This is a genomic window from Roseateles sp. YR242 (genome assembly GCF_900109745.1).
Classification (GTDB): domain Bacteria; phylum Pseudomonadota; class Gammaproteobacteria; order Burkholderiales; family Burkholderiaceae_C; genus Roseateles.
In genome coordinates, this window is sequence record NZ_FOAV01000009.1 from 1 (window position 1) to 57,671 (window position 57,671).

The window sequence follows — 57,671 nt, forward strand, 5'->3', positions numbered from 1 at the left end:
GCCTTGGCGACGACCTGACGCACGCGACGACTATGACCGTGCTCGCGCAGCCAGCGGCCGACCTGGTTGGCATTGACCCCGCAATCGCGCGCCAGGCGCGACACCGAAGCGCCTGGCTGCAGGCACAGCGCCACCAACTCGGACTTCGCCGTCTCGTCGTACACACTGCGCCCGTCGCGCTTGTGCCCGACCACCAGCCGGCGCTTGAGCTCTTCCAGATCTTCCGTCACTACGTTCCCACGTTCGTCTACGTGGGAACGTACGTTGTCAGCTCACGGCCCGCAGCTCAAGGACGCGGTTCATTGACCGCTTACCACCGAACTGGTCAACCGCCAGGGAAAGATGGGCGGGCAGTTGCGGATTTGCTGGTCACGGTCCAAACAAAAAGGCCTGAACGTCACCGTTCAGGCCTTTCAAATTTGGTGGAGGCGGGGGGAATTGAACCCCCGTCCGCGAGCCATCCTCGTACAGTTCTACATGCGTAGCTGTCTGATTTGAATCTCGCCTGTCGGGTCGCGCAGCAGCACGCTACCCAACAAGCCAGCCCCCTAAATCTCATCTGTGCCCAAGGTGCCCGGACACAAACCAGCCTATGTGATTAACCTCTCAGTCATTGCCTTGCGGCGCAGACCCGGCCCATAGGCCAACCGTTGAGAGGCTCACGCGCAATTAAGCGGCGAGTGCGAACGTAGAGTCGTTTGCAGTTACTGTGTTTCCAGATGGATTTACGAGGTGACTGGTCCTCGGCATGCCCTGCGACGCATCAGAACCCACGTCGAAACCAGGTCGCCCCCATTGAAGCGTGCTGCCAGTATACGTCAGCCACCGCAGGCCGATGAGCGCTTGAGCCACAGCAGCAGATCTGCCGGCGCGTCAATGATCACATCCGCCCCCCAGGCGTCGATCGGCTCACCCTGCCCCAGGTAGCCCCAGCGCACCGCCACGGTGGGCATTCCCGCCGCGCGCCCCGCCAGAATGTCTCGCGCGTCGTCACCCACGTAGATGCAGTGCCGTGGATCCACGCCCGCCCGGCGTGCTGCTTCCAGCAGGGGCGCCGGATGCGGCTTCGCATGGCCGGTGGTGTCTCCACCCACCACGGCAGAAGCCACGTCACCCCAGCCCAGGCCGCGCGCCAGCGGCAACGCAAACCGCTCGATCTTGTTGGTGACAATGCCCCAGCTCAAGCCCGCATCAGCCAGGCCCGCCAGCATCTCGGGAATGCCGGCAAACGGCCGCGTGGCCTGCAGCAGCCGCGCCTCATAACGGTCGAAGAATTCGGTACGCAGCGCGGGAAACGCTTCGTCCTGCGGCGTGACACCAAAGGCCACACCCATCATGCCGCGCGCCCCCGCCCCCACCATGGGACGCAGCCGCTCAAACGGCACCTCGGGCAGGCCCCGCGCCAGCAGCATGTCATTCGTAGCGCCCGCCAGATCCGGCGCGCTGTCCACCAGGGTGCCATCCAGATCGAAAAGCACCGCTCGTATCTCAGTGGACAGTGAGGCCCCCACCGGGGTGTGCAGGAGCACGGTATTCACAGCGCCGACCTCATGAACGTCGCCCCCTTCAAAGGGGACAAGTGAAATCCCTGCAATCTGTGGGTCAGCATGACCTGACCCCTCATCCCGGTCGGCGGCAAGCCAGCATGTAGTTCACATCAGTGTCCGAACCCAGCTTGTAGCGCTGCGTCAGTGGGTTGAAGGTCAATCCCTTCGCGCCCTGCAGTTCCAGGCCAGCATCGCGGCACATCTGGCCCAGCTCGGAAGGTCGGATGAAACGGCCATATTCATGCGTGCCGGCTGGCAGCATGCGCAGCAGGTATTCCGCACCCACGATGGCCAGCATGAACGACTTGGCGTTGCGGTTCAGCGTGGACAGAAACACCCAGCCGCCCGGCTTCACCAGTTGCCCCAGTGCATTCACCACCGAGGCGGGATCGGGCACATGTTCCAGCATCTCCATGCAGGTGACCACGTCGTACTGACCCGGGCGCTGTGCTGCCAGGTCCTCCACCGCAATCTCCTGATAGGCGATGTTCTCGGTGCCCGCCTCCATCGCATGCAGCTCCGCCACACGCAGCGACTTCACCGCCAGGTCGATGCCCAGCACCTTGCCACCCTTGCGCGCCATGGCGTCGGCCAGGATGCCGCCGCCACAGCCCACATCCAGCACCTGTTTGCCGGCCAGCGGGCTGTACCCGTCAATCCAGTTCAGCCGTAGCGGGTTGATCTGGTGAAGGGGCTTGAATTCACTTTCGGTATCCCACCAACGGTGGGCCAGCTCGCTGAATTTCGCGAGTTCGTTTGCATCGACGTTCGCCATGGGTCGCAATGGTAGCTGAGGGAACCGCTGCATAACTCCCGCAAGCCGAGGCGGCCCTGATACGGATGCGCGGCCAGCGCGGGAGGGCAGGCACAAAAGAAAACCCCGCGGGCTTTGCAGCCAGCGGGGTTTCTGAATCGCTTCACAACCCGACCCTTGCGGGCCAGGAAGACAGGCGATTACTTGACGGCGCGGGTACCGACCACTTCGATTTCGACGCGGCGGTTCTTCGAGCGGCCTTCAGCGGTGGCGTTGTCAGCCACAGGCTGCTTTTCGCCCTTGCCTTCGGTGTAGACGCGGTTCTTTTCCAGGCCCTTGCTCACCAGGTAGGCCTTCACGGCATCAGCACGGCGAACCGACAGCTTCTGGTTGTACTCGTCGCTACCCACGCTGTCGGTGTGGCCGACGGCGATGATGACTTCGAGGTTGATGTCGCCGGTCTTGCCGGACAGATCATCCAGAGCCTGCTTCGCTTCCGGCTTCAGGACAGCCTTGTCGAAGTCGAAGAAAGCGTCAGCAGCGTAAGTGACCTTTTCGCTGGTGGGCTTCGGCGCCACGATCGGCACAGGCACAGGGGCCGGCGCAGGGGCAGGAGCCGGCGCTTCCGGCGTCGCTGCAGGAGCAGCTTCAACCTTCGGTGCAGCCTTCAGTGCGCCGTCGCAATCCTTGGCGGCAGTAGCCGGTGTCCAAAAGGCATCGCGCCAGCACAGCTCGTTGGTGCCGTTCTTCCAAACGGTGCCGTCCGTTGCACGCCAGTTGTCCACGGTCTGGGCCATTGCACCCGAGGTGGCCAAAGCGGCGACAGCGAAGAGCGACGCCACGCGGTTCAATTTCTTCATGATTCTCCTCTCAAGGAAAGCCGCAGTTGCCCTGCGAAATGTCCAATGTCGGAACTTAAAAACCTCAGCAGTAACCGCCGATCACGCGCACTACTCCACACGACCGAGGGTTTCTCCTAGGGACGAACCGATTGTGCCATAGGGCATCCAGACGATTTCATTCTCGCAAGGTGCACCGCGATCGATCACGAAGCTGTTGCGCAAGCACTACAAGCGGGCGCACTTACAATGCCGCTCTTCTGCTCAATCCAGAGGCCGGCGTTCCCATGCGCGCGGCCTGCCGCGCATGACCCAGTTCGCCAAGGAAACCCTGCCGATCAGCCTCGAAGAGGAGATGCGCCGCTCATACCTCGATTACGCCATGAGCGTGATCGTGGGGCGTGCCCTCCCCGATGCGCGTGACGGCCTCAAGCCAGTGCATCGGCGTGTGCTCTTCGCGATGCACGAGCTGAACAATGACTGGAACCGCCCCTACAAGAAGTCGGCGCGTATCGTCGGTGACGTCATTGGTAAATACCACCCGCACGGTGACAGCGCCGTGTACGACACCATCGTCCGTCTGGCGCAGGATTTCTCGCTGCGCCACATGCTGGTGGATGGCCAGGGCAATTTCGGCTCGGTGGACGGCGACAACGCCGCCGCCATGCGGTACACGGAAATCCGTCTGTCGAAGATCGCCCACGAAATGCTGGCCGATATCGACAAAGAAACCGTCGACTTCGGGCCCAACTATGACGGCAGCGAAAAAGAACCGCTGGTCCTGCCGGCACGCCTGCCCAACCTGCTGATCAACGGGTCATCCGGTATCGCGGTGGGCATGGCCACCAACATTCCGCCGCACAACCTGAATGAGGTGGTCGACGCCTGCATGCATGCGTTGAAGAACCCGGAGTGCCCCATCGAAGAATTGATGGAGATCATTCCTGCGCCCGACTTCCCCACCGCCGGCATCATCTACGGCCTGAGCGGCGTGCGTGAAGGCTACCGCACCGGTCGTGGCAAGGTGGTAATGCGCGCGAAGGTCCACTTCGAGGACATCGACCGCGGCCAGCGCCAGGCGATCATCGTTGACGAGATCCCCTACCAGGTCAACAAGAAGACGTTGCTGGAGCGCATTGCCGAGCTGGTCCAAGAGAAGAAGATCGAAGGCATCAGCCATATCCAGGACGAGTCCGACAAGTCCGGCATGCGCGTGGTGATCGAGCTCAAGCGCGGCGAAGTGCCGGAGGTGGTACTCAACAACCTCTACAAGCAGACGCAGCTGCAAGACAGCTTCGGCATCAACATGGTGGCGCTGATCGATGGTCAGCCCAAGCTGTGCAACCTGAAGGACCTGATCACGGTCTTCCTGGAGCACCGCCGTGAAGTTGTGACCCGCCGCACCGTCTACGAACTGCGCAAGGCGCGCGAGCGTGGCCACGTGCTGGAAGGCCTGGCCGTTGCGCTGGCCAACATCGACGAATTCATCAAGATCATCCGCGAGTCCCCCACCCCGCCGGTGGCCAAGGCCGAGCTGATGGCCCGCTCGTGGGATTCGTCGCTGGTGCGCGAGATGCTCACCCGCTCGGAGAACGAAGCCGTGGGCGGCGCCAACGCCTACCGTCCTGAAGGCCTGCCGGCCCAGTACGGCATGCAGGCGGACGGGCTCTATCGCCTGTCTGACGACCAGGCTGGCGAAATCCTGCAGATGCGTCTGCAACGCCTGACCGGCCTGGAGCAGGACAAGATCGTCGGCGAATACCGCGACGTGATGGCCCAGATCGCCGATCTGCTGGACATCCTCGCGACCCCATCCCGCGTGACCACCATCATCAGCGAAGAGCTGATCGCCGTGCGTCAGGAATTCGGCCAGACCAAGCTCGGCGCCCGCCGCAGCGTGATCGAACACAACGCCCAGGAACTGGGCACCGAAGACCTGATCACCCCCACCGACATGGTGGTGACGCTCTCGCACACCGGCTACATCAAGAGCCAGGCGCTGAGCGAATACCGCGCCCAGCGCCGCGGCGGCCGCGGCAAGCAGGCCACCGCCACGAAGGAAGACGACTGGATCGACCAGCTCTTCATCGCCAACACCCACGACTGGATGCTGTGCTTCAGCAACCGCGGCCGGGTCTACTGGCTGAAGGTCTGGGAAGTGCCACAGGGCTCGCGCAACGCGCGCGGCAAGCCCATCGTGAACATGTTCCCGCTGCAGCCGGAAGAGAAGATCAACGTGGTGCTGCCGCTGACGGGCGAGTTCCGCGTCTTCCCGGAAGACCACTTCATCTTCTTCGCCACCGCGCTGGGCACCGTCAAGAAGACCTCGCTGAAGGACTTCAGCAACCCGCGCAAGGCCGGCATCATCGCCGTGGACCTGGATGACGGCGATTACCTGATCGGCGCCGCGCTGACCGACGGCCAGCACGACGTGATGCTGTTCTCCGACGGCGGCAAGGCCGTGCGCTTCGACGAGGACGATGTCCGCCCGATGGGCCGCCAGGCCCGCGGTGTGCGCGGCATGATGCTGGAGCCCGATCAGCGCCTGATCGCCATGCTCGTGGCCGAGGACGAAAGCCAGAGCGTGCTGACCGCGACCGAAAACGGTTACGGCAAGCGCACGAGCATCGTGGAATACACGCGCCATGGCCGGGGTACCAAGGGCATGATTGCCATCCAGCAGAGCGAACGCAACGGCAAGGTCGTGGCTGCGACGTTGGTTCGCCCTGAGGATGAAATCATGCTCATCACGGATACCGGCGTGCTGGTGCGTACCCGCGTGTCGGAAATCCGCGAGCTGGGCCGCGCCACACAAGGCGTGACCCTGATTTCGCTGGACGAAGGCGCCAAGCTCTCGGGCCTGCAACGCATCGTCGAGAACGACGCCAATGAAACCACCGGCGATGGCAGCGATGTCCCGCCGACCGACACCGATGGCAACCCCGCCACGGGCGACACCTCCGAACCTGACGTGAAGGAATGACCTTGTTGCTGAAGTCCGTACAAGTCGGCGCCCTCGCCGCCGCCCTGCTGATCTCCCCCCTGGCGTTCGCCCAGAAGGCCGACACCTCGCCCGCCAAGCGCGAGCTGATCAACAAGGTGCTGAAGCTGCAACAGCCCGCCATCGAGCAACTGACGGTGGGCGTGCTGAGCCGTCCGGTGAACGATCTGGCGCAGAAGCTGATGCCCGCCATCCGCCGCCTGCCGGAAGACAAGCGCGAATCGACGGCCAAGTCCATTGACGCCTCCCTGCGCAAGTTCATGGAAGACAACAGCCCTGCGCTGATCGAAAAGGGCAAGCAGATCCAGGCCTCGACCATCGGCACAACGCTGGACGAGCGCTTCACCGAAGAAGAGCTGAAGCAACTGGTGGCCTGGCTGGAATCGCCGGTCAGCAAGAAGTTCGCTGAAGCCGCACCCGAGCTGCAGGCGGCCTACACCAAGAAGCTGATTGACGACAACGGCAAGGTGCTGGACGACAAGTTCAATGCACTGCAGGCCAATATCGCCAAGCAGCTGGGTCTGGACACGCCGCCGGCCGGCGCCGCTTCCGGTGCCAAGCCGGCCGCCAAGCCGACACCCGCCCCCACCCCTGCCCCCGCGCCGAAGAAGTAAGGAAGCGCGCTTCATGACCTCCACCCGCCGCCCTTTCAATTTCTCCCCCGGCCCTGCCGCAGTGCCTGAAGAGGTGCTGTCGCAGGTCGCCGCGGAGATGCTGGATTGGCAGGGCAGCGGAATGTGCGTCATGGAGATGAGTCACCGCGGCAAGGAATTCGGTGCCATCCACGAAGCAGCGGAACGCGACCTGCGTGAGCTGCTGCAGGTGCCATCCGACTTCCGCATCCTGTTCATGCAGGGTGGGGGCTTGGGTGAAAACGCCATCGTGCCAATGAATCTGTCGCGCGGTGGCGCGGTGGATGTCGTGGTCACCGGCTCATGGTCGCGCAAGAGCGCTGGCGAGGCACGCCGTTATGCGGACGTGCAGATCGCCGCAGACAGTGCCAACGCCGCCGGCCGCTACGAGGCACTCACCAGCCCCTCCGCCTGGAAGCTGCGGCCGGAGGCCTCGTACGTGCATGTCTGCACCAACGAGACCATCGACGGCCTGGAGTTCCACGACCTGCCGGACCTGCAAGCCCTGGGCAGCGATGCGCCACTGGCCATCGACTGTTCCTCCCACATCCTGTCGCGCACGGTGGACTGGCGCCGGGTGGGCCTGGCCTTCGCGGGTGCCCAGAAGAACATCGGCCCGGCCGGCCTCACGCTGGTCATCGTGCGCGACGACCTGCTGGGCCGTGCGCTGCCCATCTGCCCCTCGGCCTTCAACTACCAGACAGTGGCCGAGAACAACTCCATGTTCAACACCCCGCCGACGTTCGCCATCTATGTGGCCGGCCTGGTGTTCCAGTGGATCAAACGCTTCCAGTACGCCGGCAAGACCGGCCTGGCCGCGATCGAACAACGCAACATCGACAAGGCCGCCCTGCTCTACCAGGCGCTGGACGGCTCGTCGCTGTATGAGAACCGTGTCGCGCCCCAGGCGCGGTCGCGGATGAACGTTCCATTCTTCCTGCGCGACGAACGTCTGAATGACGACTTCCTGGCGGGTGCCAAGGCGCGCGGGCTGCTGCAACTCAAAGGCCACAAGTCGGTGGGCGGCATGCGGGCATCGATCTACAACGCGATGCCGATGGAGGGTGTCCAGGCTCTGGTGAGCTACCTCAAGGACTTCGAGACCCAACATGGCTGACGCCACCGATTCCTCCTCCACGCCCGTGCCGGTCGCCAGTCCGGAACTGCTGGTCCTGCGCGACCAGATCGACGCGCTGGACAGTCAACTCCTGGATCTGCTGAACAAGCGTGCCCATGTGGCCGAGCAGGTCGGCGAGATCAAGCGCCGCGACGGCACCCCGTTCTTCCGCCCGGACCGCGTCGCCCAGGTCATCGCCAAGATCAAGGCCAACAATCCCGGCCCGCTCAAGGGCGAGCATGTGGCGGCCATCTGGCGCGAGATCATGTCCGCCTGCCTGGCGCTGGAGTCGCCGCAGCGCGTGGCCGTGCTGGGCCCCTTCGGCACCTTCTGCGAGCAGGCCGCCATCGAGTACTTCGGCGGCGCCGCCGACCTGATCTACTGCAACAGCTTTGACGAGGTCTTCCACGCCACCGCCTCCGGCAGCGCCCAATACGGCGTGGTGGGCGTGGAGAACATGACCGAGGGCGTCGTGACGCGCTCGCTCGACCTCTTCCTGCACACCCCCACCCACCAGGTGGGCGAGGTCAGCCTGCTGATCCGCCACAACCTGCTGCGCAAGGAAAACTCGCTCGAGGGCGTTGAGGCCGTGCTGGCACACCCGCAGGCCCTGGCGCAGTGCCAGAACTGGCTCTCCAAGCACCTGCCCAACGCCGAGCGCCGTGCCGTCTCCAGCAATGCCGAGGGCGCGCGCCTGGCCGCCACCAATCCGGCCTGGGCTGCCATCGCCAGTGAACGCGCCGCGCCGCTGTTCGGCCTGCACATCGTGGCCCATGCGGTCCAGGACGAGGCCTACAACCGCACGCGCTTTGCCGTGATCACCCTGCCGCAGACCATGGCCATGCCGCCGGCCAGCGGGCGGGACTGCACCAGCCTGGTCGTGTCGGTGCACAACCGCCCGGGTGCCATGCATGACCTGCTGGTTCCGCTCAAGAATCACGGCGTGTCCATGACACGCCTGGAATCACGCCCGGCACGGACCGGCCAGTGGGAGTATTACTTCTACATTGACCTGGACGGACATCCGTCACAGCCCCACGTGGCGGCGGCTTTGGCCGAACTGCGTGAGCTGTGCGCGTTCTTCAAGGTCATCGGTGCCTATCCCCTGAAGACCTGAACCGGTCAGCAGGGAATCAAGGCAACAGGGCAGCACAATCTGGATGGCTAGACGGCAAACAGGACAGGCAACACAGCAGGGAGCTCGGTGGATGGCACATGGGATGCCACCGTCATGAGCAACTCAGCCGACAGGGTCGGCGACAAGGCGGCTGGCAAGGCCGCCAGTAAAACAGGTAGCAAGGCGGGTAAAAAAGCGGTGTCTGCGACGTTCAATCAACTAGGTGTGATCGGGTGTGGCCTGATGGGCGGCTCGTTTGCACTCGCCATGAAAAAAGCCGGGCTGGTTCGCCGGGTGGTGGGCTACAGCAAGTCGCCCTCCACCACGGAGACGGCACGGCGCATGGGCGTGATCGATCTGGCCGCAGAGTCAGCACTGCTGGCGGTCTCGGGTTCGGACATCGTGTTGCTGGCCGTGCCGGTGTCGGCCACCGAGTCCACCCTCAAGGCCATCCGCCACCTGATCCACAGCGAAGTGCTGCTGATGGATGTGGGGTCGACCAAGGGGGACGTGGTGGATGCCGCCCGCCGCGCCCTGGGCAAGCAGTTGCCAACCTTCGTGCCCGCGCACCCCATCGCGGGCAAGGAAAACGCAGGCGTGCAGCACGCCGATGCCAACCTCTACCAGGGCCGCCAGGTCATCCTGACCCCGCTGGAACAGACTCGCCCTGAGATGGTGCAAAAGGCCACGGACCTCTGGTCCGCCCTGGGTTGCCAGGTGCTCAAGATGGCACCGCACAACCATGACGCGGCCTTTGCTGCCGTCAGCCACCTGCCGCATCTGCTGGCCTACGCCTACTTCAACGCCGTCTCCAAACAGCCCTCCGGCCGCGACTTCCTCAGCCTGGCTGGCCCCGGCTTCCGCGATTTCACCCGCATCGCCGCCAGCGACCCCACCATCTGGCGGGACATCCTGATCGCCAACAAGGCCGAACTTCTGTCCCAGACCCAGAAGTTCCGCGAAGCACTGGACACGCTGGAGCAGGCCATCCAGAAGGGCGACAACTCCGGGCTGGAAGCCATCATTCGACAGGCCGCCGAAGGCCGGTCGCAGTGGCAGCTGAGCACCCCACCGGTCCCGCCGAAGTCAAAGTAGTTCTCTCGGGAAGGCCGCTTGGCCTCCTGCAGCCCGACAATGGGCGCTGAACCACCCGCTCACGCCGTCCGATAGGCTCCGCCATGTACAAGACCGCCTTCCTCGACCTGCCGCCGCTGCGTGGCGCCGCCGGTACCGTCAGCCTGCCCGGCTCCAAGAGTATTTCCAACCGCGTCCTGCTCCTGGCCGGTCTCTCGGAAGGGGAGACCTTGGTGCACGACCTGCTGGATTCGGACGACACCAAGGTCATGGTGGCCGCGCTGCGCGAGCTGGGCTGCGTGCTCAACCACCGCGAGGATGGCGTGCTGGCCGTCACCGGCATCGGTGGCCGCCTGCGCAACCGGGAGGCCAAGCTCTTCCTGGGCAATGCCGGCACGGCCATGCGCCCGCTGACGGCCGCATTGGCGTTGCTGGCCGCCACCCAGGGCGGCCGCTTTGAACTCTCCGGCGTGCCGCGCATGCATGAGCGCCCGATTGGCGACCTGGTGGACGCCCTGCGCGCCCTGGGCTGCCCTATCGACTGCCTGGGCCAGGAGGGCTATCCGCCCCTGCGCCTGAACGGCCCGGCCTCGCTCAGCCTGGAAGCGCCGGTCCGGGTGCGTGGCGACGTCTCCAGCCAATTTCTCACCGCCTTGCTGCTGGCCCTGCCGCTGGTGGCCGGGGCGTCCAACGCCTCCAGCCACCACCCCGGCCGCGACATCGTCATCGAGGTCACCGGCGAGCTCATCTCCAAGCCCTACGTGCAGATCACCCTGGATCTGCTGGCCCGCTTCGGCGTGCATGTCCAGCGCGATGACCATTGGCAGCGCTTCGTGATCCCGGCGGGCAGCCGCTACGCCTCCCCGGGCGCCGTGCATGTCGAGGGCGACGCCTCCTCCGCCTCTTACTTCGTGGCATTGGGCGCCATCGCCGCCGACAACGCGCCGATCCGCATTGAAGGCGTGGGCGCGAGTTCCGTGCAGGGGGACGTCCGTTTTGTGGATGCTGCCCAGGCCATGGGCGCGGCCGTGACCATGGGCCCGAACTGGCTGGAAGTGCGCCGCGGTGCCTGGCCGCTGCGTGCGCTGGACCTGGATTGCAACCACATCCCGGACGCCGCCATGACCCTGGCCGTCATGGCGTTGTATGCCGACGGCCCGACCACCCTGCGCAACATCGCTTCCTGGCGTGTCAAGGAAACCGACCGCATTGCCGCCATGGCCACCGAATTGCGCAAGCTGGGCGCCCAGGTCGAGGAGGGTCCGGATTGGCTGCGTGTGCACCCGCTCCAGCATTGGACGCCCGCCGCCATCCATACCTATGACGATCACCGGGTCGCCATGTGCTTCTCCCTGGCCGCCTTCAACGGTCTGATCGCCGGGCGTGGCGAGAACGCAGTGCCGGTCCGCATCCTGGACCCGCAGTGCGTGGCCAAGACCTTTCCGGACTACTTCGAGACGTTGTTCAGCGTGGTCCAGGCCCGCCCGGCCGACATCCCCGTCATCACCATCGACGGCCCGACGGCCTCCGGCAAGGGCACACTGACCGACGAAGTGGCCCGCGCGCTCGGCTACGGCGTACTGGATTCCGGCTCCCTCTACCGCGTCACCGGCCTGGCCGCGCACCGCGCCGGCCTGGACCTGAACAACGGCGACGCCGTGGCCGCCCTGGTCCCCACCCTGGACCTGCGCTTTGAAGAAGGCCGCGTGCTGCTGGACGACGAAGACGTCAGCAATGAACTGCGCCAGGAGGCCACCGGGCTGATGGCGTCCCAGGTGGGCGCGCACCCGCCGGTGCGCCAGGCGCTGCACCAGCTGCAGCTGGATTTCCGCCGCCTGCCCGGCCTGGTGGCCGACGGCCGCGACATGGGCACGGCCATCTTCCCGGAGGCGGCGCTCAAGGTCTTCCTCACGGCCAGCGCGGCAACGCGCGCCGAGCGCCGGCATAACCAATTGATTTCCAAAGGAATCCCGGCTAACATCGCCGCCTTGCGCGCGGACTTGGAAGCGCGTGACGCCCGTGACAAAGGTCGCAGTGCGTCACCGCTGCAGGCAGCTGCGGACGCGATCGAGCTGGACAACTCCACCCAATCCATTGAGGCTTCAAAGGATCTGGTGTTGAGCTGGTGGCAGACGAAGCGCCCGTTCCCTCACTGAACCCGGCCCGTTCGCAAACAGGAGCGTCACTCCTCCCTCCGGGTACTTGTCAACAGGTGCCCAGGACGCCAGATCTTCTGCGCCAGTCTTTTGGGGGTGACGTGTTCAACAACCTAACCCGCAAGTCCGCTTGCACAACACGCCCGCGCACCTCTCGGATCAGGCTGCTTGACTCTCAAGCCGCCGGACGCTCTGTGCCTGGCAAGGAAATATCAAATGTCCGAAATGGAATCTTTTGCCGCCCTGTTCGAGGAATCGCTGCTGCGCGCCAACATGCGCACGGGCGAGGTCATCTCGGCTGAAGTGGTGCGCATCGAGCACAACTTTGTGGTGGTGAATGCCGGCCTGAAGTCTGAAGCTTACGTTCCCGTCGAAGAATTCAAGAACGACCAGGGCGAAGTCGAAGTCCAAGTCGGCGACTTCATCTCGGTGGCCATCGACGCCATCGAAAACGGCTACGGCGACACCATCCTGTCGCGCGACAAGGCCAAGCGTCTGGCTTCGTGGCTGTCGCTGGAAAACGCGCTGGAATCCGGCGAGTTCGTCACCGGCACCGTCTCCGGCAAGGTCAAGGGTGGCCTGACCGTTCTGGTCAACGGCATCCGCGCCTTCCTGCCCGGCTCGCTGCTGGACACCCGCCCGGTGAAGGACATGAGCCCGTTCGAGGGCAAGACCATGGAATTCAAGGTCATCAAGCTGGACCGCAAGCGCAACAACGTTGTGCTGTCGCGTCGCGCGGTGGTCGAAGCCTCCATGGGTGAAGAGCGCGCCAAGCTGCTCGAAACGCTGACCGAAGGCGCCATCGTCAACGGCGTGGTCAAGAACATCACCGAATACGGTGCGTTCGTGGACCTGGGCGGCATCGACGGCCTGCTGCACATCACCGACATGGCCTGGCGCCGTGTCCGTCACCCGAGCGAAGTGGTGACGGTGGGTCAAGAACTGACCGCCAAGGTCCTGAAGTTCGACGCTGAAAAGAACCGCGTTTCGCTGGGTCTGAAGCAGCTGGGCGACGACCCGTGGTTCGGCGTTTCGCGCCGCTACCCGGCCAACACCCGCCTGTTCGGCAAGGTCACCAACATCGCCGACTACGGCGCGTTCGTCGAGATCGAACCCGGCATCGAAGGCCTGGTGCACGTCTCCGAAATGGACTGGACCAACAAGAACGTGGCGCCTTCCAAGGTTGTCTCCCTGGGCGACGAAGTGGAAGTCATGGTCCTGGAGATCGACGAAGACAAGCGTCGCATCTCGCTGGGCATGAAGCAGTGCCGTGCCAACCCGTGGGAAGAGTTCGCCGAGAACGTCAAGCGCGGCGACCGCGTCAAGGGCCCGATCAAGTCGATTACCGACTTCGGCGTGTTCGTGGGCCTGGCCCAGGGCATCGACGGCCTGGTGCACCTGTCCGACCTGTCGTGGAACGAGCCTGGCGAAACGGCTGTCCGCAACTACAAGAAGGGCCAGGAAGTCGAAGCCATCGTGCTGGCTGTGGACGTCGAGCGCGAGCGCATCTCGCTGGGCATCAAGCAGCTGGACGGCGACCCGTTCTCGACCTTCGTCTCGGTCAATGACCGTGGCATGTCGGTGACCGGCAAGGTCAAGGCCGTGGACGCTCGTGGCGCTGAAATCGACCTGGGTGAAGACGTCACCGGCTACCTGCGCGCTTCGGAAATCGCCCGCGACCGCGTGGAAGATGCCCGTAACGTGCTGAAGGAAGGCGAAGAAGTCACCGCGATCATCATCAACGTTGACCGCAAGACCCGCAGCATCCAGCTGTCCATCAAGGCCAAGGACAACGCCGACCAGCAGGAAGCCATGAGCCGCCTGTCGCAGTCGAACGAGCGTGAAAACGCTGGTACGACCAGCCTCGGCGCCCTGCTCCGCGCCAAGCTGGACAACCAAGGCTGATAAAAAGCCCCCCAGTCGCTTCCCTCCTTCCCCGGAGGAAGCGACCGGGTTCCGTGCTGGCAGTAATGCTCAACGGCGTTGCTTATTTCGCGGAGATTCAGGCTTTTACTGGTGCTTTGTGCTTGAGGCCTGAGTTAGGCTGAAAGCTGCAGCAGCGCCCTCAGACAGGCTCGCAACGATTTGCGGGCCTGTTGTTCTTCAAGATTCCCATAACCATGACCCGATCCGACCTGGTGGCCCACTTGTCCGAGCGATTCAGCCAGCTCACACAACGAGACACGGAGTTCGCGGTCAAGACCATCCTGGACGCGATGTCCGATGCCCTGGCCCGTGGCCATCGCATCGAGATCCGCGGGTTTGGCAGTTTCTCCATCAACCGTCGCCCTCCCCGCACCGGACGCAATCCGCGCAGCGGCGAGCAGGTGCTGATCCCCGAAAAGTTGGTTCCCCACTTCAAGCCCGGCAAGGCCCTGCGCGAAGCTGTGGATGCCCAACTGCCGGTAGACGACAACGCTGCATCTTGATCGGGCTCGCGCCCGCCTAGAATCGCGCCCATGCGAATCCTGGTCTGGCTCTTCCGCGCCTTCCTGTTCTTCACCCTCTTTGCCTTCGCGCTGAACAACAGCCAGGAGGTGATCGTGCACTGGTTCTTCGGCCAGGCATGGCGCGCTCCCATGGTGATTGTGGTGTTGCTGACCTTTGCGCTCGGCTGCGCCTTCGGCGTGCTGGCCATGGTGCCGGCCTGGTGGCGCCACAAGCGCGCCGCCGCCCGCGGGCTCCCACCGGCGGATGATCTGCCGCCCCCTCCCTCTCCCGACCCCAAGCTCCCCGATGGAATTTGATCTCAGCTGGTTGCTGATCGGCGTCCCCCTTGTCTTCGGGCTCGGCTGGCTGGCGTCCAAGCTGGACTCCCGCCAATGGAAGCGCGAGCAGCGCGACGCACCACGCGCCTACTTCAAAGGCCTGAATTTGCTGCTCAACGAGCAGCAGGACAAGGCCATCGACGCCTTCATCGAAGCCGTGCAAGCCGACCCGGACACCTCCGAGCTTCACTTTGCACTGGGCAATCTGTTCCGCCGCCGGGGGGAGTACGAACGTGCGGTGCGGGTGCATCAGCACCTGCTCTCGCGCGGTGACCTGCCCAAGGACGAACGCGACCGCGCCCAGTACGCACTGGCGCAAGACTTCTTCAAGGCCGGCCTGTTCGACCGCGCCGAGACCTCCTACGAGGCCCTCAAGGGCACGGCCTTCGACCGCGAAGCCGCCCTGGCCCTGCTCTCCCTGTATGAGCGCTCACGCGAGTGGGCCAAGGCCGCGGATGTTGCCGAAGCCCTGGAAGCGACGGGCACCGGCTCCTTCGCCAGCCGCATTGCCAACTACTGGTGCGAACTGTCGCTGGAAGCACAAAGCAGCCAGGACCTCGCCACCGCCCGCCAATGGCTGGACCGGGCCCGCCAGCGCGCCCCGCAATCTGCCCGCGCCTTTGTGCTGCTGGGCCAGATGCTGACCCGCCAGAACGATCAGGCGGGCACCATGGCCATCTACGGCGAGTTGCTCAAGGCCAACCCTGACGCCTTCAACCTGGTGGCGCGCGAATACGCCCAAGCCGCCATGGCCACCCAAGCCGTGCCACAGGCGCTGGCGCTGCTGGAAGCGCAATACAAGCGCCACCCCAGCATGGCCCTGCTGCTGGCGATTGCACTGCTGGAGCCCGCCCCGGAAGCGCAACGCCGCCGCCTCGCGGAACACCTGCGTGTCGAGCCGGCCCTGTCCGCCGCCACCCAGTTGCTGCAACAGAGCCAGGCGCGCCAACAGCCACTCAACGAGGATGAAGCCCAACTGGTCGGTGGCGCACTGCAACGTGCTGTGCGGCCGCTGCAGCGTTACCGCTGCGCCGCCTGCGGTTTTGAGTCCCAGCACTATTTCTGGCAATGCCCCGGCTGCCTGAGCTGGGACAGCTACCCGCCCCGCTGGGTCGAAGAACTCTGAGCCAGGGCCAGCGCCACTGCGACCTGAACATCGTTCACGTCCGGGGGCCGGCCTTTGCCCCCGAGGCTGTAGACCCGCGCCGGGTCAGACCCGGTCAAACCCGCCAGGTGCGGGTCATGGTCGCAGTACAAGCCCACGGTCGGCAGCCCATAAGCGGCGGCCAGATGGGTAAAACCCGTGTCCAACCCAACGGCGAGGCATGCCTCGGCAATGATCGAGGCACAGGCCCGCACATCCAGCAGTGGCGGCACCTCTGCGCCAGACGGCGAGGCGAGTTGCCTCGCCAATTGCTCCTCCGCCGGATTGCCCCACAGCACCACCAGACTCAGGCCTGCCTCACGCAATTGACGGGCCACCGCCAGCCAGTGCGGCAGTGGCCACAGCTTCTCCACCCGGCTGGCACAAGGCATGAGCACGGCGTAGGGCCGCGCCGGCGGCTGCCAAGCGCACTCAGACGGCACGGCCAGCCCAAAGCGGGCCGGCAGCGATGCATCAAATGACCGCCCCAGGGCGGCCGCCATCAACCGGCGATACCGCTCCACCGCCTGCATCGCGCGGGGCACCGTGACCTGCTGGTGATAACAGACACTGGCCAAGGCCTCACGGCTGCTGCCGATGCCAAAGCCCACGCGGTGCCCCCTCGCCTGCAGCGCCCAGCAGGCACTCTTGACCAGCCCCTGGAAATCGATGACCAGGTCGTAGGGGGTGGCCCGCACCTGCCGACGGGCCTCTTTCAACGCCTGCCAGGTGGCGCGTTGGCCGAGCGCCTTTCGCCACTGGCGCCAGGCTTGGCAGATCACCCGGTTCACGCCCGGATGCAGCAGGGGAATGGCCGCGAAGGGCGTTTCCACCAGCCAGTCGATGCGGGCATCGGGATGCACCCGCAGCAGGTCTTCCACCGCAGGAAGGGTATGAACCACATCCCCCATGGACGTGGTTTTCACCACCAGGACGCGCACGCTCATGGCCGCAGGCCTTGCGGGCCGTCATCGCGGTGGCGATCCGCCTGACCCGCCCCCTGACCGCCTCCGATCGAACGCTGCTCCGCCACCAGCGCCGGGTTCAGCTGGGGATCGTTGTACATCTTGAACTGCCGATACAGCTTGAAGCAGGCACGCCCGGCCTTCGTGTCAGCCAGCAGCGCATCCAGGCAGCCGGCCAGGTCCTCACGCTGCCAACGCAAGCGTTGCAGACGAATCCTGCAGTGCGCGCGGTGGTTCTCGTCCACGTCGCTGCGCACGGCCTGTTGGCCCATGGCGCGGATCTTCAGCGCCAGGATGGAGAGCCGGTCAATGATGGACCCCGCCGTCTCGGAGTTCAGCCGCGTGCTGACGGTGGCGCCGGGAGCGGAAAGCCTCTGCGTGGGGTCCCCGCTCACCGGATGCAGCAGCCCCAGTTGAAGCAGCATCAGCTCGTCCATGCGCTCGATCGCATCGTTGCGGGCCTGATTGAACTGATCGATCGCCCGCTTGTTTGCGGCGATGTCTTCGGCAGCGACGGTTGTGCGCCGCGCCAGATCTTCCTCGGCCCACAGCCGGGCATTGAAGTCGTGATTGCGCTGCACCCACGACCACAACAGGCTGTCTTCCGGCTCCGCGAAGGGCGTCTCGGGCCAGCCCGCGATCGTCAGGCAGTGATCGTGACGGCGCACGACCTCGACGGCCCGCAGGGGAATGGAGGCCACCGTGGGGTCTGGAATGGGTGCAGAAATATTCATATCGCGGAGTCGGCTCGGCCTGCCCTCCGGTTCCGGCCGGCAACCCACCCCAATAGGTAGAATCGCCAACCAAACCAGCCGATAGCGGTGGGCTATCTTCCCCGTACATGTCTACAAGCCCTGAGTCCCCCGACGCCCAGCGTGTCATCCTCTGCATGAAATGGGGAACGAAGTACGGCCCCGAGTACGTCAACCGGCTGTACGCGATGGTGCGTCGCCACCTGCGCGGCGACTTCAAATTCGTCTGCCTGACCGACCGCAGCGAAGGCATCCGTTCCGAGGTGCAGTGCCTGCCCATCCCGGCGCTGGCGCTGCCGGAAGGCATCCCCGAACGCGGCTGGACCAAGCTCACCACCTTCGAGGCGGACCTGCACGGCCTGCGCGGCACAGCGCTGTTCCTGGACCTGGACGTGGTGATCGTGGACGACATCACCCCGTTCTTCGAGGTGCCCGGCGAGTTCCTGATCATCCATGACTGGAAGCGCCCCTGGCGCATCACCGGCAACTCCTCGGTCTACCGCTTCACCCTCGGCGCCCATGCCGATGTGCTGGCCCGGTTCCGCACCGATTTCGAGAGCATCCGCACGCAGTTCCGTAACGAGCAGGCCTACCTCTCGGACGAGATCAGCCGCAAGGGCCAGCTGAAGTATTGGGACCCGCGCTGGTGCGCCAGCTTCAAATACCACTGCATCCCGCGCTGGCCGCTGAACTACTGGCAGGCCCCCGGCATTCCGGCCGGCGCCCGGATCCTGATCTTCCACGGCGTGATGAATCCGCCGGACGCGTTGGCGGGCCGCAGCAACGGCAATTGGCGTCGGCCGTTGCCGGCCCCGTGGATTGCCGACCACTGGCACGAATAGGTCTACCGACCCTCGCCCCTTCCCGCCCCTCTCGCCAGGCCTTGTCATGCACGAAGCCGCTCCCCCGCCCACGGCCACGCACAGCCCAGTCGCATCCACCGTCGCTGCGCGGCCGTGGCTGAGTTTTCTGATTCCCGCCTACAACGTCGAGGGATACCTGAGAGAGAGCGTGGCCTCCGTGCTGAGCCAGGCGGACGGGAACGTGGAAGTGCTGATCGTGGACGACTGCTCCACCGACGGCACCAAAGCCCTGATGCTGACGCTGGCCCGGGAAGACGGGCGCGTACGCTGCGTCTTCCATGAGAAGAACCAAGGCGTTTCGGTCACCCGCAACACGCTGCTGGACGAGGCGCAGGGCCAGTATTTCTGGTTCCTCGATGCCGACGACTACCTGGCCCCGGGCGCCGTCCCCCGCCTGCGCCAGATCATCGACCAGCACGCGCCGTCGCTGTTGATGTGTGACTACCTCATGGTGAGGGAGGCGCCCAAGCTCAAGCACCGCCTGCGGGGTGACCTGCGCAAGCGCACATTCAAGGGGCCGAAACGCCAACGCATCACCGATACCTCAGTGATCATGGCCGGGACCTTCCGGGGCGGGCAGATGCACCCCTGGTCCAAGATCGCGCGCCGCGAGCTGTGGGGCACGGACCTCCGGTTCCCGCCCGGCAAGCATTTCGAGGACATGCACCTGCTGCCCTTCCTTGCGTTGCGGGCACCGGACCTCTGGTACGAGCCCGAGGTCTGGGTGGTCTACCGCCAGCGCCAAGGCTCCATCATGCACACGCTCAATCTGCGCAAGGCGGACGACCTGGCCTGGGCCATGACCGGCCTGCGCGAGGCCGTGCAGGCGGCTCACCGTGCCCTGGATGCGGATGCAACCTTCGCCTGGGCCAACACCCAGGCACGCAGCTTCATCGGCGCCGCGCGCATGGCCTACCGCTTCGATCCACTGCGCAGCCCGGAGATCATTGCTTATTACCGGCAACTGATGGAGGCCGCCTCGCCCTTGCCGGTCAACGCGTTGCTGGGCGCTTATCTGCGCCGGGGATGGTGGGCCCGCGCCCTGCGACTGCGCCACTGGCTCAACCGGGCGGGGACACCCCCCAAGGCCCAGACCCCGTAAAGGAGGGATGGGCGGGGCAGGCCACCCGAGAGTGGGACGTGCCACAAGCTGCCGGCGAGCCACTCAGGCCGCCATGAAAGCCCCAGTTCTCACCCCCCCCGCCCTCACCAGCCCCAGGCCTTCAAGGGTCGAAGCAGCGCCAGAGACGGCGCCGCCGATCGCGTCGCCACCCTGGTTATCGGTCCTGATTCCGGTCTTCAACGTGGCGCCTTATCTGGCCGCCTGCATCGCATCTGTTTTTGACCAGGGCGTGCCAGGCGTTGAAGTGCTTGCGCTGGACGATGCCTCCACCGACGGGAGCGGCGAACTGCTGCAGCGGCTGGCGACCACCTATCCCGGGCTGCAGGTGTTCAGGCGCAGCCGCAATGCAGGCATCTCCGAGGCCCGCAACCAGCTGCTGGACCAAGCCCGCGGGGCGTACATCTGGTTCCTCGACAGCGACGACCTGCTCGCACCGGGCGCCATTGAATCACTGCGCGCCCTGCTGCAGCGAGAACCTGTGGACCTGGTGCTGTGCGACTACCTGCCTCTGCTCAGCCCGCCACCCTGCACGGCCCCTCGACCGGGCGTCAAGCCCAGGCCTACCTTTTCCGGGCCAGGCAGGCAACGCATCACGTCAGTGTCCCGGCTCGTCGAGGGCATCTTCAGAGCCCGGTGCCTCTATGCCTGGGCGAGGATTTCGCGGCGGCAGCTCTGGAACCTGCCAACGCCGTGGCGGTTTCCACAGGGCAAGGTGTATGAGGACATCCCCGCCGCGATCCAGTTGGCCTTGCGCGCCGGCAGCACCTGGCACGAGCCCGAACCATGGGTGTATTACCGCCGACGTGCCGGCTCCATCGTCAACACGCCGACCGCACGCAGCGCCAGTGACTTCGCAGAGGCCATGCGCGGCCTGCGTGCGCCTCTGATGGGCGCCGGCCTGGATGCGCACGCCCGGCAGGCCTGGATGGCGTTCACGATCCGCAACTTCGTGGCTGCTGGGCGGATGACACGGAAGCTCGTTCAACCAGACACGGCGGCACCGCCAACGTCCCGCATCACGCTCGATGAAGCCCAACGCTTGCGGCGCGCACACCTGGACGCGCTGGAGGCCAGCCTTCCCATGCCGGTGGCCCAACTGCAACGTCAGTTGTGGCTGCAAGGCCATTGGGTCCAGGCATGGCGGCTCCTGCGTGGGCGGCGCTTGTTTCGGTCACCTCAAACGGCCAGCAGCAAGTCCTCATAGCGCCGCGTCATCAGTTCCACGCTGTGTTCCTCGATGGCGCGTTGCCGCGCCGCAGTGCCCAGCCGCTGAGCCAGCACCTCGTCACGCAGCAGACGCTCCAGCGCATCAGCCAGGGCCACGGCATCGCCTTCGGGCGTGAGCAGGCCGGTGCGCTCGGGCACCAGTACCCCCTCCACGCCAGGCACCAAGGACGCCACACAGGCGCAGCCCGCCGCCATGCCTTCCAGCAGGGCCAGCGGCATGCCTTCCCAATGGGTGCTCAGCACGAAGATGCGCTGGCTCATCAGCAACCCGGGCACATCGCGGTGGTAGCCCAGGAACTGCACCTGGCCGGTGAGGCCCAGTTCGCGCACCAGGCGTTCGGCTGTCTTTCTGTATGAGGCCTTGCCGCCGCCGGCCAGATAGACCGGCGGACGCAGGCCGCGCTGGCCGAGCAATGCGACCGCGCGAATCAACGTGGGTTGGTCCTTCTGCCGTGCAAAGCGCGCGGACATCACGATGCCGGCATCGCGTTGCGAGTGAGGTCGCTCGTCGGCTGCGGCAAAGCGTTCCAGGCGGATGCCATTGGGGATCGCCAGCGTGCGTTCTTCCGGCATGCCCAGCGCCACCAGGCGTTGGCGCACACCTTCGGACACTCCCACCAGCTTGGCGCTGCGCGGCGCCAGCGCACGGGCCTGCGCCAGCGAGCCGGCGTTGTAGCGCTCACGGGAGTTGTGCTCCACCTGCACCACCGCCGGGACAGCGGCCTGCAGCGCCGCACGCCGGCCCAGCAAATGCTCGGGAAAGCCGTGGGCCACCATCACATCAGGCTTGAGCCGTTGACACAAACGGCGCAAGGACCAGACCGTCATCCAGTGCGCCCAGCCGGGCACCAGGTGCACCTCCAGCCCCTGGTCGCGCAGCGCCTGCACCTTGGCGGGGTCGGTGGACCGCTTGCGGCGCAGCGCCAGGACAGGCTGCAGCCGGCCGGCCTTGAGCTGCGAGAGACACAGCTCCACGGCCACCTGGGTGGCGCCGGAGAAACCGCCAGTGACGAAATGCAGCACGCGGCGGGTCCCACCCACAGGCGTGCCCGAAGGGGGAACGATCATCGCGTCAGTTTATCGGATGCCGCGCTGGCTGCCCGCCGGTGCAAGCTTCGGGGACAATGGGACCACGCGGTGCCCTGCGCCCGGGAAAACCGGGCGTGGCGCGCCTCACCAGATCCCTTTGCGCACCTGACCCTCCGGACTCCTCCATGACAACAGACTTTCTCATCGTGGGCGCCGGTTATGCCGGCTCCGTCTGTGCCCGCGTGCTGGCGGACGCCGGCAAGACAGTCCACCTGATCGACAAGCGGCCGCACATCGGTGGCAACGCCTTTGATGTGCGAGATGAGCAGGGCGTGCTGATCCACCCCTACGGCCCGCACATCTTTCACACCAACGCCAAGAAGGTGATGGAGTTCCTCTCGCGTTTCACCACCTGGCGTTTTTACGAGCACCGTGTGCTGGCGCAGGTGGGTGAGCAGTTGCTGCCCATCCCCATCAACCGCACCACCATTAACCAGCTCTACGGCCTCTCGCTCACCGAGGACGAGGTGCAGGGCTATCTGGAAACCGTGCGCGAGCCGCGAGACCCGCTGCAGACCAGCGAAGACGTGGTGCTCAACAGCGTGGGCCGCGACCTCTGCGACAAGTTCTTCCGCGGCTACACCCGCAAGCAGTGGGGGCTGGACCTCTCCCAGCTGTCGGCCGGTGTGGCGGCCCGCATCCCGACCCGCAGCAATGACGACGACCGCTACTTCGCGGACACCTACCAGTTCATGCCGGCCGATGGCTACACCGCCATGTTCGAGCGGCTGCTGGACCATTCCGGCATCACGGTGCGTACGGGTGTGGACTTCAAGGATGTGCGCGACGCGTTCGCGGGCAGCCACATCATCTACACCGGCCCGATCGACGCATTCTTTGACCACTGCTACGGGCCGCTGCCCTACCGCAGCCTGCGTTTTGACCACCAGCATCTGCCGGATACGGCGCAGTTCCAGCAGGTGGGCACGGTCAACTACCCCAACGACCACGACTACACCCGCATCACCGAGTTCAAGCACCTGACCGGCGAAACCCATACGGGCACGTCCGTGGTGCGCGAATACCCGCAAGCCGAGGGTGACCCCTATTACCCGGTGCCCCGGCCCGAGAACGAGGCCCTGTACAAGCGTTATGCCGCATTGGCTGACGCAGCCCAGGGGGTCACCTTCGTGGGCCGGCTGGCGCAGTACCGCTACTACAACATGGACCAGATCGTCGCGGCCGCCCTCAAGACCGCGCAGGATCTGCTGGATGCCGCCCCTGCGGCGCAAGCGGACTGACAGCTAGGGCGCCCCCTCCAGGCACGGCCAAACGGGGGGCCTACAATCCGCGTTCCGCTGTATTTGCGGGTGCGCGACAGCGCTCCGCCCCTGCTGTATTCATGAGCGCTGCCCCTCCCGCCTCCACGCCACTCGAACCGCTCGGCCCCACGGCGAGCCGGCTGTGGCGCTTCATGAAGCCGCACCGCCTGGGCCTGTTCCTGACGGTGCTCTCCTACCTGCTGGTGGCGGCCACCGAGCCCCTCATTCCCAACCTGATCAAGTTCGCGCTGGGGGAAGGCTTCGACCCCAAGACCGGCGCGGTTGGCACCACCACCTACAGCTTCCCCATCTGGATGGTGCCGGTGACACTGATCGGCCTGTTCGCGCTGCGCGGCCTGTTCAGCTTCTGCGGCCAGTACCTGCTGAACTGGACCATCTCCCGCACGGTCATGGACATCCGGGCCGCCCTGCTACAGGTGCTGCTGCGGGCCGATGCCCGTGTCTACACCAACCTGCAGCCCGCCACGGCGGTCAGCAAGGTGGTGAGCGACCCCCAGCAGGTCGTCACCCTGGTGGCCGGTGCGCTGGTCACCGTCCTGCGAGACGGCCTGCCTGCCATCTCGCTGATGGGCTACCTGTTCTTCCTGAACTGGAAGCTCACCCTGCTGTCTCTCATCACCGTGCCGGGCCTGGCGTTTGTCGTCCGTAAAGTGAACCGCCGGGTGCGCCGCATGGGCACCTGGGCGTATGACTCACAACTGCGGCTGGTGACGGTGATCGAGGATGTGACCCGCGCCTGGCGTGTGGTGCGCAGCTTCGATGCCGCCGAACATGAACGCCAGCGCTTTGCCCTGCGCGCCAAGGAAGTGCAGCGCAGCGCCCTGAAAACCGCTGCGGCCAATGCACTGGCGCAGCCGCTGTCGCAACTGATGGCCAGCATCGGCATCTCCATCATCGTCAGCCTGGCGCTGCTGCAGGCGCGGCAGACCGGCACCGGTGTGGGTGAGTTCGCCGGTTTTGTCACCGCCCTGTTGCTGATGAGTTCCCGCCTGCGCCACCTGAGCGACGTGATGCAACCCATCACCAACGCCCTAGTCATTGCGCGTGGCTGCATGGGCCTGCTCGACCTGCCCGCCGAACGGGACGTCGGCACCCGCGAACTGGCCCAGGCCCGGGGAGACATCCAGCTGCAACAGGTCACGCTTCGCTACCCCGGCGCCAACCGCGACGCACTCACCACGCTGGACCTGCACATTCCCGCTGGCAAGACCACCGCCCTGGTGGGCAGCTCTGGCGCAGGCAAGAGCTCCGTGGTGAGCCTGCTGCTGGGCTTCGAGCATCCGGACAGCGGACAGATCCTGTTCGATGGCGTGCCCATCGACGAGCTCACCAAGGCCAACCTGCGCCGCCAGTTCGCCGTGGTATCCCAGGACATCGTGCTCTTTGACTCCTCGGTGGCCGACAACATCGCCTATGCCCAGCCGCGTGACGATGCCAAGCTGGAGCAGGTGCTCCGCGCAGCGGCCCTGTGGGACTTCGTGCAGGGCCTGCCGGATGGCCTGGATAGCAACATCGGCGCCAACGGCGGCAAGCTCTCCGGCGGCCAGCGCCAGCGTGTGGCCATCGCCCGGGCGCTGTACAAGGACGCACCGGTGTGGATCTTCGATGAAGCCACCTCCGCGCTGGACACCGAAAGCGAACGTGCCGTCCAGCAGGCGCTGGAGCAGTGGCAAGGCCGCAAGACACTCATCGTCATCGCCCACCGCCTCTCCACCATCCGACGTGCCGACATCATCCAGGTGATGAGCGACGGCCGGGTCATCGAGAGCGGAGACCACGACGCCCTGGTGGCCGCCGGCGGCATTTATGCCGGCATGGTGCAGGTTCAGCATTGAAGGCCGCCTGAGGCCAGCTCAACGTTTCAGCATTGACACAAGCTTGCTAAGCAGCCGACATACCCTGTCGGTCCAATGAGGACTCCTCTCTGACGGAGTTCCTCATGCCGCTGATCCGCCACGACACTCGCCAGGCCGCGCAAGCCCCAGCCGACAACGCCCCTGCCAGCCATGATGGCCATGACCATCACCTGGGCCTGGCCCATGACCTCGCGGTCTTGAGCCAGCAGCAGCAACGCCGCCGCACGCTCGGGCTGGTGGCCGCTTTCGCCGGCTTTGGCACACTGCCGCTGATCAGCTGCGGCGGGGGTGGATCGGAAGACAGCAGTTCATCGTCGGGCAGCTCCTCGGGGTCCAGCGGATCTGGCAGTTCGGGTAGTTCGGGCAGCTCCGGCAGCGGATCCACCACCAGTGGCACCACCAGCTGCAGCGTCATCCCGGAAGAAACGCAGGGCCCCTACCCCGGCGACGGCTCCAACAGCAACAGCAGCGGTGTGGTCAACGCCCTGACGCTCTCGGGCATCGTACGCAGCGACATCCGGTCCAGCATCGGTACCGCCAGCGGCACGGCCGACGGCGTGGCCATGACGATCACCCTGACCCTCGTCAACGCCGCCAACAGCTGTGCAGACCTTTCCGGCTACGCCATCTACCTGTGGCACTGCGACCGCCCTGGCCGCTACTCGCTCTACAGCAGCGGCGTCACGTCCGAGAACTACCTGCGTGGCGTGCAGGTCACGGGCAGTGACGGTACTGTCACCTTCACCACCATCTTCCCGGGCTGCTACTCGGGCCGCATGCCGCACATGCACTTCGAGGTGTATCCCAGCGTCAGCGCCGCCACCTCCTATGCCAACAAGGTCAAGACCTCGCAGATTGCCTTCCCCACGGATGTCTGCGCCACGGTTTACGCCTTGAGCAGCTACAGCAGCAGCCTGACCAATTTCAACCAGATCTCCTTCGCTACAGACAACATCTTCAGCGATGGCTACAGCACCCAGCTGGCGACGGTCACCGGCAGCACGTCGGCCGGCTACGCCGCCTCACTCACCGTAGGTATTTCCGCGTGATCAAACCGCCTCCGTTCCCGTCCGCCTGGCCGCCCTCTTCCAACGAGGAGGCGGGCAACGCCCTGCCGGCCTCTCCCGCGCCGGCCGTGGCTCGTGTATCGTCCGACGACGCACCGGCCTCACGGCCGGCGCCTCTCGTGGAGGACCGAATGACCCGATGCCTGGTGGTCGATGATGACGCGGAGATCCGTTCTTCGCTGCAGGACTATCTGCAGAAGTTCAGCGTGACGGTGAACACCGCCGCTGATGGACGCGACATGCGCCGCCTGATGGCGGCCCAGGTCTTTGATGTGGTGGTGCTGGACCTGATGCTGCCCGACGAAAACGGCCTGAGCCTGTGCCAGTGGATCCAGCAGCACCACCCCAGCGTGCCGGTGATCATGCTCACTGCGCATGGCGACCCGATCAGCCGGGTGCTGGGCCTGGAAATGGGCGCGGACGACTACCTCTCCAAGCCCTTCGAGCCTCGTGAACTGGTGGCTCGTATCCATGCCATCCGGCGCCGCGCCAAGCGGGGCGAGAGCGAGACGCAGACCCGCCGTGAGTTCCGTTTTGAAGGCTGGAGCTTCGACCGCCTGCTGCGTCAGCTGGTGTCGCCCCAACAGGTGGTGGTGCCGCTCTCCAGCGCGGAATACCGCATGCTGACGGCGCTGGTCGAGCGCCCGGGCCGGGTGCTCTCACGCGAGCAACTGATCGAACTGACCCGCGCCCCTGGCGTGGAAGTGAACGACCGCAGTGTGGACCTCACCATTTCCCGCCTGCGCCAGAAACTGGGTGATTCGCCGAAGGACCCGCGCCTGATCCGCACCATGCGCGGTGAGGGTTATCTCTTCGACGCCCAGGTGCAGTCTTGACCGACAACGCTTCCGCGCGCCCCGGCCTGCGCCAGTGGGTGAACCGGATCCTGGGCGACACGCTGGCCCGCCGCATCTTCCTGCTGCTCTGGATCACGCTGGTGGCCGCCCAGGTGCTGGCCATCATGACGGTGCAGTGGGTGGAGGGCTGGAACATGCCGCTGGCGCATGTGCCGGTGGCGCCCACGCTGCCGCCCATGGGGCAGATGGGGCCTGGCCCTCAGGGGCCGATGCGGGACGGCGGGCCTGGGCCGTTCTTTCAGGGGCAACGCCCGGGTGCGGCGAATGGTGGCCTCAACGGCAACCGCGCCAGCGATGGCAGCAGTGCGCCCTTCGAAGCCAATCGTCCGGACGGCCCGCCGGATTTCCGGTCGCAGGATTTCCACGATGTTCCCATCCCTGGGGCCGGTCCCGATTTCACGGACCGCGGGCCGCGTTTTCAGGAACGCTCCAACTTCCGTGGCTTGAGCAACAAGGCCTTGTTGCTGGATTACGGCATTCGGCTGCTGGTCACCGCGCTGGCCGCCTGGCTGGCGTCCCGCTGGCTGGCCAAGCCAATGCGGCAACTGGTGCACGCCTCCAGAAAACTCGGGGACTCTTTGCACGGGCATGAGCGCCTGCCGCTACTGGATGAGCACAGTGGCACGCTGGAAGTGCGGGAGACCGCTCAGGTGTTCAACGCGATGGCCCGGCAACTGCGGCGGCAGTTCAACGAACGCGGGCTGATGGTCGCCGCCATTTCCCATGACCTGCGGACCCCGCTGACGCGCTTGCGCATGCGGCTGGAGACCCTGGACATCGAAGACCAGCAACGGGTCCGATCGGTGGAAGACATCCTCGAGATGAACGCCCTGATCGATGCGGTGATGGAATTGTTCCGTGGCGACAGCCCCGGTGTGGTCGAGGATGCGCAGGATGTGGACATCGGCGCCCTGGCTCAGTCGATGGTGGACGACCTGGCCGAACAGGGCCAGACCGTCAGCGTCGACATCCAGGGGGAGGCGGTGCTGGCGCGCGGTCAACCGATGGCCTTGCGGCGCGTGCTGGGCAACCTCATCGGCAATGCGTTGCGATATGGCGGCCGGGCGGATGTGCATGTCGGCCGGGATGACCGGGGCGCCTGGATCCATGTCTGCGACAACGGGCCCGGCATTCCACCGGACAAGATCGAGGCCGTGTTCGAGCCCTTCTACCGTCTGGAAGAATCGCGCAACCGGCATACCGGTGGTGCGGGCCTGGGGCTGTACATCGCGCGGGAACTGACGCGGCGCCAAGGCGGCGAGCTGGCGTTGACCAACCGGCCTGCGGGCGGATTGATGGCGGAGCTGCGTCTGCCCTGAGCCCGCCACTTAGGCGCCGGAAGCGACAGATACGCCTGCGACGCCTCAGGCCACGAGCCGTGGCGGCCCGGGCGGGTTGGGTGGCATCTGCAGCGCAAAGCCACCGGCCCGCTTGCGCATCGCAGCGGGGTCCAGCTGCGGTGCCTGCGCCGGCCAGCCGAAGAAGCGCTGGATGTCGCTGCGCCGGGCCAAGGTGTCTGCCATGCCCAGCGTGATCAGTTCGGTGGTGTAGGCCGGCTCGAACAGCAGGTAGCTCAACAATGCCGAACCACTGGCATTGGCCCCCTCCCCCGACACCCCAACACTGCGCAACAACGCCCGGATGGGCGGTGGCAAGGCACTCACGTGCTGGGCCGCCAGGGTGTCCAGTGGCCGGCTGGGAGCGATCACCAGGGCATCCAGTGGGCGCAAGGGCGTGTTGCGCAGGGCTTCCTCGGGCAGCAGGGAGAGCGTCTTGTTGATGCGGTGCATCCGCTCGATATCCACCGCCAGCGCGTCCAGGAAGATGTTGGAGAGGGCGTGGCCGGCAATCTGCGCCAGGCTGGGGTGGCCGGTTGGTGTCGGGCTGTGGGTCCCCTCCCCGCCGGCTTCGTGCATGCGGCCGGCCCCGATGATCAGCACCTTCTGCGCCCCCAGGTGAACAGCGGGCGAAATGGGGGCGGTCTGGCGCATGGAGCCGTCACCGAACCATTCCATCTTCCCCTGCAGTTCCAGCGGCTCAGCCGGAAAGATGAAGGGGATGGCGGACGACGCCACCAAATGATCGATGGTCAAGCGCCGGGTCTGCACGGCCAGCCGCTGGCTGCGCACCCATGGGGCGCGGGCCTGCTGGGTCTGGTAGAACGTGACGTGATGGCCGGAGGTATAGCTGGAGCCAGTGACAGCCAGCGCATCCAGATGGCCTTGGGCCAGCATCTCGTCCAGCCGGTCCAGCTGGATCCAGCGCGACAGCAGGCCACGGAGGGGGGTGTTGTCCAGCAGGCTGCGCGGCCGGGTGCGACGCCAGCGGGCCAGTGCCCAGCCCAGACTCATCATCGTGAGCCAGCGGGCCCCGCTGCGGATCACGCCGAGGGAATCGGCGGCATACACCTGGTCCACGTGGATGTTCTGCCAGATGTACATCAGCCCATCCACGGCTGAGCAAAAGTCGTCCGCCTGGCAAGCCAGTGTGGCGGCGTTGATGGCACCGGCGGACGTGCCGGCGATCACCTGAAAGGGGCTGTCCCCGGTGGTGCAGGCATCCCGGCGCAACTGCGCGATGGCAGCGAGCACCCCCACCTGATAAGCCGCGCGCGCCCCGCCTCCCGTGAGGATCAGGCCGGTTTTCTGCGGGGCATCCATGGTGGTTCAAGCTTACGCCTGACTACCTGGGATGAACCTTGGAAATGATCCGTCAAATGGGGGATCGACGGCGGCGGGGAGACGGTGTTGGCGAGGCTCGGCGGTGCTGGGGTCCAATTTTGGCCTTCAACGCCGCTCACCCTCCCGCGTCGTACACGATCTCCGCCGGCGCCAGCTTCTCCAGAGCCTCATCACTCGGCCAGAACTTCCCGGCCCCGCCGAGCCCCAACTCCGCGATTGCGCCGTCCCGACGGATGGGAATGCGCAGTTCCAGGCCCTGGCTCAGCACGCCCTGCTCGGTCTCCACCCGCTTGGCCGGCCAGCTGCGGATCAGCTCCAGCACCGTTTCGGCAGGCAGGTTCGGCGCCGTGCGCAGGAAGCGCCCAAACTTGGCGCGTGCCTCCGGTACGCCATAAACCTGCTGGATGTTCATGCGCAGACCACCAGAGAAACGGTCGTTCTGCACCTTGCCCACCGCGATGATCAACTCATCCTCCGCCAGCAGTTCCTTGTGCTTGTTGAGCAGCTCTTCATTCGCCACCGCTTCGATGGCGTCGCTCTTGTCGTCCAGCTTGAAGATGCCCACCCGGCCGCGTGAGCCGTTGATCACACGCATGTCGCCCACGATCCCGGCCACCACCACCGGCTCGCGGCTGTCCTGCAGGTCCACGATGCGGCGGCGCACCATCTTGCGGATCTCGCTTTCGGACTGATCGAACAGATGGCCGGAGAGGTAGAAGCCGATCGCCGTCTTCTCCAGCGTCAACCGCTCCTTGATGCCCCACGCCGGCACGTCCACCAGGTCCGGCTCGGCCGTGGAGCTGCCGTGCGTGTCGTCGAAGTCGAACAGCCCCCCCTGGTTGACGTTCTGCGCCAGGTTGTCGGCATAGGTGTAGCCCAGCCCCACACTGGCCTGCAGGCGCGCGCGGTCCGGCTCCAACTGGTCAAACGCGCCAGCCTTGATCAATGCCTCCACCACGCGCTTGTTCACCGACTTGCGGTCCACACGGGCGCAGAAATCAAAGAAGCTCTTGAAGGGGCCACCTTCCGTGCGAGCCCGCACGATCGCCTCGATGGCGCCAGCCCCGGTGCCCTTGATCGCACCCAGGCTGTAGTTGATCTTGCGCGAACGCGGCGTGGAAGCGGCGCGCTTGCCGTCAGCCTCGGGCGCCCCGGCAGCAGCAGCCGGTGCCATCGGCTCAAACCGCCCGACCCCCAGGTTGATGTTGGGCGGCTCAAACTCGATGCCGAACAGCTTGGCGTCATTCATGAGCACCTTGAGCTTGTCGGTATCGTCCGATTCGATGGTCATGTTCGCGGCGAAGAACTCAGCCGTGAAGTGAACCTTGAGCCAGCCCGTGTGATACGCCAGCAAGGAGTACGCGGCGGCGTGCGACTTGTTGAAGCCGTAGCCCGCAAACTTCTCCATCAAGTCGAAGACCTCGTCGGCCTTGTTCTGGTCAATACCCTTTTCTGCCGCGCCCTTTCGGAACAGGTCGCGGTGCATGGCCATTTCCTCGGCCTTCTTCTTTCCCATCGCGCGGCGCAGCATGTCCGCACCACCGAGCGAGTAACCGCCCAGTACCTGCGCGGTCTGCATCACCTGTTCCTGGTAGACCATAATGCCGTAGGTCTCGGCCAGCACGGGCTCCACCAGGGGGTGGGGGTACTCCACCACCTCCTTGCCGTGCTTGCGCGCCACGAAGCTGGGGATCAGGTCCATCGGGCCGGGCCGATACAGCGCGTTCAACGCGATCAGGTCTTCCAGCCGGGATGGCTTGGCGTCCTTGAGCATGCGCTGCATGCCGCTCGATTCAAACTGGAACACCGATTCGGTCAACCCGTCGGAGAACAGCTTGTAGGTCTTCTTGTCGTCGAGCGCGATGGTCTCGAACGCAAAGTCGGCATGCTCGGGATAGCGGCCAACAATGAAGTTCTTGGCCAGTTCAAGAATGGTCAGCGTGGCCAGGCCCAAGAAGTCGAACTTGACGAGGCCGATGGCTTCGACGTCGTCCTTGTCGTACTGGCTCACCGCCGAGGTCGAACCCGGCTGCTGATATTGCGGGCAGAAGTCGGTGATCTTGCCCGGCGCAATCAGCACCCCACCCGCGTGCATGCCGATGGAGCGCACGGTGCCCTCCACCCGTGCCGCCATTTCCAGCAGGCCGGCCACTTCCTCGTCCTGCTTCTCGCGCTCCTCGATCTCCGGGGACTCATGCCGCGCATAGACCATCTTGGCCTTGTCCGGATCGAAGTCCGGTGGCAGCTTGGCCAGCGTCACGGTCTTGCCCGGAGGCGCCGGCACCAGCTTGGCGATCGAATCGACATGGCCGAAGCCCATGCCCAGCACCCGGCCGATGTCCCGCAGCGCGCCCTTGGCCGCCATGGTGCCAAAGGTGGCGATCTGGCTGACCGCCGGGCGGCCGTACTTGTCCTTCACGTACTCGATGACGCGGTCACGGTTGCCCTGGCAGAAATCGATGTCGAAGTCGGGCATCGACACCCGCTCAGGGTTCAGGAAACGTTCAAACAGCAGGTTGTATTGCAGCGGATCCAGGTCGGTAATCAGCAGCACGTAAGCGACCAGCGAACCCGCACCGGACCCCCGCCCCGGGCCCACCGGGCAGCCATTGTTCTTCGCCCAGCGGATGAAGTCACCCACGATGAGAAAGTAGCCGGGGAAGCCCATCTTGATGATGGTGTTGAGTTCGAACTCCAGCCGCTCCACATATCGCGGCCGCACCTCATTGCGCTTGGCCTCGCTGGGGAAGAGCAGCGCCAACCGGTCTTCCAGGCCCTCATAGGAGAGCTGTCGGAAGTACTGTTCCATCGGCAGGGGCGTGCCGTCTGCCTGGATGGGCGTGGGGAAGTTAGGCAGTTGCGGCTTGCCCAGCACCAGGCTCAGGCTGCAGCGCCTGGCAATCTCAACGGTGTTGGCAATGGCGCTGGGGATGTCAGCAAACAACACCTCCATCTCCGCCTGGCGCTTGAAATGCTGGCTGGGCAGGAAGCGCTTGATGCGCTTGGGGTTGGACAGCGTCTCGCCTTCAGCCACGCAGACCCGGGCCTCATGCGCCCCGAAGTCATCCTCTTCCAGGAATTGGATGGGGTGGGTGGCCACCACCGGCAGGCCGGCCTTGGCCGCCAGCGGCACCAACTGGCGTACCAGGGACTCCTGGCCGGGCAAGCCGGCGCGCTGGAGCTCCACATAGAAACGGTTCGGGTAGATGGCGCCCAGCCGCCGCGCCCATTCCAGCGCCTTGGTCTCGTCACCCGCGATGAGCGCCTGGCCCACCGGACCGAATTGCATACCGCCCAGGCAAATCAGGCCCTCATGGAGTTCCTGCATCCATTCCAGCTTGAGCAGCGCCTGGTTGCGCTGGACGTTCTGGATCCAGGCCCGGGAGAGCAGTTCGCTCAGGTTCAGGTAACCCTGGAAGTTCTGCACCAGCAGCAGCACCCGGGTGGGCGGCTTGTCATTGGCATCCGGTTCCAGCCACACCTCCGCGCCGAGGATGGGTTTCACGCCCTGCTTGCGGCAGGCGTTGTAGAACTTCACCCCGCCAAACATGTTGGCCAGGTCGGTCAGGCCTAGGGCGACCTGGCCGTCCTTGGCGGCCGCCTTGGCGGCGTCGTCGACGCGCAACGTGCCGTCAACGACGGAAAACTCGGTATGAATGCGGAGATGAACAAAAGCCATACCCGGGATTGTAGGGAGGCTGGCACCCTCCCTTAGGGGAAACTCCTCGCGGTCGAGGTGGCTCCAGCGCCAGCCGTCGCTCTCCCGGGCGGTATGCTGCCGCTCAGTGGAATGGTTCATGTAACGACCGCACTGGAGCTCCTGGATGAAGACTGTCTCGCCCGCCCTGCTGGTGACCACCCTGCCGGTGTCCGCCCCTAAAACCACCTGGGTCGCACTGCTGACGGCCCTGACGCTGGCTGCCGGGCCGGCATGGTCGGCGGAGGCAGGCGCAGCGGCGACCCCCACGAAGCCGGCGACCAAGGCCACGCGGCCCGCCGCCGCCCGCGCCGCCGTGGCCCCCGCCAGTGGCGCCTCCCAGGCCGCCCGCAGCAGCGCCGACATCATCGCCACCGCCCCCGCCGCCGCCTGGCGGGATGTGGATCCGGACAACCTGCTGATCATGACCCTGCCGCAGGGCGAGGCGTTGATCGAACTGGCACCGCGCTTTGCGCCAAAACACGCCCAGAACATCCGCGCCCTGGCTCGCGGCGGCTACTGGGACGGCCTGGCCATCCTGCGGGTGCAGGACAACTACGTGACGCAATGGGGCGACCCGGATGCCGATGACGAGGACACCGGCGTCAAGGGCAAGAGCAAGCCATTTCCCGCCGGGGCCGAAGCGCACTTGCCGGCCGAGTTCGACGTCCCCCTGAAGGGACTGCCCCTGACCGTTCTGCCGGACGTGGACGGCTGGGCGCCCCGTGCGGGCCATGTGGACGGCTTCCCCGTGGCCGCCAACCCGGCCACCGGCCGCGCCTGGATGGCGCACTGCTATGCCACCGTCGGCGCCGGCCGTGGCAACGACGTGGACTCCAGCACCGGCGCGGAGCTGTACGTCGTGATCGGCCACGCCCCGCGCGGGCTGGACCTGAACATCACCGTGGTGGGCCGCGTGCTCAAGGGCATGGAGGCCCTGTCCGCCCTGCCGCGCGGCACCGGCCGGCTGGGTTTCTACGAAAAGCCGGAACAGCGCCAGCCCATCACCCGTGTGGTGCTGGCCTCCACGCTGCCGCCGGACCAGCGCCCGCCCCTGCAGGTACTGCGCACGGACACCCCCACCTGGCAAGCCCTGCTGGAGGCGCGCCGCCACCGTGGCGGCTGGTTCGTGCACAGCCCCGAACACACCGAGATCTGCACCGCCGCCGCGCCGGTGCGCACCCGGCCGACCGATGTGAAGCTGGAGAAGATCGTTTCTCCTGAAAGCAAGCGCTGAGATCCCGGCCGGCGTGCGCGCGGAGCCACCTACAATCACGCGTTTTGCACCGTATCCACGGGCCCTGAGCCCAACAGCCGACGTGAACGCATCCGGCCCGTCCATCCTCAATATCTCCTGCTACCTGTTCGTCGAGATCAACGCGCCCGAGGCGCTGCGCGACGTCCTGCACACCCGCGCCGACGCGCTGGGCCTGAAGGGCACCGTGCTGATCGCCGAAGAGGGCATCAATCTCTTCCTGGCCGGCCCGGCGCCGGACGTGAACGCCTGGGTGGACGCCCTGCGCGCGGATCAGCGCTTCGCCAGCCTGGCCCCCAAGGAAAGCTGGAGCACCGAGGTCCCCTTCCGTAAGCTGCTGGTGAAGGTGAAGCCGGAGATCATCCGGATGAACCATCCCACCATCCGCCCGGACCAGAGCCCCCGCGCCCCCGCGCTGCCGGCCGCCACGCTCAAGCGCTGGCTCGACCAAGGTCACGATGACAACGGCCGTCCGGTGGTGACACTTGACACCCGCAACGGCTTTGAAGTGGATGTCGGCGCCTTCGATGGCGCGATCGACTGGCGCATTACCAAGTTCAGCGAGTTCCCGGAAGCTGTGAAGGCCCACCGCGCCGAACTCGAAGGCAAGACGGTGGTCAGCTACTGCACCGGCGGCATCCGCTGCGAAAAGGCGGCGCTCTATCTGGCCGAGCAGAACCTGGGCGGCCCCGTCTATCAGCTCGAAGGCGGCATCCTCAAATACTTTGAGGAAGTCGGCGGGAACCACTACCACGGCGACTGTTTTGTCTTTGACGAACGGCGCGCGGTGGACCCTGGCCTGTCCCCGGCCCCTCACAACGAAGCCCTGGATCGCCACTGAGCGATGAGCGCGCCACGACGCTCACCCTCGGGAGCCCGTCAGTGACGGAAGAACGGCCCTCCCTGCTCGCCAAGCTGATGAAGCTGCTGGGCTTGCTCGTGCTGGCCACCGCCCTCCTGGCCATGGCCTTCCACGCGCCGGACCGCCCGCTGGAGAGCCTGATCAGCCGTTGGGCCGAGGCCCCGTCCGACTTTGTCGAATTGCCGGTGGAAGGCGGCCGGATTCAGCTGGTGCACCTGCGCGACGAAGGCCCGCGGGATGACCCGACGCCCATCGTTCTGCTGCACGGCACGGCGGCCAGCCTGCACACCTGGGCCGGCTGGGTCTCTGAACTCAAGACCAACCGCCGGGTGATCACGCTGGACCTGCCGGGCTTCGGGCTCACCGGCCCGTCCGTGCTGGGCGACTACAGCGACGAAGCCTATGACCACTTCCTCCAGGCCTTCCTGGCGCACCTGAAGCTCGGCCAGGTCGTGCTGGGTGGCAATTCGCTGGGCGGCGGTGTCGCCTGGGGATACGCTGCACGCCATCCCGAGCAGGTGGCGGCCCTGGTGCTGGTGGATGCCGGCAACCTGGCCATCACCAGCGAAGCCGTGCCGGAGGGCTTCAAGGTGCCGCAGTCCCGCGTGCTGCGTGCCCTGGCCAGCACCTTTTTGCCTCGGCCGCTGGTGGAACGCAGCGTCAAGAGTGTCTATGGGGATCCGTCCAAGGTCACGGCGGCCCTGGTGGACCGTTATTTCGAGCTGACGTTGCGTGAAGGCAACCGTGCGGCCTTGGCCCAGCGGCTGGCGCAACGCATGCCCGGCCGCTTTGCCGATCTGCTGGCCCGCATCCAGGCCCCCACCCTCATTCTCTGGGGCGGCCAGGACCGCCTGATCCCGCCCGCCGCGGCGCGGATCTTCCAGCAGCAGATCCGCAACAGCCGTCTGGAAATCTTCCCCACATTAGGGCATGTCCCTCAGGAGGAGGACCCGCTGTCCACCGTGCGCCCGGTTCAAGCGTTTTTGCACTCGCTATAACCCTGATGGTTGCCTGTCATGCCGCATTGCAACATCGGGCTTTCTGCATCCCCCACAAAGGAATCTTCATGCAACGTCGCTTTCTGATTGCCCGCGCCGCACTGGTCGCCTGCGCAATGCTGGCCACCGCCGGCGCCCAGGCCCAGGCCCCCGAGTGGAAAAAGATCCGCATCGGTGTCGAGGGGGCCTACCCGCCCTTCTCCGAAGTGGGTGCCGACGGCAAGCTCAAGGGCTTCGAGATCGACCTCGCCAACGCACTGTGCGCCGAGATCAAGGCCGAGTGCACCCTGGTGCAGCAGGACTTCGACGGCCTGATCCCTGCCCTGCAGTCGCGCAAGATCGACGCGATCATTGCGTCGATGTCCATCACGGACGAGCGCAAGAAAGTCATCGCCTTCTCCGCCCCCTACTACAGCGTCCCGGCCCGCTTCGCCGCCAAGGCCGGCACCAAGCTGGACTTCTCGCCTGCGGGCCTGAAGGGCAAGAAGATCGGCGTGCAACGCGCCACCATCCACGAGAAGTTTGTGGACGCCACCTTCAAGCAAAGCGACATCGTGCGCTACGCCACGCAGGACCAGGCCTTCCTGGACCTGAAGTCCGGCCGTATTGACGTGACGCTGGCCGACATGGTCGCCACCGACCTGGGCTTCATCCAGACCCCGGCCGGCAAGGGCTTTGAGCTGGTGGGCCCGGAATACAACGATCCGAAGTATTTCGGCGTGGGCGTCGGCGTGGGCCTGCGCAAGCAGGATGAAAAGACCCTGGCCAAGAAGTTCAGCGACGGCATCGCCGCGCTGAAGGCCAACGGCCAGTTCAAGAAGCTCAACGACCAGTACTTCAAGTACGACATCTCGGTGAAGTAAGCCAGTGGCCGCGTGGGGCAGCCGCCCCACGCGTCGCTGAGACGAAAGTGAATTGATGAATTTGCATGGGTATCTGCCCAGCCTGCTGGAGGGCTCGCTGCTGACGCTGGCCGTGGCGCTGAGTTCCATGGCACTGGCGATGCTGCTGGGCCTGCTGGGCGCCCTGGCCAAGCTGTCGCGCTGGCGTGTGGCCAAGGTGTCGGCCACCATCTATACAACGCTGATCCGGGGGGTGCCGGATCTGCTGCTGATGCTGCTGATCTTCTTCGGTGGCCAACTGCTGGTGAACAACATCGCGCTGGCGCTGGGCCACGAGGATTACATCGACATCAACCCGTTCGTGGCGGGTGTGCTGACCATCGGCTTCATCTTCGGCGCCTACCTGACCGAGGCGTTCCGTGGCGCGTTTCTCGCCGTGCCCCCCGGCCAGCGTGAAGCCGGCCTGGCCTTCGGCATGACACCGCGCCAGGTGGCCTGGCGGATCACCTTCCCGCAGATGTTCCGACACGCCCTGCCCGGGCTTTCCAACAACTGGCTGGTGCTGATCAAGAGCACCGCCATCGTGTCGGTGATCGGCTTGCACGACCTGATGACCCGCGGCATGCAGGCCGCCGGCAATACGCGCGAGCCGTTTGTGTTCTACGGCGCCGTCGCGCTGATCTACCTGGCCTTCACCAGCCTGTCCGAATTGCTGTTCAGCCATCTGAACAAGCGCCTGTCCATCGGCGTCCGCCGTCATTCGTTGTGATGTGAATTGCCGCCCATGAATCTGGACGCCATCCTCGAGAACTTCCCCCGCTACCTGAGCGGCCTGCAGGCCACGGCCGAACTGCTGGCGATCTCGCTGCTCATCGGCCTGGCCCTGGCCATCCCGCTCGGCGTGGCACGCACCCTGCCCATTCCCTGGCTGTCCCGCCTGATCTGGGCCTACACCTACGTGTTCCGCGGTACGCCCATGCTGGTGCAGCTGTTCCTGATCTATTACGGGCTGGCCCAGTTCGAATGGATGCAGCAGAGCGCGCTGTGGCCGATGTTCAGTTCCGCCTGGTTCTGCGCCTGCCTGACCTTCGTGCTCAACACCGGGGCCTACACCACCGAGATCATCGCGGGTTCCATCCGCGCCCTGCCCCATGGCGAGATCGAAGCGGCCAAGGCCCTGGGCATGAGCCGTTGGGTGATGCTGCGGCGCATCGTGCTGCCGTCAGCCCTGCGCCGCGCCATTCCTGCCTACAGCAATGAAGTGATCTTCATGCTGCATGGCACCTCGCTGGCCAGCGTGGTGACCATCATGGATCTGACCGGCGCCGCCCGCGAGATCAATTCCACCTACTACATCCCCTTCGAGGCCTTCATCACCGCCGCGATGTTCTACTTCGCCATCACGCTGGTGCTGGTGGGCCTGTTCCACAAGGCGGAGGCCCGCTGGCTCAAGCCTCTGATGCCGCGCTGACCGTCGTGGCCGGCCCGGCTCAGCTTCGCCACATCGGCCTGGGGCCAGCCTGCTGCACCACCCCGGCATCCGCTCAACGGCATCCGGCCTGACGCCGCCGCCAAGGATTTCCATGCAAGTTCAACAACACGCCCTTCCCAGCCCCTCGCCCGGCACTCGCCGCGAACTGGTCTCCCTGCACTATGGCCAACCTGGCCAGGGCACCAAGGTCTACATCCAGGCTTCACTGCATGCCGACGAGCTGCCGGGCATGCTCACCGCCTGGCACCTGCGCCGCCAGCTGGACTTGCTGGAGGCCCAAGGCCGTATCCAGGGCGAGATCGTCCTGGTGCCGATGGCCAACCCCATCGGCTTGTCGCAGTGGTGGCTGCAATCCCACCTGGGGCGGTTTGAATCACTCTCCGGCGAGAACTTCAACCGCCACTACCCGGCCTTCATCGAGGCGGCTGCCCGCGCGGCCGAAGCGCGGCTGGGCGACGACCCGGTGCGCAACGTGCAGGTGCTGCGCGCGAGTCTGAAAACCGAGATCCAGGCCGCCCCGGCCGACACCGAGCTGAAAGCGCTGCGCAAAACGCTGATGCTGTTGGCCTGCGACGCGGACGTGGTGCTGGACCTGCACTGCGATGCCCAGGCCCTGGTGCACCTCTACACCGAGACGCCCTGCTGGCCGGAATGCGAGCCGCTGGCCGCTTACCTGGGTTCGGCCGTCACGCTGCTGGCCATGGACTCCGGGGACAACCCGTTTGATGAGGCCTGCTCACAACCCTGGTGGAAATGGAAACAGCTGTTTGGCGACCGCTTCCCCATCCCGCAGGCCTGCCTGTCGGTGACGGTGGAACTGCGTGGCCAGCAGGACGTGCATCACGACCTGGCCAGCAAGGACGCCCAGGCCATCCTGGACTTCCTCAGCTTCCGTGGCGTGATCAGCGGCGAGGCACCACCTGCACCGGCCCCGGTGGGAGATGCGCGCCCGCTGGCGGGTTGCATGCCGGTCCAGTCGCCAGTGGCTGGCGTGCTGACGTTTGTGCGCGAGGTGGGCGAGACGGTGCACGAGGGTGAGGTGCTGGCGCATGTCATCGACCCCATCACGGCGGCCGTCACTGAACTGAAGAGTCCGGTGGATGGCCTGTTTTTTGCACGCGACACGCTGCGTCTGGTCACGGCCGGCGCCAAGGTCGCCAAGGTCGCCGGGCGCGAAGCGCTGCGCACCGGCAAGTTGTTGGGAGCTCGTTGATGTCCACCGCCAGTCTTTGTGTTGACAACCTGCACAAGCGTTATGGAGACCGGGAGGTGCTCAAGGGCGTGTCGCTCGCGGCCCAACCCGGCGATGTGATCACACTGATCGGCTCCAGCGGCTCCGGCAAGAGCACCTTCTTGCGCTGCCTCAACCTGCTGGAGCAGCCGCATGAAGGCACGCTGCGCCTGGGCAACGAGGAATTGAAACTGGTCCGCGAGCGCGACGGCAGCCTGCGCGCGTTCGACGCCGCACAGCTGCAACGCTGGCGCGCGCGCCTGGCCATGGTGTTCCAGAACTTCAACCTGTGGGCTCACCGCACGGTGCTGGAAAACGTCATCGAAGCGCCGGTGCATGTGCTGAAGCAGCCGCGAGCCCAGGCCATCGAGAAGGCCGAGGCACTGCTGGCGCGCGTGGGGGTGGCCCACCGCAAGGACGTCTATCCCGCGCAGCTCTCTGGCGGCGAGCAGCAGCGTGTGGCCATTGCCCGTGCGTTGGCCGTGGACCCGGAGGTGATGCTGTTTGACGAACCCACCTCGGCGCTGGACCCGGAGCTGGTGGGTGAAGTGCTCAAGGTGATGCGCGACCTGGCTGCCGAAGGCCGCACCATGATCGTGGTGACCCATGAAATGGGCTTTGCGCGCGAGGTGTCGTCTCACACGATGTTCCTGCACCAGGGGCGCGTGGAGGAACAGGGCCATCCTCGGGATGTGCTGTCCAAGCCCAACAGCGAGCGCTTGAAGGCGTTTTTGAGCGGCGGACTGAAGTGATCGGGCACATGCGGCCGGTGGCGAGTCAGGGATGCCTCGACCAAGCTGGGCGGGTGGAGCCCTTCATCGTTCATCCCTGACGCCATCTGGTTCGAGACGCCCACCCTTCATCATGGATAAATTGCTACTGCAGCAGCAGGTGCTGGAACGGCTCGCCGAAGACCTGCTGCAGGCTGAGCAGGCCGCGCGGGCGGCCCATGAAACGGCAACGCACGAAGAAAACATCGCCGAAAACAAATACGACACGTTGGGTCTCGAAGCCGCCTACCTGGCCACCGGCCAGGCCCGTCGCGCCGAGGCCATTCGCCAGGCGATTGCCAATTGGCGTCAGTTCCGCCCCCTCCCCTACGACGCCGGCAAAGGTATACAGCTCGGCGCGCTGGTCTGGCTGCTCGATTCCGAGGACAAGGAGCAACAGCTCTTTCTCGGCCCTGATGGGGGCAGCATGAAGTTGGCCAGCGGCGCGCAGCTCGTTCAGGTCATCAGCACCGCGGCCCCCTTGGGCAGGGCCATGCTGGGGAAATTCGAGGGTGATGAGGTGTCGATTCAGATCTCTGCGGTGCGACAGCGGTTTGAAGTAGTGGCGGTTTATTGAGGCACCAGCAGATGAAGCAGTTTCTGCTGCCCGCGTTACTCGTTTCGGGCCTTCTGCACCTCGCTGCGCAAGCTGCTCCGTCCTGTTTTTCCGGCCTAGGTAAAGACAGGCCATGACGGCAACTACGTCCGGACTATCCCACCGGGCTAACCTCGCGATCCAATTCACCGTGACCCCGCACCCACCACCCACCACCCGTGGCCCAGACTTGCCGCGGCTCTACACCTTTCGTCGCTGCCCCTACGCCATGCGCGCACGGATGGCGCTGCTTCAGGCGGAGCGGGCCTTCGAGGCGGTGGAAGTCAGCTTGCGCGATAAGCCAGCAAGCTTGCTGGCCCTATCCTCCAAGGCCACGGTACCCGTGCTGCAGTTGCCCGATGGCAGCGTGATTGAAGAGAGTTGGGACATCATGCGCTGGGCACTGGCTGCGCCCGACGCGCAGGGCTGGTGGTCGCGCGCGCAGTTGCCTGCGAACCTGGACCTGCTGCAACGAAACGACGGCGACTTCAAACATCACCTGGACCGTTGGAAGTACCCCCAGCGCTACGCGAATGAAACCCTCACCCCGGACGCACACCGCGACAGCGCGCTGGAGGTGCTTCTGAAACCTCTGGAGGCACGGCTGCACAGCGCGCCTTGGCTGGGCGGTGCCACGCCCTGCGCCACCGATTTGGCAGTGATGCCCTTCGTCCGCCAGTTCGCCGCCGTCGAGCCGGAATGGTTTGCAACGCTGGACCTGCAGTCGGTACGGTCCTGGCTGAACGGCTGGCTCGGGAGCCCGCTTTTCCTGGCGTGCATGCACAAGCTACCCGCAGAAGGTGCGACGCGCTTTCCGCTGCTCTGATTGATCCACGTTGCCCAGCCGCATCGTGTCGATCAGACACGGCGGAGGTGACGACGATCAAGGCGAAGTCAGATCCAAACCAAGCATCGAGCCAAGGCCGAAAGTGAAAAACAACAGGCCCACGAGCAACAGCACAAAGACCGCGGCCACGATTCCGAACCCGCGGAGCACAACCCGCTGCTTTGCCGCCCCGTTCTCTTTTTTCCCTTGGTCGTAGTGCCACTTGATGGCGAAGAACATGCCAATGCACAGGACGATCACCTTGAACGCGATGAAGACTGCGGGGACCCATTCCATGATGTTCGACGTTTCCAGGTTATTGCTTGACGCTATCAATCTTGAGAGGCATGACCACAAACACAGGTCGGGAAGAGCACGTCGCAAGGCGTAGACATTGTCGCCCGCTCTTTCCAGTTGAAACTGTGCGCTCGGCGGCATCAAAAATACAGATTCAGATTTCTGAAAAAAAACCGGATCAGATGGTCGCTTGAGGGGAAACTCCCAATGAACGAGCTGTTTCCAATACAGTGCATTCGTTCTACGCCTCGGGCCATATCAGCATCCACCTCATGAAGCGCTACGAAGTCCTTGCCGATGACCTGGCGGCGTCCATCGCCGCGGGGCAGTTGCAGCACGGAGACCGTCTGCCCTCGGTCCGCGAAGCGAGCAAGGACCGCGGTGTCAGCCCATCCACCGTCTTCGAGGCCTATTACCTGCTGGAAGCCCGCGGCCTGATCGAGGCGCGCCCGCGCTCCGGCTACTTCGTCAGCCAGGCGGCGATCCCGCACCCTGAACCCCACGCGTCAGATCCGCTGGCCGAGGAGCGAAGCGTCGAGGTGTCAGAGCTGGTGTTTCAGGTGCTCGGTTTGTCTCGCAACCGGGCCGTCGTGCCGCTGGGCTCGGCATTTCCCAGCCCGACCCTGTTCCCGCTGGACAAACTGGCCCTGGCGCTTGGCAAGGCCTCGCGCGGGCTGGACCCATGGCGCACGGTTGAGGACCTGTCACCCGGCAGCGCCGAGCTGCGGCGCCAGATCGGCCTGCGTTATCTGGGCGCCGGGTGCAAGGTGGATGCGGATGAGATCGTCGTCACCAACGGCGCGATGGAAGCCTTGAACCTGTGCCTGGAGGCGGTTACGAAGCCCGGGGACCTGGTGGCCATCGAGTCGCCGACCTTCTATGGCGCCTTGCAGGCGCTGGAGCGCCGCGGGCTCAAGGCGGTCGAAGTCGCCACGCATGCGCGCACCGGTGTCGACGTGGCTGCACTGGCGGCCATTGTGGAACGCCATCCCGTCAAGGCGTGCTGGCTGATGCCGAATTTTCAGAACCCGTTGGGCAGCCTGATGCCGGATGCAGCCAAGGCGGCGCTGGTGGCGCTGCTCGCCGAGCGTGAGATTCCGCTGATCGAGGATGACGTTTATGGGGAGCTGTATTTCGGTCCACGCCCAAGGCCCGCCAAGAGCTGGGACAAGTCTGGCTTGGTGCTGCACTGCAGCTCCTTCTCCAAGTCGCTGGCGCCCGGATTCCGGGTGGGTTGGACGGCCGCAGGCCGGTTCGCCCGGGATGTGAGCCGTCGCAAGCTCATGAGCTCATTAGCCACCCCTGTGCCGATGCAGGAGGGCCTGAGCGAATACCTCCAGCGCGGCGGTTACGACCGGCACCTGCGGCAGCTTCGGCAAGCGCTGGCCACGAACCGTCAAGCCGTGCTGCGGACCATCGCGAAGAGCTTTCCTCCAGGCACCCGCGTCACTCAGCCGGAAGGCGGCTATTGCGTTTGGGTCGAGTTGCCCTCACAGATCGATGTACTGGAACTGCACAGGGTTGCTTTGTCTCATGACATCAGCATCGCGCCGGGGCATCTGTTCTCGGCGGATCGGCGATTCACGCACCACCTGCGGCTCAATTTCGGGCATCCCGACAACGCGCAGGTCGAGGGGGCGCTGAAGACCTTGGGCCAGATCGCAAAAGCGCTTGTCCGGTAGGTGCCTCTGCTGCGCCCCCCCATAAGTGGCTAGGTAAAGTGGTCCACCACATCTTGGCCTGGTCTGACATCTCGCGATGTGCTGCGCATTCCTTTGTTCCGGGGCGATATTCACGCAATCTTCACGCAGCACTCACTCAGCCATGACGAGCGTACCGGTTCGATTCCAGTGAAAAGGCAACCTTGCGTTCTTGTCTTTCGCGGGGGCAAGAATTTCAGCTCGGATGCCCCTCGAAAGAGCGCCCATCTATCCTGGCTCCCAACGGCCAAAGCATTAATGACCTCCTTCGCAAGAACCCCATGAGAAATGCCTCAGACAAGCCACTTGTAGTGCGACTCCGCAACTTCGTCGGAGATGTGGTGCTCGGTGTGCCAGCATTGCGCCTGCTGCAGCGCCACGGTCATAGCTTGCATCTTGTTGGCAAACCATGGGCATCCTCGTTGCTCGAAGCAGAAGGCTGGACGGTCGAGCCACGACCCAAGAGGCTCGGCGACCGCTTGACTCAGTTGCGCCGACTACGAGCCCAAGCTGCGGAACGTGATCCAAGCTTTGACGTTCGACCCAATACAGTCCTGTTCCCGTGGGCCTTCTCGGCCGCCCTGGACGCACGGCTTGCCGGACTCAAGGCCACTGGCTATGCGAATGAAGCTCGCGGTTGGCTATTGCATCGCAGCCTTGCGATGCCTGCGGCAGGACATGCGCTGTTGAACTACTGGGAATTGGCCTGTCGTTTCCTTGGCTTAGATGAGGCGCCGCCGAAAGAAATCGGCCTGAAGGTCAGCCCAGCACAGCAAGCTGCGGCGACGGCGCTGCTTTCCAGGTGCGGGGTTGATCTTGATCGCAAGTTTGTCCTGCTTTGCCCCTTTGCAGGAGGGACTTTCGAGGGACAGGCAAAAACCTGGCCCCAGTTCAAACAGTTCGCTTCATTGCTATCGCGCGCCGGTCATCAGGTGGTCGTTTGCCCAGGCCCTGGCGAAGAGGCACATGCTGTTGAGCACTATGGTGATGCGCATTGCTTGCACGGAGTCAGCCTCGGCGTTTACAGCGCATTGCTACAACGCGCGGCGATTGTTGTCGGGAACGATACCGGGCCGATGCATATGGCTGCGGCCGTGGGTGCGTCGGTCTTGAGCATTCTTGGGCCGACCATTCCTGAGCTCTGGGCTCCGTGGGGCTCAAGCGTTGAGATCCTGCGCATTCACCCGGCTTGGCCCTCTCCGGGCGACGTGCTGTCGCGGGTCGAGCAGAAGCTCGATTAAGCCTGGCGGTGGATACGCCCGACCTCAGGGCGGGCTCAGCGGAGGCTGCCGAACGGGTTATGCAGAGCTTCCCAAACGCGCTACGGTGACGCATTAGCCGGTGCGGTCATCTCCTTCCGCAAGCGAAAAGGGCTACGGTGGGTTGATGCGTTGGGCGTTGGGCGTGGGCGTTGCGATCGTCAGACGCAGTAGATGTAGCGCCGCGTCAGCGGAACAGGCGCGGGCCCACCGTCTCGCTTGCTGGCCAGGATCTGGTACAGGCCCAGTTCGCCACTTTCGAATTCCAACGCACTGGCCGCCATGTAGAGCCGCCAGATGCGGTAATGGGCTTCGTCCACGTAACGCAGCGCCCGATCATGCTCGGCCTCCAGGCGCGCCACCCAGGCGCGCAAGGTCTTGGCATAGTGCATGCGAAGACCTTCAACATCATGCAGCTCAAACTGCTGCTGCTCCATCACCCGCATGACATTGCTGGCCCGGTCAAGTTCGCCGTCGGGAAACACATAACGGTTGATAAAACGTGAGGACAAGGCCTGCCCCCATCCCTCCTCTTCATGGGTGATGCCATGGTTGAGGAAAAGGCCGCCAGGCTTGAGCAAACGGTTCACGGAAGCAAAGTAGACCGGCAGGTTCTTGAGCCCCACATGCTCGAACATGCCCACGCTGGACACCTTGTCAAACTGACCGGTCATGTCGCGGTAGTCGCAAAGGCGCACCTCCACCTGCCCCTCCATCCCCGCCGCCTGGATGCGCGCCTTCGCCAGCGCGAGCTGCCGCTCGGACAAGGTGATGCCGGTGGCCTTGACACCGTAATGGCGCGCCGCATGCATGACCAGCGCGCCCCAGCCACAGCCCACATCCAGCAGCGCCTCACCCGGCTGCAGCCGCAATTTGCGGCAGATGTGGTCAAGCTTGGACCACTGGGCCTGCGCCAGGTCCGTCTCTTCGGTCTCGTAATAGGCACAGGAATAGACCATGCGCGGGTCCAGCCACAACGCATAGAAGTCGTTGGAGAGGTCGTAGTGAAAGGCGATGGCCGCCTTGTTTTCCGCCCGGGTGTGGCGCCGGACACCAAAGGCTCGCAGTTGCTCGTCCGAGCTGCCCGGTGGCGGTGCCAGCAGGCGTACCGCCAGCCGTAAACGGTCATGCCACGACAGCTTGAGCGCCGGGAGGTGGTCCTTGAGCTGCAGCGCCTCGAAGAAATCACCCTCCACGTCCAGCGCCCCAGTGAAATACGCCTCGGCAAAACGCAAAGGGTCCTGCCCCAGCAGGAGTCGCCGCAATGCGCTCGGGTCGTTGAGCACCAGCGTGAAAGCGGGTGGCTGATGCGCCACTCGCCCGAGCCGCGTGGCCCAGCTACCCACCCTCAGCCCCAGGCTACCCGGGTAACCGTCGAAAAGCCGCTGCAGCAAGGTGAGCCCGGCCGGCGGCAACGGCGCCGGCCCGGGCAAGGCCACGGCAGCACCCCGCCGATCGTCCTGTGCCGAGTCGCCGGGAGCCGGCGACAACAGTTCCTGTTCCATGCAATTCCCCGACTACAACTTGAGAAAAGCGGGGTTCGGGAGCGTAACCAGGGTCAGTTCTTGCCAAAGGTTACGCTGGCGGACCACTGATTTTTTTTGACGATGGTAGCGACCCGCGTTGATCGATTCCCCCGTCGTCCAGTCACCCCCGATCCATGCGGGGACATTGGGCGATTGGCGTTTCGGCGACTGTCACCACCCCCACCCAGGAACGACAGGACCCTGAAGAACGACCGTCATGACGCTCTCCAGGACGACAGCCATCCCACCACCACCACCCGACCGATACTGATGAGTGGCCCGTTGCACCAGAACGAGATGACGCCCCCGTTCGCCGGCCGCGCGCGTGCAAACGCCGTGCCTGGGGTGTCACACAAGCCAGGCGGCCGACCTCCCCCGGGGGTTTCCCCCAAGAGAGCACCCTCTCCCGTCGCGCGGTGGGCACGTCCATCGCCCAACGGAGTCATCACAGCGACGAACAACAGCGCCACAATCAGCTGGCGTCAGCAAGACCCAAGCAATAAATAGCCAAGGAGTGAGCCATGCCCCACGCGTTTGCCAGCACCCTCGCCAGTTTCAAGACGGCCTCCGGCCGCAGCGGCCAGTACTACTCGCTGCCTCGCCTGGCCGAGCAGTTCCCCAATGTGTCGAAGCTGCCGGTGTCGATCCGCCTGGTGCTGGAATCCGTGCTGCGCAATTGCGACGGCCAACGGGTCACCGCAGAACACGTGGAGCAGCTCGCCAACTGGAAGCCCAACGCCGTACGCAACGAGGAGATCCCCCTCGTGGTGGCACGCGTGGTGCTGCAGGACTTTACCGGCGTGCCCCTGCTGGCCGACCTGGCCGCCATGCGCAATGTGGCCGCCGCCCAAGGCAAGAACCCCAAGACCATTGAGCCGCTGGTGCCCGTGGACCTGGTGGTCGACCACTCGGTGATGATCGACCACTTCGGCGACAAGAAGGCGCTGGACCTCAACATGAAACTCGAGTTCCAGCGCAACCGCGAGCGCTACGAATTCATGAAGTGGGGCATGCAGGCCTTCGACACCTTCGGCGTGGTGCCCCCCGGCTTCGGCATCGTCCACCAGGTCAACCTGGAATTCCTGGCCCGCGGCGTGCACAAGACCAGCGGCGCTGACACGGTCTACTACCCCGACACCCTGGTGGGCACGGACAGCCACACCACCATGATCAATGGCATCGGCGTGGTGGGTTGGGGCGTTGGCGGCATCGAGGCGGAAGCCGGCATGCTGGGCCAGCCGGTGTACTTCCTGACGCCGGACGTGGTGGGCTTCGAGCTGACCGGCCGGCTGCGCGAAGGCGTCACCGCCACCGACCTGGTGCTGACCGTCACCGAGATCCTGCGCAAGGCCAAGGTGGTGGGAAAATTCGTGGAGTTCTTCGGTGAAGGCACCGCCAGCCTCTCCGTGCCGGACCGCGCCACCATCGGCAACATGGCACCGGAATACGGCGCCACCATGGGCTTCTTCCCCGTGGACGAGCGCACCATCGATTACTTCAAGGGCACCGGCCGCACGCAGGAAGAGATCGAGGCCTTCGAAGCCTACTTCCGCGCCCAGGGCCTGTTCGGCATCCCGCGCAACGGCGACATCGCCTTCAGCCAGGTGGTGGCCCTGGACCTGGGCACCGTGGTGCCTTCGCTGGCCGGCCCCAAGCGCCCGCAAGACCGCATCGTCATCACCGACCTGGCCAAGAACTTCACCAGCCTGTTCAGCAAACCGGTGGCCGAGAACGGCTTCAACCAACCCGCCGACAAGCTGGCCAAGCGCTTCCCGGTCGCCAGCCCCAAGGGGCTGGATATCGCCAACGGCGATGTGCTGATTGCCGCCATCACCTCCTGCACCAACACCTCCAACCCCAGCGTGCTGCTGGCGGCCGGCCTGCTGGCCAAGAAGGCGGTGTACGCCGGGTTGAAGGTGCAGCCCCACATCAAGACATCCCTGGCTCCCGGTTCGCGCATCGTCACGGACTACCTGGAGAAGGCCGGCCTGCTGCCCTATCTGGAGAAGCTGGGCTTTGCCGTGGCCGCCTATGGCTGCACCACTTGCATCGGTAACGCGGGCGACCTGACGGCCGAAATCAACGAGACCATCGTCAGCAATGATCTGATCTGCGCGGCTGTGCTGTCGGGCAACCGCAATTTCGAGGCCCGTATCCACCCCAACATCAAGGCCAATTTCCTGGCCAGCCCGCCGCTGGTGGTGGCCTACGCGATCGCCGGGAATGTGACGCGCGACCTGATGACGGAGCCGGTGGGCTATGGCACCGACAACAAGCCGGTCTACCTGGGTGACATCTGGCCAACCAGCGACGAGATCTACACGCTGCTGAAACTGGCATTGAATCCGGATGCCTACCGCGCCAACTATGCCAAGGTGAAGGCGGAGCCGGGCAAGCTGTGGGAGAAGATCCAGGGCGGCAAGGGCCAGGTGTACGAGTGGCCCAAGAGCACCTACATCGCGCAGCCACCGTTCTTCGATGGGTTCACGCAGATCCCCGAGGTGCATGAGGTGGGCGTGAAGCAGGCCCGCATCATGGCCCTGTTCGGAGACTCCATCACCACCGACCACATCTCGCCGGCGGGGTCGATCAAGGAAGCATCTCCGGCCGGGTCCTACCTGAAGGAACAGGGCGTGTTGAAGGCAGACTTCAACAGCTACGGCTCACGGCGTGGCAACCACGAAGTGATGATGCGCGGCACCTTCGCCAACGTGCGCATCAAGAATCTGATGATTCCGGCGAAGGCGGATGGCTCGCGGGAAGAAGGCGGGCTGACGCTGTATCAGCCCGGCGGCGAGAAGGCCTTCATCTACGACGCAGCCATGCGCTATATCGCCGCAGGCGTGCCCACGGTGATCTTCGCAGGTGAAGAATACGGCACCGGCTCCAGCCGGGATTGGGCGGCCAAGGGCACCCAGCTGCTGGGCATCAAGGCAGTCGTGGCCAAGAGCTTTGAACGGATCCACCGGTCGAACCTGGTGGGGATGGGGGTGCTGCCGCTTCAGTTCCGCACCGGGGATTCCTGGGAAAGCCTGGGGCTGCGGGGGGATGAGTTGATCGATATCCAGCTGGGGGACGAGATCCTGCCGCAGTCGGAAGCCTTCCTCACCATCACACCGGCGAGCGGGGCCACGCGCAAGGTGTCGCTGATTCTGCGGATCGATACGCCGATTGAGGTGGAGTACTACCGGCACGGGGGGATCCTGCCCTACGTGTTGAGGCAGTTGCTGGCGGCCTGATCCGTCTCGGAGGCGCGTCTGTTAAGCGCTTCAGTTTCAGCACTTCAGTGCTGTGGCACCGAGGCACGCGGGCCTCGGACCTGCGTCAGAAAGCGCCGGTCCGGGGCCTGTTTGCTTCATGTCCCTCCTGTCCCGCTCCGCGGGCCATTCCCTCCTTGACTTCCGCAAACAGGCCCCGGACCGTCACTTTCCGAACCGAGCCGTGCTGATGGGGTCTGGAGTCTGGCAGTCTGGTAGTTGGGGGCCGGTCGTCAGCCGGCGGCACCCTGCTGCCAATGGTCCATCAAGACCCGGCAATGCTCGCGGGCAGCCTGCTTGATGGTGGCCACTTCAGGTGGACCAAAACGCTCCCAGCCCAGCTTGGCCAGTTGCATGCGTCGGCCCAGGGCAAACACCGTCAATTGGCCGTAGAGCATCATGACGCGCATCTTCAACAAGGGGTCCGCCGGGTCCAAGCCGCTGTAACGCGCCACGAGTTCCGTGGAGACCAGGCCCATGCGGGGGCGCAAATCCTTGTCCAGCATCTCAAAGATGAGGTTGGGACCCTTGCCTACATGCTCATGCGCCAGGAACAGCCGTCTGTGCTCAGCGTCATCCGGAAGAAGCTGATGTTCCGCAATGGCATCCAGCAAGCCACCAAAAGCCTCAAAGAGCTGCTCGCGTGAGGCGCCCGGCTGACCCAGCACCGCCTCCGCCTGCCTCACCGCCGGCGTGAAATGCTCTACCGCACTGTCCACGATGTGCTGCGCACAAGCCTGGTAGACACCTTCCTTGTTGTCGAAGTAGTACTGCAAGGCCGGCGCATTGACCCCGGCCGCCTTCGCAATTTCCCGCGTGGACGCCGCTTCATATCCCCGCTCCGCAAACAGCCGCAGCGCCACGTCAATGATGCGGCGGCGCGTCTCTTCCCCACGGGCATAACCACCGTCTGGTCGATGTCGAGGCGTTCGAAGTGGCTTTTCAGTCATGAAGCGTTGCTGCGCGGTAAAGGTCTCATCCGGCGTGGCGCACTGGGCGATTGACCAAAATATACCAGTTGACAGAAATCTTCCAACTGGAAAAAGATAGCGGCCGGAATAAATTCAAACCGATCGCCGTCATGTCCGCTTCCACTCCCGCCGCACCGGCGGCACCGTCCGCTCCCCCTTCCTCTCCGAAATCCAATGGCCGTCGGCGGCCCGTGCTGCTGGTGCTGGCCCTGGCGGCCGTGGTCGGCGGCGCGGTGTATGGCGTGCACTGGTGGCGCGTCGGGCGCTTCATTGAAAGCACCGACGACGCCTACCTCAAGGCAGACAGCGTCACCGTCGCCCCCAAGGTGGCCGGCTATGTGACCGATGTGTTTGTGCAGCCCAACCAGGCCGTGAAGCGCGGGGACCCGCTGGTGCGTCTGGACCGCCGCCAGTACGAAGCCATGCTGGACCAGGCCCAGGCCACCATTGACTCCCGTCAGGCAGATATCCAGCGCGCTGAAGCCGACATCCTCCAGCAGCAGGCGCAACTGGCTCAGGCCCGCGCCCAGGCGCAGGCCGCCGCCCTGAGCCTGGCGCATGCGCAGAAGGAGTTCGAGCGGTACAGCCCGCTGGTGATCACCGGTGCCACCACCGAGGAGCATCTGGCAGAACTGCGCAATGCGCGGGACCAAGCCAATTCCACGCTGGCCGCGAATCAGGCTGCCGTCGCGTCGGCAGAAGGCAAGATCAAGTCGAGCCAGGCGCAGGTGGCCCAGTCCAAGGCCCAGGTCAAGGCGGCCGAGGCCGCACGCAGCCAGAATCATCTGGATGTGGACGACACCGTGGTCCGCGCCGCCATCGACGGCCGCGTGGGCGACAGCACCGTGCGGGTGGGCCAGTTCGTGCAGCCCGGCACCCGGCTGATGACCGTCGTGCCGGTGCAGGACGTCTACCTGGTGGCCAACTTCAAGGAAACCCAGATCGGTCGCATGCGCGCCGGCCAGCCGGTCGCCCTGCATGTGGACGCCCTTCCCGATGTGGAGATCCACGGGGAGGTGGAAAGCTTCTCGCCCGGCACTGGCGCCCAGTTCGCGCTGCTGCCTTCAGAGAACGCCACCGGCAACTTCACCAAGATCGTCCAGCGCGTGCCGGTGCGGATCAAGGTCCAGGCCGACACCTCCCTGCGGGACCGCCTGCTGCCTGGGCTGTCGGTGACCACGGAGGTCGACACTCGGGACGGCAGCAGCCGCCCGGTCGGTGACGCCGCGCCGATCACCTCGTCTGGAGCGCAGCATGGCTGAAGCCGCCGCGCCAGCCGCCCCGGGCGGCATGGCCAGCGCCGGCTCCGCGCACACCGAGCCCAATGCCAAGGCGGTCGATTGGATCGCCGTGGCGGCGGGCGCCCTGGGCGCGTTGATGGCCACGCTGGACATCTCCATCACCAACTCCGCCCTGCCTCAGATCCAGGGCGCGGTGGGTGCCACCGGCACCGAAGGCACCTGGATCTCCACGGGCTACCTGATGTCGGAGATCGTCATGATCCCGCTGGCGGCCTGGCTGACCCGGGTCTTCGGCCTGCGCAATTTCCTGGTCGGCAACGCCACCCTGTTCACGCTGTTCTCGGTGATGTGCGGGCTCTCCGGCAGCCTGAGCACGCTGATCATTGCGCGCATCGGACAGGGCTTCACCGGCGGGGCCATGATCCCCACGGCCCAGACCATCATCCGCACCCGGCTGCCCCGTCACCAATTGCCGGTGGGCATGACCGTGTTCGGGCTTATCGTGATCCTGGGGCCCTTGCTCGGCCCGGTCGTTGGTGGCTGGCTGACCGAGAACGTCAGCTGGCATTGGTGCTTCTTCATCAACGTGCCGGTGTGCGCCGCGCTGCTGGCGCTGCTGCTGCTGGGCCTGCCATCGGACCGCACCCACTTCGGCGAGTTCCTGCGCGCGGATTGGCTGGGCATCATCGGCCTGGCGGTGGGCCTGTCCACGCTGACGGTGGTGCTGGAGGAAGGCCAGCGCGAGCGCTGGTTCGAGTCGCAGTTGATCATCTGGCTCAGCCTGGCGTCTGCACTGGGACTGTTCCTTGTGGCGCTGTCGCAGCGGCTCTCCGCCAAGCCCATCCTGCGGCTGAGCCTGATGCGCAACAAGAGCTATGCCAGCGTGATCTTCATCGTGTTCATCGTGGGCGCGGGCCTGTACTGCGTGTCCTACCTGGTGCCGCAGTTCCTCGCCCTGATCGCCGGCTACAACGCTCAGCAGTCGGGCGTGATCATGCTGCTGTCCGGGCTCCCGGCGTTTGCCATGATGCCCATCCTGCCGAGGTTGATCACCCGCGTGGACTTCCGCGTGCTGGTGATCATCGGGCTGCTGTTCTTCGCCGGCAGTTGCCTGCTGGACATCGAGCTGACCGCCCAGAGCGTGGGCCACGACTTCACGCTCTCGCAACTGCTGCGAGGCGTGGGGCAGATGCTGTGCATGATGCCGCTCAACCAGGCCTCCATGGCGGCTGTGAATCGTGAGGATTCCGGCGATGCCGCGGGGCTCTACAACATGGCGCGCAACCTCGGGGGCTCGGTGGGCCTGGCCGTGATCGGCACCTTCATCGACCGCCGCAATGCCCTGCATGTGGACCGTCTGCGAGAAACGCTCAACGCCAACTCCACCACGGTGCAGGAGCGTGTGGCGGGCAGCACCGCCAGCCACTTTGCCCAGGTGGGCGACCTGGCGCATGCGCAATTGCAGGCCATCAAGGAGATTGCCCTGCAGATCCAGCAGCAGGCCAGCGTCATGACCTTCTCCGAAACCTTTTATGTCCTGGCCGTGGCGCTGCTCGTGTGCGTGCCCCTGGCCCTGCTCCTGAAGACGCCTCGCCCCGGACAGGCGCCGGCCGTCAGCGAAGCCCATTGATGCGGACCCATCCCATGTTCCCTCGAATCTCTTCCCTCGCCTGGCCCCCGGCCGTGATCGCCGCTGTGGTGATGACCCTCGGCGGCTGTGCAGCCGTCGGCCCCGACTACAAGGGCGCACCGCCCGTGGCGGGCGATGCGGTCCAAGCGCCTCGCTTCGCGCGCGACGATGCTGGCGCGCCGGTAACGGCGCCCACCACCGCTGCGTGGTGGTTGAGCCTGCACGACAACACGCTCACCGCACTGATCGACCAGGCACTGCGCGACAGCCCCACCCTGCAGGCTGCGCAGGCGCGGCTGCGTCAGTCCCGTTCGGCCTTGCGGCAGCAGGAGGCCCAGCACATGCCCAAGGGCTCCGCGTCCGCGCTGGGCGCTGGGGTGTGGCAGGGGCCAGGCACCGACAGTGAGACGCGCATGCATCTCTACAGCGTCGGCTTTGATGCCACCTGGGAGGCCGACCTCTTCGGTGGCACGCGCCGCGCCACCGAGGCGGCCTCTGCGCAGGCCGAAGCGGTGCAGGCCGATCTGGCCGATGCCCAGGTCTCCTTGGCGGCCGAGGTGGCCCAGGCCTATGCGGGCTTGCGTGCCCAGCAGCGTCGCCAGGCGGTACTGCGCGACACGGCCGCGTATGACGAGCAGACCCTTGCATTGATCCGTCAGCGTCGTGACCACGGTGTCTCCAGTGCGGATGATGTGGAGCAACGGCTGTTGCAGGGCGAATCCACGCAGGCCTCGCTGGCGGATGTGGCGGCACAGATCAGTGCGTCGCTGGACCAACTGGCGCTGCTCACCGGGCAGGCGCCTGGTGCGCTGGATGCGCAGCTCGCCGCCGAGGCGCCCGAGTTGCCGGCGCTGCCGGACAGCGTGGCCGTGGGAGACCCGACATCCCTGCTCCAACGCCGCCCGGACATCCGTGCCGCCGAGCGTCGTCTGGCGGCGGGGCAGGCCAAGATTGGCCAGAAGGAAGCCAACTACTTCCCCAAGCTCACCTTGCTCGGTGACATCGGCGTGGCCGGCACGGACCTGGGCCATCTTCTGACCAGCAAGAGCCTCGCCCTGGTGGGAGTGCCCTACCTCAGCTGGAACGTACTGGACTTTGGCCGCACCAAGGCCGAGGTGCGCCAGGCTGAAGCGGGGCGCGACGAAGCCACGGCCAACTACCAGGCCGCGGTCCTGGGCGCGCTGCAGGATGCCAACACCTCGCTTTCCCGTTTTGGCCAGCAGCGCCAATCCATGCAGCACCTGCTCGCCCAGCAGGCCTCGGCGGAACGTACGCTGGCATTGGCCCGTCAACGCCGGCAGGCGGGCACCGCCAGCCAACTGGACTTGCTGGACGCGCAACGCAATCAGGCCTCTGCCCAGCTCAAGACCTTGGACGGTCAAGCCTTGCTGGTGAAAGACTTTGTGGCCTTGCAAAAGAGCCTGGGCTTGGGCTGGGATGTCCGCCAGGGGGGCTGAGCACCATCACAGGTGTTCAAACGTCTGCCAGGCCGCGCTGGCGCTGCAATGCGACGGTTGGCGGGCAACTTCACCCGGGCTTGTGCCAACGGCATGTGAGCATCTCGGCGCGCGGCGTCGGGTGACGGCCGGCATGGGGCCGCGATTGCGTTGGGCATTGCGCGGTCAGCGCACAAATTGCAACAGGCCGCCGGTTCATCGCCGAATTGGTTTGAAAGTGTCAGAAGTTTGCTGGGCACAACAGTGATTCGGCGGCGAGCCACTAGAGTGCGGCGCTTTCCAGACTCCTCGGGCCCCCATGAACGAATCGCCGACGTCTCACGCCGACGCATCCACGACCCCTGCGTTTCCGGCGGCCCCGCTGCCGCCGGGCGCACCGGCGTTGCGGACCACTCGCCGGCTGCTGACGCATCTGGCGGTGGGCGTGCTCGCCGCTGGTTCATTGGTGGCCTGCGGGTCGGACCGCAGCAGCAATGCAGGCACATCGGATGGGACCGGTGGGTCGGCCACCGCGCCGGCGCCGACACCCGCAGCGTCGTCTCCTTCGGCCGCGCCATCATCTGCACCCGCACCCGCACCCGCGCCCGCGTCAACGCCAGCTCCGGCACCCAGCCCAGCACCAACACCGGCGCCCTCGCCGGCCGCATCGCCAGCCCCTACCCCGCTGAGCGGCTACTTCGTGGCCACGGGCGGCAGCGACACGGCCGCCGGCACGGAATCGGCCCCCTGGGCCACGCTGGCACATGCGCAAGCGGTGGTCGCCGCAGGAGACACGGTCTATGTGCGCGGCGGCACCTATGCCGTCACCGCAGCCACCACCGCCTGCGCCAGCCAGACGGATCGTGTCAGTGGCGTGGTGCTGAGCAAGAGTGGCAGCGACGGGAAGCTGATCCAGTACCTGAACTATCCGGGGGAGAAGCCGGTGTTCGACTTCTCCGCCATGAAGGACGACTGCCGCATCAAGGGTTTCAACGTCACGGGCAGCTGGATCCGGATCAAGGGCTTCGAGATCCGCAGCGTACCGCAGAACAACAACCTCAACCACGAGTCATGGGGCGTCTGGATCTCAGGCAGCCACAACATCTTTGAGCAGCTCGATCTTCATCACCACATGGGGCCTGGCCTGTTCATCCAGAACGGTGGCTACAACCTGGTGCTGAACAGCGATTCGCATCACAACTACGACCCGCTCACCTCCAACGGCCCGGGCGAGAGTGCGGACGGCTTTGGTGTGCACGTGTCGGCCAACAACCCGGGCAATGTGCTGCGGGGCTGTCGCGCCTGGTGGAACTCGGACGACGGGTTCGACCTGATCAATGCCTACACCTCCGTGGTCATCGAGAACTCATGGGCCTGGCGCAATGGCTACCTGCCGGACACCACGACGGCCTCCGGCAATGGCAATGGCTTCAAGGCCGGTGGGTATGGCGGGGGTTATGACGCCGCGGCAGTGCCCCACACGGTTCGCTTCTCCGTGGCGTTCTCCAACCGCGCCAATGGCTTCTACGCCAACCATCATCCGGTGGCCACCAGCTTTGTGAACAACACCGCCTATGGCAACAAGGTGCAGTTCAACATGCTGGGGGTGGACGTGAATGGCGCGGCGGTGGGCCTGGGCCTGTTGCGCAACAACGTGGCGTTTGGCGCCGGGACGGTGTCCGCCAACATGACCGGCGTGGACAGCACGGCCAACAGCTGGGATTCGCCGCTGAGCCTGAGCAATGCGGACTTCCAGGCCGTCTCTACCGACGGTTGGGACGTCGCGCGCCAGGCGGACGGCAGCCTGCCCGTGCTGACGCTGCTGCGGCCTTCGGCGGCCAGCGTGCTGATCGACCGCGGAATCAATGTGGGAG

Annotated in this window: 47 protein-coding genes and 1 other RNA gene (1 of these 48 running past the window's edge); 35 read left to right on the forward strand and 13 right to left on the reverse strand. The window is 65.4% G+C overall.

Annotated elements, in window-relative coordinates:
* The 5 genes from BMY53_RS16595 to ompA form a co-directional block, all read right to left on the reverse strand.
* Positions 1–230 (reverse strand): transposase (locus tag BMY53_RS16595; RefSeq protein WP_143074110.1); only part of this gene is annotated, 230 nt, incomplete at its 3' end.
* A 190-nt stretch (positions 231–420) separates the two neighbouring features.
* Positions 421–794, reverse strand: a transfer-messenger RNA (tmRNA) gene (ssrA, locus tag BMY53_RS16600).
* Between the two features lie 24 nt (positions 795–818).
* On the reverse strand, positions 819–1,538 hold the full coding sequence (gene gph, locus BMY53_RS16605; RefSeq protein WP_255370247.1) for a phosphoglycolate phosphatase: 720 nt from the start codon (positions 1,536–1,538) through the stop codon (positions 819–821).
* An 82-nt stretch (positions 1,539–1,620) separates the two neighbouring features.
* Positions 1,621–2,322 carry a bifunctional 2-polyprenyl-6-hydroxyphenol methylase/3-demethylubiquinol 3-O-methyltransferase UbiG gene (gene ubiG / locus BMY53_RS16610; RefSeq protein WP_092947619.1) on the reverse strand — a complete coding sequence of 234 codons (702 nt, stop codon included), beginning with the start codon at positions 2,320–2,322 and terminating at the stop codon, positions 1,621–1,623.
* Positions 2,323–2,501: 179 nt separating this feature from the next.
* On the reverse strand, positions 2,502–3,161 hold the full coding sequence (gene ompA, locus BMY53_RS16615) for an outer membrane protein OmpA (RefSeq protein ID WP_092947620.1): 660 nt from the start codon (positions 3,159–3,161) through the stop codon (positions 2,502–2,504).
* A 286-nt stretch (positions 3,162–3,447) separates the two neighbouring features.
* Between ompA and gyrA the strand changes: the two genes are divergently transcribed.
* The 10 genes from gyrA (at position 3,448) to lapB (ending at position 16,131) form a co-directional block, all read left to right on the forward strand.
* A complete protein-coding gene (gene gyrA, locus BMY53_RS16620; RefSeq protein ID WP_092947621.1) occupies positions 3,448–6,123 on the forward strand; it encodes a DNA gyrase subunit A in 2,676 nt (891 codons plus the stop codon).
* Entirely contained in the window at positions 6,120–6,755 is a 636-nt protein-coding gene (locus BMY53_RS16625) for a DUF2059 domain-containing protein (protein WP_092947622.1), read from the forward strand. The genes gyrA and BMY53_RS16625 overlap by 4 nt, the downstream gene beginning before the upstream one ends.
* 13 nt (positions 6,756–6,768) lie before the next feature.
* The gene (serC, locus tag BMY53_RS16630) at positions 6,769–7,890 is read left to right on the forward strand and encodes a 3-phosphoserine/phosphohydroxythreonine transaminase (RefSeq protein WP_092947623.1); all 1,122 of its coding nucleotides are present in this window, start codon (positions 6,769–6,771) and stop codon (positions 7,888–7,890) included.
* The gene (gene pheA / locus BMY53_RS16635) at positions 7,883–9,007 is read left to right on the forward strand and encodes a prephenate dehydratase (RefSeq protein ID WP_092947624.1); all 1,125 of its coding nucleotides are present in this window, start codon (positions 7,883–7,885) and stop codon (positions 9,005–9,007) included. Before serC ends, pheA begins: the two co-directional genes overlap by 8 nt.
* Positions 9,008–9,121: 114 nt before the next feature.
* Positions 9,122–10,102, forward strand: coding sequence for a prephenate dehydrogenase (locus BMY53_RS16640; RefSeq protein ID WP_092947775.1), 981 nt, complete (start codon positions 9,122–9,124; stop codon positions 10,100–10,102).
* An 83-nt stretch (positions 10,103–10,185) separates the two neighbouring features.
* Positions 10,186–12,237, forward strand: coding sequence for a bifunctional 3-phosphoshikimate 1-carboxyvinyltransferase/cytidylate kinase (locus tag BMY53_RS16645; RefSeq protein ID WP_092947625.1), 2,052 nt, complete (start codon positions 10,186–10,188; stop codon positions 12,235–12,237).
* Between the two features lie 225 nt (positions 12,238–12,462).
* Complete coding sequence (rpsA, locus tag BMY53_RS16650) at positions 12,463–14,142, forward strand: 30S ribosomal protein S1 (RefSeq protein ID WP_092947776.1); 1,680 nt, start codon at positions 12,463–12,465, stop codon at positions 14,140–14,142.
* Between the two features lie 215 nt (positions 14,143–14,357).
* Positions 14,358–14,666: an integration host factor subunit beta gene (locus BMY53_RS16655; protein ID WP_092947626.1), complete on the forward strand. Its 309-nt coding sequence runs from the start codon at positions 14,358–14,360 to the stop codon at positions 14,664–14,666.
* A gap of 30 nt (positions 14,667–14,696) precedes the next feature.
* Positions 14,697–14,984 (forward strand): LapA family protein, encoded by a 288-nt coding sequence (locus BMY53_RS16660; protein WP_092947627.1) that lies wholly within the window; start codon positions 14,697–14,699, stop codon positions 14,982–14,984.
* Positions 14,974–16,131: a lipopolysaccharide assembly protein LapB gene (gene lapB, locus BMY53_RS16665; protein WP_092947628.1), complete on the forward strand. Its 1,158-nt coding sequence runs from the start codon at positions 14,974–14,976 to the stop codon at positions 16,129–16,131. The genes BMY53_RS16660 and lapB overlap by 11 nt, the downstream gene beginning before the upstream one ends.
* Here the strand turns inward: lapB and waaC are convergent.
* Together waaC and BMY53_RS16675 are read right to left on the reverse strand one after the other, a co-directional pair.
* Positions 16,101–17,096, reverse strand: coding sequence for a lipopolysaccharide heptosyltransferase I (waaC, locus tag BMY53_RS16670; RefSeq protein WP_092947629.1), 996 nt, complete (start codon positions 17,094–17,096; stop codon positions 16,101–16,103). The genes lapB and waaC overlap by 31 nt on opposite strands.
* Positions 17,093–17,848 (reverse strand): DUF4254 domain-containing protein, encoded by a 756-nt coding sequence (locus tag BMY53_RS16675; protein WP_092947630.1) that lies wholly within the window; start codon positions 17,846–17,848, stop codon positions 17,093–17,095. Before BMY53_RS16675 ends, waaC begins: the two co-directional genes overlap by 4 nt.
* A 107-nt stretch (positions 17,849–17,955) precedes the next feature.
* Here BMY53_RS16675 and BMY53_RS16680 point away from each other — a divergent pair, with 107 nt between their 5' ends.
* The 3 genes from BMY53_RS16680 (at position 17,956) to BMY53_RS16690 (ending at position 21,056) form a co-directional block, all read left to right on the forward strand.
* A complete protein-coding gene (locus tag BMY53_RS16680; RefSeq protein WP_092947631.1) occupies positions 17,956–18,708 on the forward strand; it encodes a glycosyltransferase in 753 nt (250 codons plus the stop codon).
* A 46-nt stretch (positions 18,709–18,754) separates the two neighbouring features.
* Positions 18,755–19,831 (forward strand): glycosyltransferase family 2 protein, encoded by a 1,077-nt coding sequence (locus tag BMY53_RS16685; protein ID WP_092947632.1) that lies wholly within the window; start codon positions 18,755–18,757, stop codon positions 19,829–19,831.
* A gap of 73 nt (positions 19,832–19,904) precedes the next feature.
* Entirely contained in the window at positions 19,905–21,056 is a 1,152-nt protein-coding gene (locus tag BMY53_RS16690; protein ID WP_177200924.1) for a glycosyltransferase family 2 protein, read from the forward strand.
* Here BMY53_RS16690 and BMY53_RS16695 read toward each other — a convergent pair.
* On the reverse strand, positions 21,029–22,147 hold the full coding sequence (locus BMY53_RS16695; protein ID WP_092947634.1) for a glycosyltransferase: 1,119 nt from the start codon (positions 22,145–22,147) through the stop codon (positions 21,029–21,031). The genes BMY53_RS16690 and BMY53_RS16695 overlap by 28 nt on opposite strands.
* A 146-nt stretch (positions 22,148–22,293) precedes the next feature.
* Here BMY53_RS16695 and glf point away from each other — a divergent pair, with 146 nt between their 5' ends.
* The 5 genes from glf (at position 22,294) to BMY53_RS16720 (ending at position 28,550) form a co-directional block, all read left to right on the forward strand.
* Positions 22,294–23,409, forward strand: coding sequence for a UDP-galactopyranose mutase (gene glf / locus BMY53_RS16700; protein WP_092947635.1), 1,116 nt, complete (start codon positions 22,294–22,296; stop codon positions 23,407–23,409).
* 101 nt (positions 23,410–23,510) lie between these two features.
* Complete coding sequence (locus tag BMY53_RS16705) at positions 23,511–25,286, forward strand: ATP-binding cassette domain-containing protein (protein WP_092947636.1); 1,776 nt, start codon at positions 23,511–23,513, stop codon at positions 25,284–25,286.
* A 104-nt stretch (positions 25,287–25,390) separates the two neighbouring features.
* The gene (locus BMY53_RS16710; protein WP_143074111.1) at positions 25,391–26,356 is read left to right on the forward strand and encodes a dioxygenase family protein; all 966 of its coding nucleotides are present in this window, start codon (positions 25,391–25,393) and stop codon (positions 26,354–26,356) included.
* Positions 26,353–27,210 (forward strand): response regulator, encoded by an 858-nt coding sequence (locus tag BMY53_RS16715; protein WP_255370248.1) that lies wholly within the window; start codon positions 26,353–26,355, stop codon positions 27,208–27,210. The genes BMY53_RS16710 and BMY53_RS16715 overlap by 4 nt, the downstream gene beginning before the upstream one ends.
* Positions 27,207–28,550 (forward strand): ATP-binding protein, encoded by a 1,344-nt coding sequence (locus BMY53_RS16720; RefSeq protein ID WP_092947638.1) that lies wholly within the window; start codon positions 27,207–27,209, stop codon positions 28,548–28,550. The genes BMY53_RS16715 and BMY53_RS16720 overlap by 4 nt, the downstream gene beginning before the upstream one ends.
* A gap of 45 nt (positions 28,551–28,595) precedes the next feature.
* On the opposite strand, the gene BMY53_RS16725 is transcribed toward BMY53_RS16720, so the two are convergent.
* Together BMY53_RS16725 and dnaE are read right to left on the reverse strand one after the other, a co-directional pair.
* The gene (locus tag BMY53_RS16725; protein ID WP_092947639.1) at positions 28,596–29,891 is read right to left on the reverse strand and encodes a patatin-like phospholipase family protein; all 1,296 of its coding nucleotides are present in this window, start codon (positions 29,889–29,891) and stop codon (positions 28,596–28,598) included.
* A 136-nt stretch (positions 29,892–30,027) separates the two neighbouring features.
* Complete coding sequence (gene dnaE, locus BMY53_RS16730) at positions 30,028–33,591, reverse strand: DNA polymerase III subunit alpha (protein WP_092947778.1); 3,564 nt, start codon at positions 33,589–33,591, stop codon at positions 30,028–30,030.
* Positions 33,592–33,736: 145 nt separating this feature from the next.
* Here dnaE and BMY53_RS16735 point away from each other — a divergent pair, with 145 nt between their 5' ends.
* From BMY53_RS16735 to BMY53_RS16780, 10 genes are all read left to right on the forward strand, one after another.
* A complete protein-coding gene (locus tag BMY53_RS16735; protein ID WP_218151252.1) occupies positions 33,737–34,846 on the forward strand; it encodes a peptidylprolyl isomerase in 1,110 nt (369 codons plus the stop codon).
* An 82-nt stretch (positions 34,847–34,928) separates the two neighbouring features.
* A complete protein-coding gene (locus BMY53_RS16740; protein WP_092947640.1) occupies positions 34,929–35,705 on the forward strand; it encodes a sulfurtransferase in 777 nt (258 codons plus the stop codon).
* A 41-nt stretch (positions 35,706–35,746) separates the two neighbouring features.
* A complete protein-coding gene (locus BMY53_RS16745) occupies positions 35,747–36,724 on the forward strand; it encodes an alpha/beta fold hydrolase (protein WP_255370249.1) in 978 nt (325 codons plus the stop codon).
* Between the two features lie 68 nt (positions 36,725–36,792).
* Positions 36,793–37,587, forward strand: coding sequence for an ABC transporter substrate-binding protein (locus BMY53_RS16750; RefSeq protein ID WP_092947641.1), 795 nt, complete (start codon positions 36,793–36,795; stop codon positions 37,585–37,587).
* Positions 37,588–37,642: 55 nt separating this feature from the next.
* Positions 37,643–38,335 carry an ABC transporter permease gene (locus BMY53_RS16755; protein WP_092947642.1) on the forward strand — a complete coding sequence of 231 codons (693 nt, stop codon included), beginning with the start codon at positions 37,643–37,645 and terminating at the stop codon, positions 38,333–38,335.
* A gap of 15 nt (positions 38,336–38,350) precedes the next feature.
* Positions 38,351–39,037 (forward strand): ABC transporter permease, encoded by a 687-nt coding sequence (locus BMY53_RS16760; protein WP_092947643.1) that lies wholly within the window; start codon positions 38,351–38,353, stop codon positions 39,035–39,037.
* A gap of 112 nt (positions 39,038–39,149) precedes the next feature.
* The gene (locus tag BMY53_RS16765) at positions 39,150–40,271 is read left to right on the forward strand and encodes a succinylglutamate desuccinylase/aspartoacylase family protein (protein ID WP_092947644.1); all 1,122 of its coding nucleotides are present in this window, start codon (positions 39,150–39,152) and stop codon (positions 40,269–40,271) included.
* Positions 40,271–41,041, forward strand: coding sequence for an ABC transporter ATP-binding protein (locus BMY53_RS16770; protein WP_092947645.1), 771 nt, complete (start codon positions 40,271–40,273; stop codon positions 41,039–41,041). Before BMY53_RS16765 ends, BMY53_RS16770 begins: the two co-directional genes overlap by 1 nt.
* 112 nt (positions 41,042–41,153) lie before the next feature.
* Positions 41,154–41,636 (forward strand): GreA/GreB family elongation factor, encoded by a 483-nt coding sequence (locus BMY53_RS16775; protein WP_092947646.1) that lies wholly within the window; start codon positions 41,154–41,156, stop codon positions 41,634–41,636.
* 169 nt (positions 41,637–41,805) lie between these two features.
* The gene (locus tag BMY53_RS16780; RefSeq protein ID WP_255370250.1) at positions 41,806–42,480 is read left to right on the forward strand and encodes a glutathione S-transferase; all 675 of its coding nucleotides are present in this window, start codon (positions 41,806–41,808) and stop codon (positions 42,478–42,480) included.
* Between the two features lie 57 nt (positions 42,481–42,537).
* On the opposite strand, the gene BMY53_RS16785 is transcribed toward BMY53_RS16780, so the two are convergent.
* Positions 42,538–42,777, reverse strand: a complete 240-nt coding sequence (locus BMY53_RS16785; RefSeq protein WP_310732121.1) for a hypothetical protein — start codon at positions 42,775–42,777, stop codon at positions 42,538–42,540.
* A gap of 272 nt (positions 42,778–43,049) precedes the next feature.
* Between BMY53_RS16785 and BMY53_RS16790 the strand changes: the two genes are divergently transcribed.
* Both BMY53_RS16790 and BMY53_RS16795 read left to right on the forward strand, forming a co-directional pair.
* Positions 43,050–44,459 carry an aminotransferase-like domain-containing protein gene (locus BMY53_RS16790; protein ID WP_092947782.1) on the forward strand — a complete coding sequence of 470 codons (1,410 nt, stop codon included), beginning with the start codon at positions 43,050–43,052 and terminating at the stop codon, positions 44,457–44,459.
* A gap of 299 nt (positions 44,460–44,758) precedes the next feature.
* Complete coding sequence (locus tag BMY53_RS16795) at positions 44,759–45,718, forward strand: glycosyltransferase family 9 protein (RefSeq protein ID WP_092947648.1); 960 nt, start codon at positions 44,759–44,761, stop codon at positions 45,716–45,718.
* A gap of 179 nt (positions 45,719–45,897) precedes the next feature.
* Here BMY53_RS16795 and BMY53_RS16800 read toward each other — a convergent pair whose 3' ends face one another.
* Positions 45,898–47,241 carry an SAM-dependent methyltransferase gene (locus tag BMY53_RS16800; RefSeq protein ID WP_092947649.1) on the reverse strand — a complete coding sequence of 448 codons (1,344 nt, stop codon included), beginning with the start codon at positions 47,239–47,241 and terminating at the stop codon, positions 45,898–45,900.
* A 542-nt stretch (positions 47,242–47,783) separates the two neighbouring features.
* Between BMY53_RS16800 and acnA the strand changes: the two genes are divergently transcribed.
* Positions 47,784–50,501 carry an aconitate hydratase AcnA gene (acnA, locus tag BMY53_RS16805; RefSeq protein ID WP_092947650.1) on the forward strand — a complete coding sequence of 906 codons (2,718 nt, stop codon included), beginning with the start codon at positions 47,784–47,786 and terminating at the stop codon, positions 50,499–50,501.
* Positions 50,502–50,752: 251 nt separating this feature from the next.
* On the opposite strand, the gene BMY53_RS16810 is transcribed toward acnA, so the two are convergent.
* Positions 50,753–51,469 carry a CerR family C-terminal domain-containing protein gene (locus BMY53_RS16810; protein ID WP_092947651.1) on the reverse strand — a complete coding sequence of 239 codons (717 nt, stop codon included), beginning with the start codon at positions 51,467–51,469 and terminating at the stop codon, positions 50,753–50,755.
* Positions 51,470–51,600: 131 nt separating this feature from the next.
* On the opposite strand from BMY53_RS16810, the gene BMY53_RS16815 reads away from it, so the two are divergent.
* From BMY53_RS16815 to BMY53_RS16830, 4 genes are all read left to right on the forward strand, one after another.
* The gene (locus BMY53_RS16815) at positions 51,601–52,752 is read left to right on the forward strand and encodes an HlyD family secretion protein (protein WP_092947652.1); all 1,152 of its coding nucleotides are present in this window, start codon (positions 51,601–51,603) and stop codon (positions 52,750–52,752) included.
* The gene (locus tag BMY53_RS16820) at positions 52,745–54,361 is read left to right on the forward strand and encodes an MDR family MFS transporter (RefSeq protein ID WP_092947653.1); all 1,617 of its coding nucleotides are present in this window, start codon (positions 52,745–52,747) and stop codon (positions 54,359–54,361) included. The genes BMY53_RS16815 and BMY53_RS16820 overlap by 8 nt, the downstream gene beginning before the upstream one ends.
* Positions 54,362–54,375: 14 nt before the next feature.
* Entirely contained in the window at positions 54,376–55,818 is a 1,443-nt protein-coding gene (locus tag BMY53_RS16825; RefSeq protein ID WP_404947885.1) for an efflux transporter outer membrane subunit, read from the forward strand.
* Between the two features lie 298 nt (positions 55,819–56,116).
* A protein-coding gene (locus BMY53_RS16830; protein WP_092947655.1) for a right-handed parallel beta-helix repeat-containing protein crosses the window boundary here: on the forward strand, positions 56,117–57,671 show its 5' portion. It continues 119 nt past the right edge of the window; only the first 1,555 of its 1,674 coding nucleotides appear in the window; it begins with the start codon at positions 56,117–56,119; its stop codon lies off the right edge, out of view.

Coding starts and splice junctions, on each gene's coding strand:
- BMY53_RS16725 (WP_092947639.1), bottom strand. CDS start 29,891: ATGGATGCCCCGCAGAAAACCGGCCTGATCCTCACGGGAGGCGGGGCG.
- BMY53_RS16645 (WP_092947625.1), top strand. CDS start 10,186: ATGTACAAGACCGCCTTCCTCGACCTGCCGCCGCTGCGTGGCGCCGCC.
- BMY53_RS16685 (WP_092947632.1), top strand. CDS start 18,755: ATGCACGAAGCCGCTCCCCCGCCCACGGCCACGCACAGCCCAGTCGCA.
- ompA (WP_092947620.1), bottom strand. CDS start 3,161: ATGAAGAAATTGAACCGCGTGGCGTCGCTCTTCGCTGTCGCCGCTTTG.
- ubiG (WP_092947619.1), bottom strand. CDS start 2,322: ATGGCGAACGTCGATGCAAACGAACTCGCGAAATTCAGCGAGCTGGCC.
- BMY53_RS16785 (WP_310732121.1), bottom strand. CDS start 42,777: ATGGAATGGGTCCCCGCAGTCTTCATCGCGTTCAAGGTGATCGTCCTG.
- BMY53_RS16760 (WP_092947643.1), top strand. CDS start 38,351: ATGAATCTGGACGCCATCCTCGAGAACTTCCCCCGCTACCTGAGCGGC.
- BMY53_RS16825 (WP_404947885.1), top strand. CDS start 54,376: ATGTTCCCTCGAATCTCTTCCCTCGCCTGGCCCCCGGCCGTGATCGCC.
- BMY53_RS16655 (WP_092947626.1), top strand. CDS start 14,358: ATGACCCGATCCGACCTGGTGGCCCACTTGTCCGAGCGATTCAGCCAG.
- BMY53_RS16790 (WP_092947782.1), top strand. CDS start 43,050: ATGAAGCGCTACGAAGTCCTTGCCGATGACCTGGCGGCGTCCATCGCC.
- BMY53_RS16750 (WP_092947641.1), top strand. CDS start 36,793: ATGCAACGTCGCTTTCTGATTGCCCGCGCCGCACTGGTCGCCTGCGCA.
- BMY53_RS16770 (WP_092947645.1), top strand. CDS start 40,271: ATGTCCACCGCCAGTCTTTGTGTTGACAACCTGCACAAGCGTTATGGA.
- glf (WP_092947635.1), top strand. CDS start 22,294: ATGACAACAGACTTTCTCATCGTGGGCGCCGGTTATGCCGGCTCCGTC.
- BMY53_RS16710 (WP_143074111.1), top strand. CDS start 25,391: ATGCCGCTGATCCGCCACGACACTCGCCAGGCCGCGCAAGCCCCAGCC.
- dnaE (WP_092947778.1), bottom strand. CDS start 33,591: ATGGCTTTTGTTCATCTCCGCATTCATACCGAGTTTTCCGTCGTTGAC.
- BMY53_RS16660 (WP_092947627.1), top strand. CDS start 14,697: ATGCGAATCCTGGTCTGGCTCTTCCGCGCCTTCCTGTTCTTCACCCTC.
- BMY53_RS16690 (WP_177200924.1), top strand. CDS start 19,905: ATGAAAGCCCCAGTTCTCACCCCCCCCGCCCTCACCAGCCCCAGGCCT.
- BMY53_RS16625 (WP_092947622.1), top strand. CDS start 6,120: ATGACCTTGTTGCTGAAGTCCGTACAAGTCGGCGCCCTCGCCGCCGCC.
- BMY53_RS16695 (WP_092947634.1), bottom strand. CDS start 22,147: ATGATCGTTCCCCCTTCGGGCACGCCTGTGGGTGGGACCCGCCGCGTG.
- BMY53_RS16815 (WP_092947652.1), top strand. CDS start 51,601: ATGTCCGCTTCCACTCCCGCCGCACCGGCGGCACCGTCCGCTCCCCCT.
- BMY53_RS16755 (WP_092947642.1), top strand. CDS start 37,643: ATGAATTTGCATGGGTATCTGCCCAGCCTGCTGGAGGGCTCGCTGCTG.
- BMY53_RS16705 (WP_092947636.1), top strand. CDS start 23,511: ATGAGCGCTGCCCCTCCCGCCTCCACGCCACTCGAACCGCTCGGCCCC.
- serC (WP_092947623.1), top strand. CDS start 6,769: ATGACCTCCACCCGCCGCCCTTTCAATTTCTCCCCCGGCCCTGCCGCA.
- pheA (WP_092947624.1), top strand. CDS start 7,883: ATGGCTGACGCCACCGATTCCTCCTCCACGCCCGTGCCGGTCGCCAGT.
- BMY53_RS16795 (WP_092947648.1), top strand. CDS start 44,759: ATGAGAAATGCCTCAGACAAGCCACTTGTAGTGCGACTCCGCAACTTC.
- waaC (WP_092947629.1), bottom strand. CDS start 17,096: ATGAGCGTGCGCGTCCTGGTGGTGAAAACCACGTCCATGGGGGATGTG.
- lapB (WP_092947628.1), top strand. CDS start 14,974: ATGGAATTTGATCTCAGCTGGTTGCTGATCGGCGTCCCCCTTGTCTTC.
- acnA (WP_092947650.1), top strand. CDS start 47,784: ATGCCCCACGCGTTTGCCAGCACCCTCGCCAGTTTCAAGACGGCCTCC.
- BMY53_RS16735 (WP_218151252.1), top strand. CDS start 33,737: ATGAAGACTGTCTCGCCCGCCCTGCTGGTGACCACCCTGCCGGTGTCC.
- BMY53_RS16680 (WP_092947631.1), top strand. CDS start 17,956: ATGTCTACAAGCCCTGAGTCCCCCGACGCCCAGCGTGTCATCCTCTGC.
- BMY53_RS16800 (WP_092947649.1), bottom strand. CDS start 47,241: ATGGAACAGGAACTGTTGTCGCCGGCTCCCGGCGACTCGGCACAGGAC.
- BMY53_RS16640 (WP_092947775.1), top strand. CDS start 9,122: ATGAGCAACTCAGCCGACAGGGTCGGCGACAAGGCGGCTGGCAAGGCC.
- BMY53_RS16675 (WP_092947630.1), bottom strand. CDS start 17,848: ATGAATATTTCTGCACCCATTCCAGACCCCACGGTGGCCTCCATTCCC.
- BMY53_RS16810 (WP_092947651.1), bottom strand. CDS start 51,469: ATGACTGAAAAGCCACTTCGAACGCCTCGACATCGACCAGACGGTGGT.
- BMY53_RS16765 (WP_092947644.1), top strand. CDS start 39,150: ATGCAAGTTCAACAACACGCCCTTCCCAGCCCCTCGCCCGGCACTCGC.
- BMY53_RS16820 (WP_092947653.1), top strand. CDS start 52,745: ATGGCTGAAGCCGCCGCGCCAGCCGCCCCGGGCGGCATGGCCAGCGCC.
- rpsA (WP_092947776.1), top strand. CDS start 12,463: ATGGAATCTTTTGCCGCCCTGTTCGAGGAATCGCTGCTGCGCGCCAAC.
- BMY53_RS16775 (WP_092947646.1), top strand. CDS start 41,154: ATGGATAAATTGCTACTGCAGCAGCAGGTGCTGGAACGGCTCGCCGAA.
- gyrA (WP_092947621.1), top strand. CDS start 3,448: ATGACCCAGTTCGCCAAGGAAACCCTGCCGATCAGCCTCGAAGAGGAG.